This window comes from Pandoraea sp. XJJ-1, assembly GCF_026802345.1.
Classification (GTDB): domain Bacteria; phylum Pseudomonadota; class Gammaproteobacteria; order Burkholderiales; family Burkholderiaceae; genus Pandoraea; species Pandoraea cepalis.
The window spans coordinates 4,970,910-5,025,239 of the sequence record NZ_CP113827.1 but is presented as its reverse complement, the minus strand read 5'-3'; the positions used below and the strand labels follow the sequence as shown (position 1 = coordinate 5,025,239).

Genomic DNA, 54,330 nt, shown 5'->3' with positions numbered 1-54,330 from the left:
CGCCGCAGGCGCGTCATCTCGTGCGTCACGATCCTGCGGGTGTCGTGGCGGTCATCACGCCGTGGAACTCGCCGCTGATGCTCGCGACTTGGAAGATCGGCCCGGCATTGGCGTGCGGGAATACGGTAGTGCTCAAGGCGCCGGAGTGGGCGCCGCTCACGTCCTCGTTACTCGCGGACTGCGCGCACGAGGCAGGGCTGCCGCCGGGCGTGTTGCAAGTGTTGCAAGGCCCGGGAGCCGTGACGGGGGCGGCGCTCGTGAGCGACGCGCGGCTTGCGCGCATCTCGTTCACCGGCTCGGTCGCGACCGCCAAGTGGATCGCCACGGCGGCGGCGGCCAATCTCGTGCCGTGCAGTCTGGAACTGGGCGGCAAGTCGGCCTTCATCGTGCTGGCGGATGCCGATCTCGACGCTGCTGCCGCCACCGCCGCGCTGATGTATCGCAACGCCGGGCAGGTATGCCTGGCGGGCACGCGTTTGCTCGTTCATGCGGACATGGCGCCGGCGTTCACCGACAAGCTGCGCGTGCTGGTCGAGCGCCTCGTCGTGGGGGACCCGCGCGATGGGCAGACCGAGATCGGTCCCATCATCCACCAGCGGCAGCTCGAACGCGTACAGGGCTTCGTCGAACGGGCCGTGACAGCGGGCGCGCGCGTGCTGTGGGGAGGCACACGGCATACATTCGGCGAGCAGTACTTCGCGCCGACGCTGCTTACCGATCTGCGTCAGCACGATGAGATCGTGCAACAGGAGGTCTTCGGCCCAGTGCTTACGCTGCAAACGTTCGCAAGCGATGACGAGGTCGTCGACATGGCTAACGGCACCGACTATGGGCTGGGCGGCGTGTGTTATGGCGACGAGGCGCACGCCATTGCCGTCGCGCAGCGCGTTCGCACGGGCTTTCTCTGGATCAACAGCTTCGGCATTCGTGATCTGGCGGCGCCGTTCGGCGGCACCAAGCGCTCCGGCATTGGCCGCGAAGGCGGCGACTGGAGCTTCGATTTCTTTTGCGACGTGAAGGATGTCGTCGTGCCGAAACAGCCGTTCAAGGCCAGCTTCAGCCATCGCTGATGTGCCCGCGGCATCACATCACAACGAGAAAAGAGGAGGGCCCCATGGGACAGATCGTCGGCGCGGCGCTGGTCTCGCATCACCCAGGACTGATGCAGTGTGAGGAATTCCGCGTGCTGCAGGGCGCGGGCACCGATTCGGACTTGATCGCCGGTTATGCGCGGGTGCGTGAGCGCGTCGTGGCGGCGCGTCCGGACGTCATCGTGATTTTCGACTCGCATTGGTTCACCACCGGTTATCACCTGATCGACGGCGGGGCGCACTATTCGGGCATGTACATCTCCGACGAGATGCCCTGGTATCTGCATGGCGTGCCTTACGATTATCGTGGGCATCCCGAGCTGGCGCTGAGCGTCGAAGCCGTGGCACGCGAGCGCGGCGTGCGCGCCCGCGCGGTGTTGCATCCCGACTTGCCGCGCCATTACCCGACGATCAACGTCATCAAACAGATGCGGCTCGACGCGTGGCCGGTCGTGACCGTGAGTTCGTGTCAGAACTGCGAGACGAAGCATTTTCTGCAATCGGGTGACGCGATCGGCGAGGCGATTCGCCGCAGTCCTCTGCGCGTGGTGATGCTGGCATCGGGTTCGTTGAGTCACCGGTTCAACGGCATCGACTGGCAGCCCCATCATCCGCGCATCTTCCACGAGAGCAATGTGTCGCGCCCCGAGAACATCGAGAGCGACAAGCGTGCCATCGAGGCTCTTCGGGAAGGGCGTCACGACCGGATTCTGGCGAACTGGGACGAGGACTACCGCAAGCGCCCGTGGGAGGCGCACGGCGCGCATTACCTGCAGATGATCGGGGCGCTGGGCGGTGCGGCGAGTCGTCACCCGGGCACGGTGCTGTCTGAATACGAGAACGCACGCGGCACCGGCAATGTGCATGTCTGGTTCGATACGATTTGACGGGGCGCGACCATGGACTTCGAATTTCCGCTGCGAGAATTGCCTGCCGTGATGCGCGGCCCGCGCGTCGAGCGTCGTCGCGTAATGTTGGGCGGCAGTGCGTTCTGGGGCACGATCGTCGAGGACGGGCACGAGCGCGGGTTGTTGCGGCTCGACGATGGACGTACGGTGGACCCGCAGGCGGTGGCGCATCTGCCGCCGGTGGATCCGTCAAAGATCATCGCCGTGCATATCTCGTATCGCTCGCGTAGCATGGAGACGCGCAACCGGCCCAAGCCGACCGACACGCCGACGTACTTCACGAAGCCACCGACCTCGTTGAATGGGCATAACGGCCAGATCCTCAAGCCGGCGGATTGTCGGTATCTGAACTACGAGGGCGAGTACGCGGTGGTGATCGGGCGTACGTGCCGCAATGTGCTTCCCGATGAGGCGTGGGATTACATCGAGGGGTTCTGCCCGGCGCTGGACATGGGTTTGCAGGACTTTCGCGACACCGATCAAGGGTCGATGTTGCGCGTGAAGGGGGCCGACACCCTGTTGCCGATCGGCCCGGGCATCGTGCGCGGCGTGAACCTGTTCGAGCAGACGTTGCGCACTTATCGCAATGGACGCGTCGTGCAGGAGGCGCACATCGGTGACGAGACGATCTGGGGCCCGCACTACGTGATCGCAGACATTGCGCGACATATCACGCTGCTGCCGGGCGACGTGATCCTGATGGGCACGCCCTGTCATTCCCGCTCGGTGGACGCGGGGGATCGGGTGGCGTGCGAGATCACCGGACTCGGTTGCCTTGTGGGGCAGGTCGTGGGGATCGATGCACCACGCGCGGCGGCGCTCGGTGTGGGGCACCCGCCGGGCGACAGTCCTGAAGTGCGCCGTGTGGCGCTGGGGTTTGACGAACGTGTGCCGGAGCGATTCAAGGAAAACTATCGACTCGCGGCGCAACGACAGGAGTGAAGGGATGAAGGTGACGATCATTGGCGCGGGCGCCATCGGCGGCTTGCTCGGCGCGCGACTGGCGGCGGCGGGGGAAGCGCGCGTGAGCGCGTTGGCGCGCGGTGCGACGCTGGCGGCGTTGCGCGAGCATGGCTGGCGCGTGAAGCAGGGCGAGACGGTGACGAGTGCGCCCGTGGACGCGGCGCATCCGCTGGAAGACGCCGGCAAGCTCGGCGTGCAGGACCTGATCGTTATTGCGGTGAAGGGGCCCGCGCTTGCGCAGGTTGCGAGCGCCGTGGCGCCCCTGCTTGGCCCGCAAACACTGGTGTTGCCCGCGATGAACGGCGTGCCGTGGTGGTTCTGCAAGGGGGTGGCGCCCTTTGGCGACGATCCGCTGACGAGCGTCGATCCGGACGGGGCGATTGGCGCGGCGATTCCGCTGGCCAACGTGATCGGGTGCGTGGTGCATGCGAGTGCGGCGACATCGGCGCCGGGGGTGGTCGATCACAAGATGGGGCGTGGGCTCATCGTCGGCGAGCCGGGCGGCGGGCAGAGCGAGCGCGTGCAGCGGCTCGCGGGGTTGCTGACGCGGGCGGGTTTTGAAGTCAAGGCGTCGGAGCACGTGCGTCTAGACATCTGGTACAAGCTGTGGGGTAACCTGACGATGAACCCCGTGTCGGCGATCACGGGCGCGACGATCGACCGGTTACTGGACGACCCGCTCGTGCGCGCGTTCTGCTCGGCGGCGATGGCGGAGGCGGCGGCGATTGGGGCTAAGATCGGCTGCGCGATCGAACAGTCGCCCGATGACCGGCATGCCGTGACGGCGAAGCTGGGGGCGTTCAAGACGTCGATGCTGCAGGACGTGGAGGCGCACCGTCCCATCGAACTCGACGCGCTGGTGAGCGTGGTGCGCGAGATCGGTCAGCGCGTGTCGGTTCCTGCGCCCAACATCGACGCATTGCTCGGCCTGACGCGCCTGTTCGGGCGGGTACATGGCCTGTACCCGCAGTGACGGATTCCTTGGCGAGGACAATGACGTTCGGCAGGGCGGTCCTCGCTTCAATGGGAAGTGCGCAAGCCGCTGGTGAGCGCCACGCGTCTTCGGGACAATCCATCGATGCCGGTATATTCGTAGGCGAGACTTGATCATCGACACGACATGCCCCTGACCCGCATCACACTCCGCCAGTTCGAGGCGCTGGTGGCCATTGCCGAATTGCACAGCTTCGCCGAGGCGGGCAATCGCCTGGGGCTCACCTCGTCGGCCGTGAGCCAACTCGTTGCCGAACTCGAATCGGTCCTCGGCTTTCGGCTCTTCGACCGCACCACCCGGCGTGTGGCGCTCTCCAGTGCTGGGCGTGATTTTCTTGCGTCGGCGGAGTCGGTGATTCGGCATGTGCAGGCGGCTGAGAAAACGGCTGACGACGTGCGCAACCGTGCTGCCGGCATCGTGCGCGTGGGCGCGCCGCTGGTGCTCGCGAGCATGGCGCTGCCCGCCGCGATTCGCGCTTACGCCGACCTACGGCCCAAGGTCGTGGTGCGCGTGGTCGATACGCCGGTCGATGCGCTCGTCGATCACGTGGCCAACGGCGACCTCGATCTGGCGATCGGCCCCAATCGCGCAACGGGCGCGCATGTCGCCGGGGCGCCAGCATTCGACAGCCCGTGGGTGTTGTGGTGTGCGCCGGGCCACGCGCTCGCGCGACGCCGGCGCGTGCGCTGGGCGGATCTGCGCGATACGCCGCTCGTTGCCGCGGGACGCGATCACGAACGCAGCGTTGCGCAGATGCGCTTGTCTGCGCCGCCCGATGCGCGCATTACACCTATCGACGTGGTCGATAACGTGACGACCGCGCTCGGCGTCGCGTCGCAAGGGCTGGCCGCCACCCTGACACCCGGCTACGTGGCGGCGCTCGCGCCACCGTTCGGTCTGGTGATGCGCCGCGTTGTCTCACCCGAGACGATTCGTCAGGTCTGTGTGTACCGATCGCTCTCGCGTGCAGCGTCGCCGGCGGCTGAGGGATTCGCGCAGTTCTTGCTGACGTGGCTGCCGCAATGGAACGCGCAAATCATGGCGGCGTCACGGGATTGACGTGTTCGTTATCGCGCGACTCCATCAGCGGCGCCTGGCGTCAAGTGACGGTGACGGCGGCAATGCGGCGAGATCCTCGCGCAATTGCGCGCGCAATGTCGCGATGGCTGCCGTGGTGTCGGCCGGTTTCAACGTCTCGCGCGCGATGGCGTCGCGCAGATGACGGCGCAGCATCGGGTCGCGCGTTTGCGTGAGCGTCTCGCGATAGAACGGCAAGACATCTTCGGGATGACCGCCAACGCGGTACCAGTGCGCAATTTCGTCGATGGTGCGAATGGCTGCGAAGGCAGGCGCGGCCCCACCCTGCGGACCCGGTCCGCCGACGGGCCGACCCATGCGCGGCGGTGGGGGCGGCATGTCGATGGCGTCGTGCATGTCGTGCTTGTTGTCGGCGTCGGCGGCCGGCGGCGCGCTCTGCGCTCGCGCTGTGCTCGATAATGTGTCGGCCGTGGCAATGCCGGTGGTTGTCAATGCCAGCGACATTGCAATGGTGCTGATGGCATGGCGCGTTGCTATCTTCATGATATGGATTCCGTATTAAATTGGCTCGCGGCAGTATCGAACGCCTGTGGCAAGCGTAACGCGCATCCGTCGACCGGCCCGGGGGCGGTAACGACATGTAAGGGGCATCACGGGGGATGGCGAGAGAGCTAAGGGACGAAGCGACGAAACGACGAAACGACGAAACGATGAAACGATGAAGCGACGGTGCCCGCTCAGCGTGATCGGAAGGTTTGGGTTCGGTCGTCGAAACGGCGCACCTCACCGCATCTGCGATACAAGCAGAGTGAGCCGAGAGATGCGAAAGTGGGCACGCGTCGTGCCCCCTGCAGGGCCTTGTGCGGCGGGCTTGGCCGAGCGCTGTGCGCGAGCGCGAAAGTGCCTATACTGATTCGGCCTGACTGCGCGCGGTCGCGCCCGATCCCTGCAGTGGCTCGGTGGTTGTCGCGCGCGGGCAATTCCCCTTTTTTTGATGGAGCAACTTCCGTGTCGAACAGTCAATGGATCCGTGTCGAAACCGTGGACGGCGCCTTCGATGCCTATCTGGCATTGCCGCCGTCGGGGCCGGTCGCAAAGGCACCGGGTATCGTGCTGGTGCAGGAAATCTTCGGCGTGAACGAACACATTCGCGGCGTTGCCGATCAATACGCGATGGACGGCTATGTGGTGCTCGCGCCGGATATCTTCTGGCGTGCCGCCCCGCGCGTCGAACTTGGCTACTCGGGCGACGACTGGGCGCGCGCGATGGAACTGCGCCAATCGATCGACATCGAGAAGGCCGTGACCGATATCGAAGCGACGGCCAAGGCGCTGCGCGGCAAGCTCGATGCCCATGCAAAGATTGCCGCGGTCGGCTATTGCTTCGGCGGACTGCTGTCCTACCTGAGCGCCGCACGCGGGCTGGTCGACGCCGCCGTGCCGTACTACGGTGGCGGCATTCACAACTATCTGGGCGAAGCCGCCCGGCTGAATGTGCCGGTGCAGTTCCACTACGGGGCGCTCGATAGCCATATCACGCCGGATATCGTGACGTCGGTGAGCGAAGCGGTGAAGTCGCGTCCGAACACGGAAGTGTTCGTGTATCCCAACGCCGACCACGGTTTCAACTGCTGGGCGCGCGCGTCTTACCATCAGCCGTCGGCGGCGCTCGCCCACGGTCGCGCGCTCGAGTTTCTTGCGACGTCGCTGTCGAAGTAAGCGTTGTCCGTCGTCCCATCAACGACCAGAAGCCCGCTTAGGCGGGCTTCGTCGTTCCCTGTCACGGGATCGCGGGCCTCTTGAAGGCTGCCAGGTCCGCTAAAAAAGCCCGTCGCCGGAGCGACGGGCAAAGTCCTGTGCGTTGAACCACTACGCACAGCGACAGGAGTCTTGGGTCGGGGGCCGACCGGAGATCACAGTGAGCGCCAGCAATCGCCGGCGCGTCGTTATGCGCAGAATGCGCGCCGCGCCGCGGCCCCTTTGGAGAGGCCCGCGGCGCGGCGAGTTACATTAGGAGCCGAAATAAGTCGAGCCGGCGCTTTGCTGGCCACCCACCGAACCCATCGTGATCGAGGTGCTGGCGGCCGTCGGTTGCGCGCTGGGCGCAGCCTTCGGGTACACGGCATCGTGTTGAACCACCAGTCCTGCTTGTTGCGCCTGGACCAGTTCCTGGCGGACTTGGGCACGACTCAGGACGCTGGTTTGCGGCACCCACGAAAATTCCGAGGGACCGTCGAACGCGTCGCTGGCGAAAGCCGAGCCGGCCGAGAGGGTCAGCATTGCGGAAACCAGAGCAGAGGTAATGAGGGTGCGTTGCATGATGTTTTCTCCTGTCTTTTGAAAGAGGCGATGTGTTATTCATCGTCGACAGTTGAAGTGTATTGCTGTGTCATTTGGCGATAAAGATGAGTTATGGCAAGCAACTGTTGCTGAATTTGAAATAATAAATCGAAGCCCTGAGGAGACCGCAATGCTCTATCTATGGATCAAGGCCATCCATCTGATTGCAGTGATCACGTTTATCGCCGGCCTGGTGGCGATGGCGTTGGGCGGGCGTTTGACGCAGCCCGAGTGGCGGCGCATCGCGCGGCGGGCGGATTACGGACTGGCGTCGCCCGCGTTGATCGTGGTGTGGATAACCGGCCCCGCGATGGCCATCATGGCGAACTGGTGGAGTGCGCCATGGCTGATGGCCAAGCTGGTTTTGGTGGTGATCGTCTCGGGATTGCACGGACGCCTGTCCGCCACGCTCAGGCGGCTGGAGCGCGATGGCGTGACGACGTCCCCGGCGCTCTTTCGGCGAGCGCTCCCCATTACGCTGGTCTCGATGGCAGCGATCGTCTCGCTCGTGATCGTCAAGCCGTTTTGAGCCGTGTTGGCTTTGCGCCGACGCGGCAAGGGATTCGGTTTGGTGGGCGGCGCTACCCGGTGTTACGCTGGCGCAATCGCCAAAAACGACCCAAAAATTACGCCTTTGAAAGGCCTGGTGCCGATGCCGATCACAACTGGGGTACCCCTGGGATTTCAGGGTCAAGACCGCCCCGTGGGCGCGTTGGCGAAAGATTACCCGGATGGCTTCGTCGTGCACCCGCACCGCCACGGGCGCGCGCAACTGATGTACGCGAGTGCCGGCATTCTCGAAGTGCGCACCGAGACGTCGCTCTGGGTCATACCGCCGCAACGCGCGCTGTGGATGCCGGGGGAAGTCACGCATGAAGTGCGCATGCGGGGCCGAGTCGAAATGCGCACGATCTACGTCGACGTGGCGCGATGCGGGATGTCGGCGCCCAGCGCGCCGGTGGTCATCGGCGTGTCCGCGCTGTTGCGCGAGTTGATCCTGCGCGCGATGGCGCTTCCTGCCGATTGGTCGCCCGACGGCAAGGACGCCCTCGTCATGGCGCTGTTGCTCGAGGAAGTGGAATGGAAGAGCGAGTCGCCGCTGCACTTGCAGGTGCCGCGCGACGCCCGTCTGCGCAAGATCTTCGATATCTACCTGAACACGCCTTCGGATCCCCGCAGCCTGCAGGATTGGGCGCTGGATGTCGGCGCATCGAGCCGCACGTTGGAGCGGCGCTTTACGACAGAGTTCGGCTTGCCGTTCCGGGAATGGCGTCAGCACATGCGCCTGCTGGGTGCGCTGCCAATGTTGGGCGCTGGGCGGCCCATCACGCAGGTGGCGCTCGAGGTCGGTTATGACACCCCGAGCGCGTTTTCCACCATGTTCCGCCGCTTCATGGGCGTGACGCCAAGCGAATACCTGATGCGCGTCCGCGGCCCGGCGTGAGCCAGTGCATGGCATCCCACATATCGTCGTAGACGGGCACCCCTTCGGCGCATAGCGGCGAGCGCGAGCGGCGTGAGCCGATCCCAACGAAATCAATGCCGAGACGGCGCGCGACTTTCAGGTCCCACATCCCGTCGCCGATCGAGACGACCGCACGCGGATGTGTAATGCCGTAGCCGGCTTGTGCCCGCTTGATCGCCTCCGCGACGAGTTGTTCGCGTGAACTGTATTCGGAGGAGGTGATGAGCATCGCGTCGGTGTATTCGATAGCGACGGAACGCAGCTTCCGATGGCTGACCTGCCGGATGCCCCCTGTGGCGAACACGACCCCCCAGCGCGATCGGTGTGCCGCGTCGACGAAGGCACGAGCGCCCGGGATTTCGGCCAGACCGTGCGCGTTGAGCAGCGCGGTGAAGCGCTCGTCGATCTCGTGCTCGAAGCGCGCCAGATCGTGCGGCTGCGGCAGCGCGCGTCCGTGCTCCGCGTGGGCATGAATCAGAATGCCGGTGTCGGTGTGATGCGGGTAGCTGCCCCAGTCGGTGTTCAGGTCTTCGAATTCCAGCGACGTCATGGCGCCGAGCAGCGCGCGCTGATGAATTCGCTCCGAATCGGTCAGAGTGCCGTCGACATCGAGCACCAGAATGCTGTCTTTTTCGAAACTCGCCTGCATGGCTGATAGTGGGCTCGCGTCAGGGCAGGAGGACTCGCCGCCTAAACCTCCGAGTGTACGAATTCGCGCCTCCGTGAAAAACGCGCGGGATGACACCCGTTACGCCGGACACGACAGGCGAGGCTGCGAGATTTGATAGGGCGTGCATATCATTCCATGGTGACGGACCGGAGACGTGACTCCCGGCGGTCGTTCCTGGGGGAGGGCGCCGGGCGAAGCATTGTGCCGGTCACCCGAAGCGAGGGCGTCCCAGCGAACGGTAACGCTTGTCCAGACGCTCTAGCATCGCGATGGCTTCTGCGATTTCGGCGACCGAGGGCTGTCGAGCGCGCGGCGAACGGGCGAAGGTCGGGGCGGTGCCAGTCGGCGGCGGCGTCTGCGCTGCGGTGGGTGCTCGTGGCGGGGCGGCCGACGGGCATGTTTGCTGTACGACGTGGCGATGCGATTCCGGTGCGAGACACTCGCGCGTTTCGCTGCGGGCGAAGTCGCGATAGCGTTGATGACCGTCATGGAGCCACTCCGCGAGTGTTCGCACGATGTCGTCGCCCGGCCCTACCGTGCGCATCTGCAAACGAGTGGCCTGAAAGTATTCCGGGACGTCGCCGAAGAGGGCTGGCAGGTGCTGATCGGCGTGGGTGCGCGAATCCTGGCGAATCACCTCAACGGTATTCGGCGTGGCGAGCGAGACGAGGAACGTGTGGACGGCACCCCCGATCGGGAGTCGGATGTAGGCGCCAAGCATGGCGTCGCGCACGTCCGGGGCGCCGGTGACGTGACGAATGGGCGGGTCGGTGAAGGCGGCTGTGACGTGATGGCGTCGGGCTTCCTGCTGGCTGGTCAGCACGCGCAGGAACGTGACCCGCGGCATCTCGAGGTAGACGTCGGCCCGGCGCAGCAGGTGATGCATGCCCGGCGACATTTCGCGAAGGCGCTGGGTGATCCGCCGCTCGATCGCCGCTACGGAGAATTTCCCATGCGACTCCGCAGCGAAGGTTGCGGAAAATGCACGCTCGAGAGCGCTGGCATCGCGTCCGTCGCGCGAGAGCGCATCGCGGATCGTCGCCGGGAGCGACGCTTCGCAGCCCGCCAGCATCAGACGGCTTGCGCTGACGTTGACGTTCAGGCCCGGTGTGAGGTCGAGCAGACAATTTTCGCGGTCGTTACCGCTGCCGACCACGCAAACTGGCCGTACGTCCTTCAACCGCTCGGCGAATACCCGTGCGCGGGTCGCCGGGGGCTGCGACCAGTCGAACGACGTGCCGTTGGCGACAGCGTCCGCATGGCGAGGTGTGGCACGTTGGGCGCTGGCTGAGACTGGCGCCGACGTAATTTGTCTGAGGTCGGTCGTCATGCTATGGGTGTACGCGACAAGGTCCGGATACGGCATTGCGTTCGACACTGCCAGCGCAGTCGTGAGCCATTCTCCAATCGCAAAATACATCGCGGTCACTCCAGTTGATGTCACAGGACGCTTCCCGTGGTGGCCCGGAGTATTCCTGTTGCAACGATTTCGGTTGTCGCGTCGGAACGCCAACGTTTGCGGTTTGGCACCCGCGAGGACATTCGCTCAACCCATACCGCCGCGTGACGACCCAAGGCGGCGCTCGGCAACGCGTTAACAATCAACGACTTACGGGGTGAATTTGCGTGCAAGTGCATTGACACTTGCGCTGACCAGAGGTATAGTCGCAGGCTCCGGTTTTTCCGGCGGTATGCGCGTGTCCAATGCAAAATGCTTATGCATCAAGCGTTTAGGTGCGGGCAATCCGCAAGAATAGCCGGGTGAATGCGCAGTAAATCTGCATGACGGCCCGCCTTGGTTTTCATGCTTTTGACACATTTAGGAAATCACAATGCCAACGATTAACCAATTGGTCCGCAAGCCGCGCACCTCTGCTCAAATCAAGAGCAAGAGCCCGGCCCTGCAGGACTGCCCGCAGCGTCGCGGCGTGTGCACCCGTGTGTACACGACGACGCCGAAGAAGCCGAACTCCGCACTGCGTAAGGTTGCCAAGGTGCGCCTGACCAACGGTTTCGAAGTCATTTCGTACATTGGCGGTGAAGGCCACAACCTGCAGGAACACTCGGTCGTGCTGATTCGCGGCGGTCGTGTGAAGGACTTGCCGGGTGTGCGTTACCACATGGTGCGCGGTAGCCTCGACACGCAAGGCGTCAAGGACCGTAAGCAGTCCCGTTCGAAGTACGGCGCGAAGCGTCCGAAGGCCTAAGCGGCTCAGCGGACATACGTTCGGTGATGGTGGTACATCGTCACTGAGTAAGTGGTCACTCGGCCAGGAAGTGGCTAGTAGGTGACTTGGAGCGAAGCTCCAACTGAATTTATTAAGGAAGAAATCATGCCGCGTCGTCGCGAAGTCCCCAAGCGCGAAGTGTTGCCCGATCCGAAGTTCGGCAACGTTGATGTCGCTAAATTCATGAACGTGCTCATGCTTGCCGGCAAGAAGTCGGTTGCAGAGCGCATCGTTTATGGTGCTTTCGAGCAGATCCAAACCAAGGCGGGCAAGGATCCGCTGGAAATCTTCAACACGGCGCTCGGTAACGTGAAGCCGGTGGTTGAAGTCAAGAGCCGCCGCGTTGGCGGTGCAAACTATCAGGTTCCGGTCGAAGTGCGTCCGTCGCGTCGTATGGCATTGGCGATGCGTTGGTTGCGTGAGGCCGCGAAAAAGCGTAGCGAGAAGTCGATGGCCCTGCGTCTGGCAGGTGAGCTGATCGAAGCCTCGGAAGGCCGTGGCGGCGCCATGAAGAAGCGTGACGAAGTTCACCGCATGGCCGAAGCCAACAAGGCATTCTCGCACTTCCGCTTCTGACGCTGGCAAGCAGTACCTAGAGCAGAAACCGGGGCGGGTGCGCATGAGAAATTGCGCCTCGCCCGTTTGTGTTAGTAGCCCCCTCAAAAATGGCGGCTACATTGAAAGAGGCTTAAAGTGGCTCGTACAACCCCTATCGAGCGCTACCGCAACATCGGTATTAGCGCTCACATCGACGCAGGCAAGACCACGACGACCGAGCGCATTTTGTTCTACACCGGTGTGAACCACAAAATCGGTGAAGTGCACGATGGCGCCGCGACGATGGACTGGATGGAGCAGGAACAAGAGCGTGGCATCACGATTACGTCGGCTGCCACGACCTGCTTCTGGTCCGGCATGGCGAACAATTACCAGAAGCACCGCATCAACATCATCGACACCCCGGGTCACGTCGACTTCACGATTGAAGTCGAGCGCTCGATGCGTGTTCTCGATGGCGCGTGCATGGTCTACTGTGCCGTGGGTGGCGTGCAGCCCCAGTCGGAAACCGTTTGGCGTCAGGCCAACAAGTACGGCGTGCCGCGTCTGGCGTTCGTCAACAAGATGGACCGTACCGGCGCGAACTTCTTCAAGGTCTACGACCAGTTGAAGACTCGCCTGAAGGCCAACCCGGTGCCGGTGGTGGTGCCGATCGGCGCGGAAGAAAGCTTCACGGGCGTGGTCGACCTCATCAAGATGAAGGCGATCATTTGGGACGAAGCGTCGCAAGGCATGAAGTTCGACTACGTCGAAATTCCGGCCGAACTGCTGGCGGAAGCCCAGAAGTGGCGCGAAGGCATGGTCGAGGCCGCTGCCGAGTCGAGCGAAGAGATGATGAACAAGTACCTGGAAGAGGGTGACCTCTCCGAGGCTGACATCATCGAAGGTCTTCGTCTGCGTACCATCGCCTGCGAAATCCAGCCGATGCTGTGCGGCACTGCGTTCAAGAACAAGGGTGTGCAGCGTATGCTGGACGCCGTGATCGACTTCCTGCCGTCGCCGGTCGACATTCCGCCGGTCAAGGGTACGGACGAGAAGGAGCAGCCGATCGAGCGTCGCGCTGCGGACGACGAGAAGTTCTCGTCGCTGGCCTTCAAGATCATGACGGACCCGTTCGTCGGCCAGCTGATCTTCTTCCGCGTCTATTCGGGCGTGGTGAACAAGGGCGACACGCTGCTGAACTCGGTCAAGGGCAAGAAGGAACGCCTCGGCCGTATCGTGCAGATGCACGCGAACCAGCGCGAAGAAATCGACGAAGTGCGCGCAGGCGACATCGCCGCAGCCGTCGGTTTGAAGGATGCGACCACGGGTGACACGCTGTGCGACCCGACCGCCCCGATCGTGCTCGAGCGCATGGTGTTCCCGGAGCCGGTGATTTCGCAGGCTGTCGAGCCGAAGACCAAGGTCGACCAGGAAAAGATGGGCCTCGCCCTGAACCGCCTGGCGCAGGAAGACCCGTCGTTCCGCGTGCAGACCGATGAAGAATCGGGTCAGACCATCATTTCGGGCATGGGCGAGCTCCACCTCGAAATTCTGGTTGACCGCATGAAGCGCGAATTCGGCGTGGAAGCCAACATCGGCGCGCCGCAGGTTGCCTACCGCGAAACCATTCGCAAGTCGGCCGCGGACGTTGAAGGCAAGTTCGTCAAGCAGTCGGGCGGTCGCGGCCAGTTCGGTCACGCTGTCATCACGCTGGAGCCGAACGAGCAAGGCAAGGGCTACGAATTCTTCGACGAGATCAAGGGTGGTGTCATTCCTCGCGAATACATCCCGGCGGTCGACAAGGGGATTCAGGACACGCTCAAGAGCGGTGTTCTGGCCGGCTTCCCGGTGGTGGACGTCAAGGTTCGCCTGACGTTCGGTTCGTACCACGATGTGGACTCGAACGAAAACGCGTTCCGCATGGCCGGTTCGATGGCTTTCAAGGAAGCCATGCGCCGCGCCAGCCCGGTCATTCTCGAGCCGATGATGGCCGTGGAAGTGGAAACGCCGGAAGACTACATGGGTAACGTGATGGGCGACTTGTCGTCGCGTCGCGGCATTATCCAGGGCATGGACGACATGGTCGGCGGCGGCAAGATCGTGCGCGCCGAAGTTCCGCTGTCGGAAATGTTCGGCTATTCGACGTCGCTGCGTTCGGCCACGCAAGGCCGCGCCACGTACACGATGGAGTTCAAGCACTACGCTGAAGCTCCGAAGAACGTGAGCGAAGCCATCATCAGCAACAAGAACAAGTAATTGAATTGTCGGGCGTCTGCACCACGAGGTGCAGCGCCCGGCGCACTGTTTAATCGTCTATTCAGTATCTGAGGATTCGGAAATGGCAAAGGAAAAGTTTCAGCGGACCAAGCCGCACGTCAACGTCGGCACCATCGGTCACGTCGACCACGGCAAGACGACCCTGACGGCCGCTATCGCAACGGTGCTTTCGTCGAAGTTCGGCGGTGAAGCCAAGAACTACGCGGACATCGACGCGGCACCGGAAGAAAAGGCACGCGGTATTACCATCAACACCGCACACATCGAGTACGAAACGGCTAACCGCCACTACGCACACGTTGACTGCCCGGGCCACGCCGACTACGTCAAGAACATGATTACCGGTGCTGCCCAGATGGACGGCGCCATTCTGGTTTGCTCGGCTGCCGACGGCCCGATGCCGCAAACGCGCGAGCACATCCTGCTGGCTCGTCAGGTTGGCGTTCCGTACATCATCGTGTTCCTGAACAAGTGCGACATGGTCGACGACGCCGAGCTGCTCGAGCTGGTCGAAATGGAAGTTCGCGAGCTCCTGTCGAAGTATGACTTCCCGGGCGACGATGTGCCGATCATTCACGGTTCGGCCAAGCTGGCGCTGGAAGGCGACAAGGGTGCCCTGGGCGAAGAAGCCATCATGAAGCTGGCTGAAGCCCTTGACACGTACATCCCGACGCCGGAACGCGCTGTGGATGGCACGTTCCTGATGCCGGTGGAAGACGTGTTCTCGATCTCGGGTCGCGGTACCGTGGTGACCGGTCGTATCGAGCGCGGCATCATCAAGGTCGGCGAAGAAATCGAAATCGTCGGTATCGCCATGGACGGCGACAAGCCGAAGATCGACAAGACGACCTGCACGGGCGTCGAAATGTTCCGCAAGCTGCTCGACCAAGGTCAGGCAGGCGATAACGTCGGTATTCTGCTGCGCGGCACGAAGCGTGAAGACGTCCAGCGTGGTCAGGTTCTGGCCAAGCCGGGTTCGATCAAGCCGCACCGCAAGTTCTCGGGCGAGGTCTACATCCTGTCGAAGGACGAAGGTGGTCGTCACACCCCGTTCTTCAACAACTACCGTCCGCAGTTCTACTTCCGTACGACGGACGTGACGGGCTCGATCTCCCTGCCGGAAGGCAAGGAAATGGTGATGCCGGGCGACAACGTGTCGATCAAGGTTGACCTGATCCAGCCGATCGCCATGGAAGAAGGTCTGCGTTTTGCAATTCGCGAAGGTGGCCGTACTGTCGGCGCCGGCGTGGTTGCGAAGATCGAAGACTAATGACGGATTGACGGATGACGGGGGCCTTGGCGCTCCCGTCACCGAAGCTGTGTTTGCTCTTTGTGATTTACCCGGCACCCGAACGAGGGCTGCCATGCTCTTTGGAGAATTGACATGCCGAACCAAAAAATCCGCATCCGCCTGAAGGCTTTCGATTACCGCCTGATCGACCAGTCGGCCGCCGAGATCGTTGAAACCGCCAAGCGCACCGGCGCGATCGTCAAGGGCCCGGTGCCCCTGCCGACGCGCATCGAGCGTTTCGACATCCTGCGTTCGCCGCACGTCAACAAGACCTCGCGCGACCAGCTCGAAATCCGCACGCACCAGCGCCTGATGGACATCGTCGATCCGACGGACAAGACCGTTGACGCACTGATGAAGCTGGACCTGCCGGCTGGCGTCGACGTCGAGATCAAGCTGCAGTAAGGCTTGAGCGCGACTTTGCGCTGGAAAGCCCCGCCAATACTGACTCGGCGGGGCTTTTGTTATGCGAATTAGCAACACTTGTCAAGCGATAAAAGCTCGTCTATAATGGCGGGCTCAAGTGTAGTTTTTAAAAGATGGCCCACGTCCGTGGACCATCCTTTTATCATTTAGCCCCGGCCAATCGCAGTCGGGAATGGAGAAAATCATGAGCCTTGGCCTTGTCGGTCGCAAGGTTGGCATGACGCGTATTTTCACGGACGACGGCGATTCGATTCCCGTCACCGTGCTCGACGTGTCTAACAACCGTGTGACGCAAATCAAGACGGATGAAACGGACGGCTACACGGCCGTTCAAGTCACTTTCGGTAACCGTCGCGCCACGCGCGTGACCAAAGCCGCCGCCGGCCACTACGCGAAAGCGGGTGTCGAAGCCGGTGAAATCCTCAAGGAATTCCGCGTCGAAGCTGCCAAAGCTGCTGAACTGCAGCCGGGCGCAGCCGTTGGCGTCGATCTCTTCCAAGTGGGCCAGAAGGTCGACGTGCAAGGCGTGTCGATCGGTAAGGGCTACGCCGGTACCATCAAGCGCTACAACTTCGCTTCGGGCCGCGCTTCGCACGGTAACTCGCGTTCGCACAACGTGCCGGGTTCGATCGGTATGGCGCAGGATCCGGGCCGTGTGTTCCCGGGTAAGCGCATGACGGGTCATCTGGGCGATGTCACCACGACGGTGCAGAATCTCGAAATCGCGCGCATTGACGCTGAACGTGGCCTGATCTTCGTGAAGGGTGCCGTTCCGGGCGCCAACGAAGGCAAGGTTTTCGTGACCACGGCTGTCAAGGCCAAACTCGCGAAGGGAGCGTAACAATGGAACTGAAGCTCCTGAATGAGCAAGGTCAGGAAGGCGCAGCGGTCAACGCGTCGGACGTCGTGTTCGGCCGTGACTACAACGAAGCGCTGATCCATCAGGTTGTGGTGGCTTACCAAGCCAACGCCCGCAGCGGCAATCGTGCGCAGAAAGACCGTGAACAGGTCAAGCACACGACCAAGAAGCCGTGGCGTCAGAAGGGTACGGGTCGTGCTCGTGCCGGTATGTCGTCGAGCCCGTTGTGGCGCGGCGGTGGCCGTATCTTCCCGAATTCGCCGGAAGAGAACTTCACCCACAAGGTCAACAAGAAGATGTACCGCGCGGGTGTGTGCTCGATTCTGTCGCAGCTCGCCCGTGAAGGTCGTCTGTCGGTGGTCGAGGACATCAAGCTGGATGCGCCGAAGACCAAACTGCTCGCTGAAAAGATCAAGGCCATGGGTCTTGAGTCGGTGCTGCTGATCACGGATAGCGTGGACGAGAACCTGTTCCTGGCCTCGCGCAATCTGGCTCACGTTGCCGTCACCGAGCCGCGTTTCGCCGACCCGCTGTCGCTCATCTACTTCAAGACGGTGCTGGTGACGAAGGGCGCGATCGCCAAGATTGAGGAGATGCTGTCATGAGCGACGTGCGTAAAAATGACCATCGTCTGTACCAGGTCCTGCTCTCGCCGGTGATCTCCGAAAAGGCGACGCTGGTGGCTGACAAGAACGAACAAGTGGTGTTCCAAGTCGCACGCGACGCGAACAAGCAAGAAGTGAAGGCTGCGGTTGAGCTTCTCTTCAAGGTGGAAGTCGAGTCGGTGCAGATTCTGAACCGCAAGGGCAAGCAAAAGCGCTTTGGCCGCTTCATGGGTCGTCGCGACCATGAAAAGAAGGCCTACGTGAGCCTGAAGCCGGGTCAGGAAATCAATTTTGAAGCGGAGGCCAAGTAATCATGGCACTCGTCAAAACGAAACCGACGTCGCCGGGCCGCCGTTCGCTGGTCAAGGTCGTCAACAAGGATCTGCACAAGGGCAAGCCGTTCGCCCCGCTGCTCGATACCAAGAGCAAGACCGCTGGCCGTAACAACAACGGTCACATCACCACCCGTCATATGGGTGGCGGTCACAAGCAACACTACCGTATCGTCGATTTCCGTCGCAACAAGGACGGCATCACGGCGAAGGTTGAGCGTCTGGAATACGATCCGAACCGCAGCGCGAACATTGCTCTGCTGTGCTACGCCGACGGCGAGCGTCGTTACATCCTTGCACCGAAGGGCATGACCGTCGGCCAGCAAGTGGTGAGCGGCTCGGAAGCCCCGATCAAATCGGGTAACACCCTGCCGATCCGTAACATCCCGGTCGGTACGACGATTCACGGCATCGAACTTCTGCCGGGCAAGGGTGCGCAAATCGCCCGTGCCGCCGGCACGTCGGCCATGCTGCTGGCTCGCGAAGGCACGTACGCTCAAGTGCGTCTGCGTTCGGGTGAAGTGCGTCGCGTGCACATCGAGTGCCGCGCGACCATCGGTGAAGTCGGTAACGAAGAGCATAGCCTGCGCCAATTGGGCAAGGCCGGTGCAAAGCGTTGGCGCGGTATTCGCCCGACCGTTCGCGGTGTGGCGATGAACCCGGTGGATCACCCGCACGGTGGTGGTGAAGGTCGTACGGCGGCGGGTCGTCATCCGGTCAGCCCGTGGGGTCAGCATACCAAGGGTAAGCGTACCCGTTCGACCAAGCGCACCGACAGCATGATCGTTCAGCGTCGCAAGAAGCGTTAATTGGAGCTAGCAAATGACTCGTTCTGTTAAAAAAGGTCCGTTTTGCGACGCTCACCTGCTGAAAAAAGTGGAAGCGGCGGCTGCATCGCGTGACAAAAAGCCGATCAAGACCTGGTCGCGTCGTTCGACCGTCCTGCCCGATTTCATCGGCCTGACGATCGCTGTGCATAACGGCCGTCAACACGTGCCGGTGTACGTGACGGAAAACATGGTCGGCCACAAGCTGGGTGAGTTCGCTCTCACCCGTACCTTCAAGGGCCATGCGGCCGACAAGAAGGCGAAGAAATAAGGGGCCGACCATGGAAGTTAAAGCAATTCATCGCGATGCTCGTATCTCAGCGCAAAAAACGCGTCTGGTCGCTGACCAGATCCGTGGACTGCCGCTGGAGCGTGCACTCAATGTCCTGACCTTCTCGCCGAAGAAGGCCGCGGTCATCATCAAGAAGGTGCTCGAGTCGGCTATCGCCAACGCCGAGCACAATGAAGGTGCTGACATCGACGAACTGCGCGTCAAGGGCATTTTCGTCGACAAGGCGACCTCGCTCAAGCGTTTCACCGCGCGTGCTAAGGGCCGTGGTAACCGCATCGAGAAGCAAACCTGTCACATCACTGTGACGCTGGGCAACTAAGGGGTCACGATGGGACAGAAAATTCATCCGACTGGCTTCCGTCTGGCGGTCAGTCGTAACTGGGCTTCGCGTTGGTACGCCAACAACCAGAACTTCGCGCAGATGTTGAAGGAAGACATCGGCGTTCGCGAATATCTGAAGAAGAAGCTGAAGAACGCTTCGGTCGGCCGCGTCATCATTGAGCGCCCGGCACGTAATGCTCGCATTACGATTTTCAGCTCGCGTCCGGGTGTTGTGATCGGCAAGAAGGGCGAGGACATCGAAATCCTCAAGGCCGAGCTGCAGAAGCGCATGGGCGTGCCCGTGCACGTGAACATCGAGGAAATCCGCAAGCCGGAAACCGATGCGCAGCTCATCGCCGATTCGATCGCTCAGCAGCTCGAGCGCCGTATCATGTTCCGTCGCGCCATGAAGCGTGCGATGCAGAACGCGATGCGTCTGGGTGCCCAAGGCATCAAGATCATGAGCGCGGGCCGTTTGAACGGTATCGAAATCGCCCGTACCGAGTGGTATCGCGAAGGCCGTGTGCCCCTGCACACGCTGCGTGCCGACATCGACTACGCAACTTCGGAAGCGAAGACGACGTACGGCATCATCGGTATCAAGGTGTGGGTGTACAAGGGTGACACGCTGGGCCGCAACGACGCTCCGGTGGCTGAAGAGCCGGCCGAAGACAAGCGTCCGCGCCGCAACGCGCGTCCGGGCGGCGACCGTCGCCCCCGTCGTGACGATGCTGGCGATAAGGCCGGCGCGAAGCGCGGTGGTGCACGACGCCCGGCTGGCAAGCCTGAAGGCGACGCCAAGACTGGAGAATAATCATGCTGCAACCGAAACGCAGAAAGTATCGCAAAGAGCAGAAGGGCCGTAACACTGGCGTTGCCACGCGTGGTAACGAAGTGTCGTTCGGCGAATTCGGTCTGAAGGCGGTCGGTCGTGGACGTCTGACGGCTCGTCAAATCGAAGCCGCGCGTCGTGCCATGACTCGCCACATCAAGCGCGGTGGTCGTATCTGGATCCGTATCTTCCCGGACAAGCCGATCTCGCAAAAGCCGGCAGAAGTGCGTATGGGTAACGGTAAGGGTAACCCGGAGTACTACGTCGCCGAGATTCAACCGGGCAAGATGCTGTACGAAATGGACGGTGTGGATGAAGCGTTGGCGCGCGAGGCGTTCCGCCTGGCTGCTGCCAAGCTGCCGATTCAGACGACGTTCTTCGTACGTCGCCTTGGCGCCTGAGGGGAGAATTTGAAATGAAAGCATCCGAACTTCGTGCCAAGGATCTCGACGGCCTGAACAAGGAACTGTCGGATCTGCTGAAGGCCCAATTCGGTCTTCGCATGCAAGCGGGCACCCAACAGCTGAGCAACACCAGCCAGCTGAAGAAGGTGCGCAAGGACATCGCGCGTGTGCGTACCGTGTTGACTGAGAAGGCGAGCCAGAAATGAACGATACCGCTAAGACCGCGCTGAAGCGTACCCTCGTGGGTAAGGTTGTCAGCGACAAGATGGACAAGACGGTTACCGTGCTGGTCGAGCGTCAAATGAAGCACCCGCTCTACGGCAAGTACATCGTGCGCTCGAAGAAGTACCACGCGCACGATGAGACCAACCAGTACAAGGAAGGCGATACGGTCGAGATTCAAGAATCCCGCCCGCTGTCGAAGACCAAGGCCTGGACGGTCTCCCGTCTCGTGGAAGCCGCTCGCATCATCTAAAGCGCGCTGAAGCGAAGGCTTGACTTGCAAGTCCGGAATTATCGATGTATAATTCCGGACTTTCCGCTTCTTTCGCTAAAACCGGTCTTTGGTTTCGCAAGGGAGTGGATGGCTTCCGAAGCCGATTCGTATCCTCTACGAGTCTGGTCGAGGTAGCAAAGTTGTCCACTTTTGAACGACTCAACCCAAACGGCACCCTTTGGTGCTGACGGGGACCAAGACTGACCGATGCGTATGTGTCGGATTAAGTTGGGAAGATAACACCATGATTCAAACTGAAACCCGGCTCGAAGTAGCCGACAACACCGGTGCGCGCGAAGTGATGTGCATCAAGGTGCTGGGCGGCTCCAAGCGTCGCTACGCCGGCATTGGCGACATCATCAAGGTCAGCGTGAAGGATGCTGCCCCGCGTGGTCGTGTCAAGAAGGGCGAAATCTATAACGCAGTGGTCGTGCGCACCGCCAAGGGCGTGCGTCGCCAGGACGGCTCGCTGGTCAAATTCGACGGCAACGCCGCCGTGCTGCTTAACACCAAGCTTGAGCCGATCGGCACCCGTATCTTCGGGCCGGTTACGCGTGAACTGCGTACCGAACGCTTCATGAAGATCGTGTCGCTGGCCCCGGAAGTGCTGTAAGGAGCCGACACATGAACAAGATTCGCAAGGGTGACCAGGTCATCGTGCTGACGGGTAAGGACAAGGCCAAGCGTGGCACGGTCCTGGCCATTGATGGCGACAAGTTGGTCGTCGAGGGCGTGAACGTTGCCAAAAAGCACGTCAAGCCGAACCCGATGAAGGGTACGCAAGGTGGCGTGGTCGACAAGACGATGCCGATCCACGTGTCGAACGTGGCGCTGGTGGATGCCAATGGCAAGCCGTCGCGCGTGGGCATCAAGGTCGAAGACGGCAAGAAGGTCCGCTTCCTCAAGACGACCGGTACGGTCGTCGGTGCCTAAGTCGCAGGGAGTATAGATAATGGCCCGTTTGCAAGAATTCTATAAAGACAAGGTTGTCGCCGAGCTGACAAAGCAGTTCGGTTACAAGTCTGTCATGGAAGTGCCGCGCATCACCAAGATCACCCTGAACATGGGCCTTGGTCAAGCCGTTGCTGACAAGAAGATCATTGAGCACGCCGTTGGCGACCTGACGAAAATCGCCGGCCAAAAGCCGGTGGTGACGAAGGCTCGCAAGGCAATTGCCGGTTTCAAGATCCGCGAAGGTTACCCGATCGGTACGATGGTGACGCTGCGCGGCGAGCGTATGTTCGAATTCCTGGATCGTTTCATCACCGTGGCTCTGCCGCGTGTGCGTGACTTCCGTGGTATTTCGGGTCGTGCGTTCGATGGTCGTGGCAACTACAACATCGGTGTGAAGGAACAGATCATCTTCCCCGAAATCGAGTACGACAAAATCGACGCGCTGCGTGGTCTGAATATCAGCATCACCACGACCGCGAAGACTGACGAAGAAGCGAAGGCTCTTCTGTCGGCGTTCAAATTCCCGTTCCGTAACTGAGGTAATCGTGGCTAAACTGGCACTTATCGAACGCGAAAAGAAACGCGCCCGTCTGGCGCAGAAGTTTTCTGCCAAGCGCGCCGCCCTCAAAGCGACCATCGAAGACACCAGCAAGTCGGAAGACGAGCGTTATGAAGCACGTCTGGCGCTGCAACAGCTGCCGCGTAACGCCAATCCGACGCGTCAACGCAATCGTTGCGACCTGACTGGCCGTCCGCGCGGTACCTTCCGCAAATTCGGCCTGGCCCGTAACAAGATCCGTGAAATCGCCTTCCGTGGCGAAATCCCGGGCGTGACCAAAGCAAGCTGGTAATAGGAGAAGCACCATGAGCATGAGCGATCCTATCGCCGATATGCTGACTCGCATCCGCAACGCTCAGATGGTTGAGAAAGCATCGGTGAAGATGCCCTCTTCCAAGCTGAAGGTCTCGATCGCCAAAGTCCTGAAGGACGAAGGCTACATCGAAGACTTCGCGGTTGAAGCAGAAGAAACGAAGGCAGTGTTGAACATCGCACTGAAGTACTACGCTGGCCGTCCGGTGATCGAGCGCCTCGAGCGCGTGTCCCGCCCCGGTCTTCGTGTGTACAAGAGCCGCAACGACATCCCGCAGGTCATGAATGGCCTCGGCGTTGCAATCGTCTCGACCCCGAAGGGCGTGATGACTGATCGCAAGGCACGCGCCACCGGCGTGGGCGGCGAAGTCATCTGCTACGTCGCCTAACCGAGGAGCGTTGAAATGTCTCGAGTAGGTAAGAGTCCCATTGCATTGCCGAAGGGCGTAGAAGCAACGCTGGCAGGCAATGTGCTGACGATCAAGGGTGCCCTGGGTTCGCTGACCCGCGGTGTGAATGCCCTCGTGAACGTCAAGATCGAAGACGGCACCATCACCTTCGCCCCGGCCGACGAAAGCCGCGAAGCGAATGCGCTGTATGGCACCGAACGTGCACTGGTCAACAATATGGTGACCGGTGTGAGCAAGGGTTTCGAAAAGAAACTGCAACTCGTTGGCGTGGGTTACCGCGCCAAGGCTGAAGGTGCAAACCTGAAGCTCGAGCTGGGTTTCTCGCACGATGTCGTGCATGCCATGCCGGAAGGCGTGAAGGCCGAGACCCCGACGCAGACGGAGATCATCATCAAAGGCGTTGATAAGCAACGCATCGGACAAGTGGCTGCGGAAGTTCGCGGTTACCGTCCGCCCGAACCCTACAAGGGCAAGGGCGTCCGCTATGCGGACGAGGTGGTGATCCTCAAGGAAACCAAGAAGAAGTAAGGGTGCGAAACATGGACAAGAAACAATCTCGTGTGCGCCGTGCTCGCCAGACTCGTATCAAGCTGGCAGCTCAAAAGGTGCATCGCCTTTCCGTGCATCGCACCAACGTGCACATCTACGCGCAAGTTTTTTCGGAAGACGGCACGCAAGTGCTGGCCAGCGCTTCGACGCTGGAAGCCGAAGTGCGCAAGGAACTGGGCGACAAGGAAGGCAAGGGTGGCAACGCTGCGGCCGCTGCACTGATCGGCCGTCGTATCGCCGAGAAGGCGAAGGCTGCCGGCATCGAAAGCGTGGCTTTCGACCGCTCGGGCTTCCGCTATCACGGTCGCGTCAAGGCTCTGGCCGACGCTGCCCGTGAAGCCGGCCTCAAGTTCTAAGTAAGGATCCGTCATGGCAAAGATGCAAGCGAAAGTTCAGGCTGACGAACGCGACGACGGCCTTCGCGAGAAGATGATCGCGGTCAACCGTGTCACGAAGGTTGTGAAGGGTGGCCGTATTCTCGGTTTTGCCGCGTTGACCGTGGTTGGTGACGGCGATGGCCGCATCGGCATGGGCAAGGGCAAGGCGAAGGAAGTGCCGGTTGCCGTTCAAAAGGCAATGGAACAAGCCCGCCGCAATATGTTCAAGGTGCCCCTGAAGAACGGCACCCTGCAACACAACGTTCTCGGCCAGCATGGCGCCTCGCGCGTCCTGATGTCGCCGGCGAAGGACGGTACCGGTGTTATCGCCGGTGGCCCGATGCGTGCGGTGTTCGAGGTGATGGGCGTGACCAACGTGGTGACGAAGAGCCTTGGCTCGACGAACCCGTACAACCTGGTCCGCGCCACGCTCGACGGCCTGAAGAAACAATCGACTCCTGCTGACATCGCCGCCAAGCGTGGCAAGTCGGTGGAAGAGATCCTCGGCTAAGGGTGATCAATATGTCGCAGCAAACTGTGAAAGTTAAGCTGGTCAAGAGCCTGATCGGTACGCGTGAAGAACATCGCGCGACCGTGAGGGGCCTGGGCCTGCGTCGAATCAATTCGGTCAGCGAGTTGCAGGATACGCCCGCTGTGCGGGGCATGATCAACAAGGTCTCGTACCTTGTGGCGATCGTCGACTGAGCGAGGGCAAAATGGAATTGAATTCGATTAAGCCGGCAGAAGGCGCCAAGCACGCCAAGCGCCGCGTTGGCCGTGGCATCGGTTCGGGTCTGGGTAAAACCGCCGGCCGTGGTCACAAGGGTCAAAAGTCGCGTTCGGGCGGCTTCCACAAGGTTGGCTTCGAAGGCGGTCAAATGCCGCTGCAACGTCGCCTGCCGAAGCGTGGTTTCAAGTCGCTGACGCGTCGTTTCGTGGGCGAAGTTCGCCTGTCGGACCTGAACAACCTGCCGGTCGACGAGATCGATCTGCTGGTTCTGAAGCAGGCCGGCCTGGTGAGCGAGCTGTCGCTGTCGGCCAAGGTCATCGCCTCGGGCGAGATCACCCGCAAGGTCGTTGTGAAGGGTCTGGGCGTCACCAAAGGTGCGCTCACGGCAATTCAAGCGGCTGGCGGTTCGGTTGCAGAGTAAGTTAGGTCACCCCGGAGCCAGCATTGGCCAAGTCTCCTAATCTCGCTAAGCCTGGTACGCAGGGCCCGAAGTATGCGGATCTGCGCCGGCGGCTGGTTTTCCTGCTGCTGGCGTTGATCGTCTACCGTATTGGTGCGCATATCCCGGTGCCGGGCATCGACCCCGATCAGCTGGCGCAGTTGTTCCAGCGCCAGTCGGGCGGGATCCTGGGCATGTTCAACATGTTCTCGGGTGGCGCGTTGTCGCGTTTCACGATCTTCGCGCTGGGGATCATGCCGTACATTTCGGCGTCGATCATCATGCAGCTGTTGGCGATGGTTTCGCCGCAGTTGGAAGCGTTGCGCAAGGAAGGTCAGTCCGGACAGCGCAAGATCACGCAGTACACCCGGTATTTCACGGTGCTACTCGCGCTCTTCCAGGCCGCAGCGATCGCAGTGACGTTGGAGAGCGAGCCTGGGCTCGTCGTCGATCCGGGCATGCTGTTCCGCCTGACGACGGTGATCACGCTTGTGACCGGCACGATGTTCCTGATGTGGCTTGGTGAGCAGATCACCGAACGCGGCCTGGGTAACGGTATCTCGATCATCATCTTTGGTGGTATCGCGGCCGGTTTGCCGAACGCTGTGGGCGGTTTGTTCGAGCTTGTCAGCACGGGTTCGATTGGTCCGTTCTCGGCCATCGTGATCTGTGCCCTCGTGGTGCTCGTGACGTTCTTCGTCGTGTTTGTCGAACGAGGTCAGCGCAAGATCCTCGTGAACTACGCCAAGCGTCAGGTGGGCAACAAGGTGTACGGCGGCCAGGCTTCGCACCTGCCGCTCAAGCTGAACATGGCAGGCGTGATTCCGCCGATCTTCGCATCGTCGATCATCCTGTTCCCGGCAACGATCGCGAATTGGTTCGGCGCAGGCGAAAGCACGCGCTGGCTCAAGGATTTCGCCGCGAAGTTGTCGCCGGGTCAGCCGATCTACGTGATGCTCTACGCTTTGGCGATCGTGTTCTTTTGCTTCTTCTACACCGCACTGGTGTTCAACAGCAAAGAGACCGCGGACAACCTGAAGAAGAGCGGCGCGTTTGTACCGGGCATCCGTCCGGGCGATCAGACGGCGCGGTACATCGACAAGATCCTGACGCGTCTGACACTGGCCGGTGCGGCTTACGTCACGCTGGTGTGTTTGCTGCCTGAGTTTCTGGTGTTGCGTTGGAACGTCCCGTTCTACTTCGGTGGAACCTCACTGCTGATTATCGTGGTGGTGACGATGGATTTCATGGCTCAAGTGCAGTCGTATGTGATGTCGCAACAGTATGAGTCGCTGCTCAAAAAGGCGAATTTCAAGGGCGGCAATAACATGACGCTTCGCTGACCTTGGGTCATGTCGAAAGACGACGTTATTCAAATGCAGGGCGAGGTCGTTGAAAACCTCCCCAATGCCACCTTCCGGGTAAAGCTGGAAAATGGCCATGTAGTACTCGGACATATTTCCGGCAAGATGCGGATGCACTACATCCGAATCTTGCCTGGAGATAAGGTGACGGTAGAGTTGACGCCCTACGATCTGTCGCGTGCGCGGATCGTCTTCCGGGCGAAGTGATTAGAGAGAGGGAATTGTCATGAAAGTTTTGGCATCTGTTAAGTGCATCTGCCGCAATTGCAAGTTTGTGAAGCGCAAAGGCGTGCTGCGCGTGATCTGCAGTTCGGATCCGCGCCACAAGCAACGTCAGGGCTAATCGGCCTTTAACGCTATTTAGTTGGGGAATTACGAATGGCTCGTATCGCAGGGGTTAACATCCCGAACCACCAGCACACCGCAATCGGCTTGACGGCCATTTACGGTGTCGGCCGCACGCGCGCTCGCCAGATTTGCGACGCCGCCGGTGTGCCGTTTTCGAAGAAGGTCAAAGACCTCGACGACGCTGATCTCGAAAAGCTGCGTGATCAAGTCGGTCAACTGACGGTCGAGGGCGACCTGCGCCGTGAAGTGACCATGAACATCAAGCGCCTGATGGACCTGGGCTGCTATCGTGGTATGCGTCACCGCAAGGGCTTGCCGCTTCGCGGTCAGCGCACCCGTACCAATGCGCGTACCCGCAAGGGCCCGCGTAAGGCCGGCGTCTCGCTGAAGAAGTAACCAGAGGATAGGAACTCATGGCTAAGCAACAGAACAACGCCGCTTCGCAGCGCGTTCGCAAGAAGGTCAAGAAGAGCGTTGCCGAGGGCGTCGTGCACGTCCACGCTTCGTTCAACAACACCATCATCACGATCACCGATCGTCAGGGCAACGCACTGGCATGGGCGACCTCGGGTGGCCAGGGCTTCAAGGGTTCGCGCAAGTCGACCCCGTTCGCTGCCCAGGTTGCTGCCGAGTCGGCTGGCCGCGTGGCACTGGAATACGGTGTGAAGAACCTGGAAGTTCGCATCAAGGGCCCGGGCCCGGGTCGCGAATCCGCGGTTCGTGCGCTGAACGCGCTGGGTATCAAGATCACGGCCATCTCGGACGTGACGCCGGTCCCGCACAACGGCTGTCGTCCGCCGAAGCGTCGTCGCATCTAAGACGCAGAAGCAAATCCTGCTATAATCGCGGGTTCGCGCACGGTCTCGGCCGTGCGCGTAGCAATTTCTAAGACCACCGTCCGGTACACAGGTACCGGACTTGCGTAGTGGACAAAGTTCGCTGCGTCAGATTTTGAGATAAAGGAACAACCGTGGCACGTTATATCGGCCCGAAGGCCAAACTCTCCCGCCGTGAAGGTACTGACCTCTTCCTGAAGAGCGCACGCCGCTCGCTCGCCGACAAGTGCAAGCTGGATAGCAAGCCGGGTCAGCATGGTCGCACCTCGGGTGCTCGCACGTCGGATTACGGCAACCAGCTGCGCGAAAAGCAGAAGGTCAAGCGTATCTACGGCGTGCTTGAGCGCCAGTTCCGTCGCTATTTCGCGGAAGCCGATCGCGTCAAGGGCAACACGGGTGAAAACCTGCTGCAACTGCTCGAGTCGCGCCTCGACAACGTCGTGTACCGTATGGGCTTTGGCTCGACGCGTGCTGAAGCGCGCCAGCTGGTCGGCCACAAGGCGATCTCGCTGAATGGTGTTGTTTCCAACATCCCGTCGATCAAGGTCAAGGCCGGCGACGTGATCACTGTGCGCGACGCTGCCAAGAAGCAAGTGCGTATTCAAGAAGCACTGTCGCTGGCGGAGCAAGTCGGTTTCCCGATCTGGGTTTCGGTTGACGCCAAGAAGATGGAAGGCACTTTCAAGGCACTGCCGGAACGTAGCGATATCGCAGGCGACATCAACGAAAGCCTGATCGTTGAATTGTATTCGCGTTAATATCCGTATGCTGACGCGCCTCACGGCGCGTTTTTGCGTTCCGTGCAGGTTGTCACGCATCAGCCTTATCGGTGTAACGAGCCGAGGGTATTGAAAAGGAAACCTATGCAAACCAGTTTGTTGAAGCCCAAGATCATCGCGGTTGAGCCGGTCGGTGAGCATCACGCCAAAGTCGTGATGGAGCCGTTCGAACGTGGCTACGGCCACACCTTGGGTAACGCGCTTCGCCGCGTGCTGTTGTCGTCGATGGTCGGTTATGCCCCGACCGAAGTGACGATCGCCGGCGTTGTGCACGAATATTCCACCATCGACGGTGTCCAGGAAGATGTCGTTAACTTCCTGTTGAACCTGAAGGGTGTGGTGTTCAAGCTGCATAACCGTGACGAAGTCACCGTTACGCTGCGCAAGGATGGTGAAGGTGTGGTGCGCGCTTCGGACATCGAAGTGCCGCATGATGTAGAACTGATCAATCCCGACCACGTGATCGCGCATCTGGCCAAGGGCGGCAAGCTCGACGTACAGATCAAGATCGAAAAGGGTCGTGGTTATGTCCCGGGTAACGTGCGCCGTTACGGCGACGAATCGGCCAAGGTGATTGGCCGCATCGTTCTGGATGCGTCGTTCTCGCCGGTCAAGCGTGTGAGCTACGCGGTCGAATCGGCCCGCGTGGAGCAGCGTACGGACCTGGACAAGCTCGTGATGAACATCGAAACCAACGGTGTGGTGTCGCCGGAAGAAGCGATCCGTCTGTCGGCTCGCATCCTCGTCGACCAACTGTCGGTGTTCGCTGCGCTGGAAGGCACGGAAGCCGCCAGCGAAGCACCGTCGCGTGCGCCGCAGATCGATCCGATCCTGCTGCGCCCGGTGGACGATCTCGAGTTGACGGTGCGTTCGGCCAATTGCTTGAAGGCTGAAAACATCTACTACATCGGCGACCTGATCCAGCGTACCGAGAACGAATTGCTCAAGACCCCGAATTTGGGTCGCAAATCGCTCAACGAGATCAAGGAAGTGCTTGCCTCGCGTGGCCTCACGCTGGGCATGAAGCTCGAAAACTGGCCGCCGGCCGGTCTCGAGAAGTAAAGGTGTAACGACATGGCCGCCTTGGGGCGGCCGTGTCGCTACGTAAGTGCGGCGCGTCGGAATGTCCTTGATGTTCCGATACGGCCGATAGCGAAGGTACCGGCCCGCGGTGGTTGTCACCGATAGAAGAGCTAGGTCGAAAACTCTGTTTAAAGGAAAGTTGAAATGCGTCACCGTCATGGTCTTCGTAAGCTGAACCGTACCAGCAGCCACCGTCTGGCAATGCTGCGCAATATGTCGAACTCGTTGATCCAACACGAAGCGATCAAGACCACGCTGCCGAAGGCGAAGGAACTGCGCAAGGTCGTCGAGCCCCTCATCACGCTGGGTAAGAAGGATTCGCTGGCCAACCGTCGTCTGGCGTTCAACCGCCTGCGCGATCGTGACATGGTCACCAAGCTGTTCAACGAACTGGGCCCGCGCTTTGCCAACCGTCCGGGCGGCTACCTGCGCATCCTGAAGATGGGTTTCCGCGTGGGCGATAACGCACCGATGGCGTTCGTCGAACTGCTGGACCGCCCGGAAGTCGACACGGAAGCGCCGGAAGTGGCTGAGTAAGCCACACGCGCGACGGTCTTTTCAAGGCCGTGAGCCGTAAAAAAAAGCCAGGTCGTCGACCTGGCTTTTTTCATTTTAAGGCGTCGTCTGAACCCGTCTGCTCGGCAGTCTGGAAATCGCTGGCTGATTGGGCACATTTCGCGGCGTCGGTGTACAGTGAACGATCCTCACGCTCGAATGGTCTACGCCACATCATGGACGCCCTTCTTATCGTCACGACGACGTTTCCCGACGAGGCCAGCGCCAACGCCGCCATCGACGGTATGCTGGCCGAGCGGCTGGCGGCGTGCGTGCAGCAAATGGCACCGGTGCGTTCGAGCTATCGATGGCAAGGCAAGCGCGAGACGAGCGTGGAAGTGCCGCTCATGATCAAGACGACGGCGGCGCGTTACAGCGCGCTGGAGCAATACATTAAAGAACATCATCCCTACGACGTGCCGGAGATTGTGGCGTGGCCCGCCACGGCAGCGCTGCCTGCCTACGCGCGGTGGGTTGAAGATGAAACGCGGGGGGCGTTGCATGTCTGACGTGCAGACAATGGTGGGACGGGGGATCCCGCGAGGCAGTCGCAATGGGCACGGCCCGATGCGACATCGGGTCATGTGGCTATGGTCGGTCGCATTACTGCTGGTGGCGGCGGTTCTGTTGCTCGGGGCCGGGTGCGCCCGCGCCGCTGACGATTTTCTCGACCCGGATGTCGCCTTCAAGGTATCGAAGACAGAGCAGCCCGGTGCGGTGCTGCTGCATTTCGAAGTGGCCAAGGGCTACTACCTCTATCGAGAACGGTTTGCTTTCGCAGCCGACAATCCTGCCGTCACGCTCGGCGTACCGGTGTTTCCGAAGGGTGAAGTCAAGCGCGACGAGACTTTCGGCAAGGACATGGAGGTGTATCACGAGCCCATCGACGTTCGCATCCCGGTGAGTCGGGCGGGGGCCCCGTTTACGCTGAACGTCACCATGCAGGGCTGCGCCGAGAAGGGGCTGTGCTATCCCCCGATGGACAAGCCGTTGAAGATTTCCGCTGCCGCGATTGGCGGCGCGAATAGCGGGAGTTCAACGGCCGCATCAACGCCGGTCCCCGCAACGCCGGCCTTGCTCGGCGGCATGGCGCAAGCGTCGAGCGGTGGGAAGATCGTCACGTCGCCGGAATCCGTGTCGGCAGCCCCCAACGCTGACACGGCCAGCGGCTGGTTGTCCGCGCGAGACGACTATAGCGAGGCCGAGCGGATCCTCTCCGGAGGCAGCTTCGTGCTGGCATTGGCGATCTTCTTCGCGCTGGGTGTCGGGTTGGCGTTCACGCCGTGTGTGTTGCCGATGGTCCCGATTCTCCTGTCGATTGTCGCAGGGCAGGGAGCCAGTCGAGGCAAGGCCGTGCGTCTGGCCATTGCCTATGTGCTCGGCATGTCCGTGGTGAACACCGTCATTGGTGTGGCCGCCGGATTGTTGGGGCAAGGTCTGATCGCGTTCCTGCAGGCGCCGTGGGTGCTGGTCTCGTTCGCGCTGCTCATGATCGTCCTGTCGTTGTCGATGTTCGGCATGTACGAGATTCAGGTGCCGTTGGCGTTGCGCGCTCGAATCGATGACGCCGCTCGCAAGCAGGCGTCGGGTCAATGGGTCGGCGCGGCGATGATGGGCGTGCTATCGGGACTGATCGTGAGCCCATGTGTGACCGCCCCGCTGGCGGCCGCGCTCGCCTTTATCGCGAAGACGGGAGATTCGGTCTTCGGTGGCGCAACGCTCTTCGCATTGTCGCTTGGGATGGGATTACCGCTTGTGCTTCTCGCGGGCGGCGGCGGCGCGTTGCTGCCGCGTGCGGGGGCGTGGATGGGCGGCGTGAAACGCTTCTTCGGCTTCCTGCTTCTCGGTGTTGCGCTCTGGATTGTGCGGCCATTGCTGACCACGCCCGTTCTGTTGTTGGGATGGGGCGCCTTGCTGTTGGTGGCCGCCGCGTTCATGCACGTTTTCGATAGACTGCCCGATGGTGTCAGCGCTGCACGGCGCGTGCTCAAGGGGTTAGGCGTTGTCGTCGCCCTTCTTGGCGCCGTGGCTTTGGTGGGGGCGGCAACGGGGGCGCGTGATGCGCTTGCGCCACTCGCGGGGTTGACAGTGGCCACCTCGGGGAGCGCCAGCGCCAGCGCACCCGTGGACAAGGGAGCCAAGTTCCGGCGCGTACGCAGCGTTGCAGAGCTCGATCAGGTTATCGCGACGGCAGGGCGTCCGGTGATGTTCGACTTCTATGCGGACTGGTGTATTAGCTGCAAGGAAATGGAGCGCTCCGTTTTCACGGATCCGCGTGTCAAAGCCCGTCTCGATCAGGTGGTGCTCGTGCAGGCTGACGTCACGGCCAACAACGCCGACGATCAGGCGTTGCTCAAGCGCTTCGGACTGTTCGGCCCGCCAGGCATCATCTTCTTCGATGGCGGCGGTAACGAGAGGACGGGGATGCGCGTGATCGGCGCACAGTCGGCGGATCAGTTCCTGCGCAGCCTGGACAAGGCCCTCGGGCCGGCCACCTGAGCGCTGCGGCCGGAATCCGAGCGCTGCGGCCCGAACCCGGGCGCGGATCGTCGCGAACGGATTCGGTGGCGCGCCCACACACGGCTTAGGCTTGCGCGCGAATCAGCCTTGCTGCGTCGAGCGCGAAATACGTCAGGATGCCATCGGCGCCAGCACGTTTGAAGGCGAGCAGCGACTCCATCATGACCTTGTCGTGATCGAGCCAACCATTTTGCGCAGCGGCCTTGAGCATCGCGTACTCGCCGCTGACCTGGTAAGCGTACGTGGGGAAGCGGAACTCGTCCTTCACGCGGCGTACGATGTCCAGGTACGGCATGCCGGGCTTGACCATCACCATGTCCGCACCTTCCTCAATGTCGAGCGCGACTTCGCGCAACGCTTCGTCGGAGTTGGCGGGATCCATCTGGTACGTCATCTTGTTGCCCTTGCCCAGATTCGATGCCGACCCGACGGCGTCGCGGAACGGCCCGTAAAAGGCCGATGCGTACTTGGCCGCATACGCCATGATCCGTGTGTGGATGTGCCCGCCGGCTTCGAGTGCTTCACGAATGGCGCCGATGCGTCCGTCCATCATGTCGGATGGCGCGACGATGTCCACGCCCGCTTCCGCCTGAGTGAGGGCTTGCTTTACGAGAATGCCGGTCGTCACATCGTTGATGACGTAACCGTTTTCGTCGAGCACGCCATCCTGACCATGGCTCGTGTACGGGTCGAGGGCGACGTCCGTCAACACACCCAGATCCGGGAAGTGGCGCTTGAGCTCGCGCACGGCGCGCGGGACCAGACCGTCCGGGTTGGCGGCTTCGATGCCGTCGGGTGCTTTGAGCGTTGCTTCGATATTCGGGAACAGCGAGATCACGGGGACGCCGAGCGTGACACAGGTGTCGGCCACGCGCAGCAGTTCGTCGACCGAGACGCGTTCGACGCCGGGCATAGAGGCGACGGCCTCGCGGCGGTTCTCGCCTTCAAGGATGAACACGGGATAAATCAGGTCGTCGCACGTCAGGTGGTTTTCGCGCATCAGACGACGCGAGAAGTCATCGCGTCGCATGCGGCGCGGGCGAAGCAGGGGGTAGGAACTCATGCGATCGGTCCTTTGGACGGAGATTGGCGTGTCGAAGATTCCGGTGAAATCGGTCGCGCGGACCGCCCTAAAACGGCCAGTCGTCGCCGTTGCTGCAACGATCCCATTCGCGGGAAGGCGCGCAAAAAAGGGCGCTCGGCGGGAAACTTTCGAACGCATGGTATATCATACCAACCGGATGTTCGCACTGCGTGTGACGTCCCCCGCTTCTCCTCCCTGAGCGGGCGCCTGTCGTTCTACGATAAGGCTCATTTAAACCCGCCGTGCCTACACGGCGGTTTTTTTATGGGCGCGCGAATCGTCTTGTCGGATCCCCCGACAGCCCTGCTTTCCAACGAATTCGAGGAAACTCATCCGTTCGGCCTAGGGCACGTTGCGCTGTCCGTTGCGCGCATCTCTATCACGCCCAATCCATCGGCAGCCACGCGGCTCGCCGCGACAATCTGTCGCGCTGGCTTCCCGTTTCCCCCGCCGCTTGATGCCAACTTACTTCTTGGCGGCGTCGCGCGGCGGAATGGCGAGCCAGTCTTCGAGCACGCGCTGCGCAGCGTCGACGCCGGTGCGCTTGAGCGACGAGAACAGTTGCGCCGTGAACTGCGGCGGCGTTGCCGGATCGTCGGACGGCAGGCCATCCGTACGCGGTAGCGCGGCCAGTCGCTTTTGCGTGTCACGCAGCACGACCGTCGCTTCCTGACGCGTCAGCTTGTCTGCCTTGGTCAGCAGGACATGGATGGCGCGCCCGGTCGGCATGAACCAGTCGATCAGCTCGCAATCGAGTTCCGTGAACGGCCGGCGCGAGTCCATCACTAAGACGAGGCCGCGCAATTGCGGACGCTGCACCAGGTAGTCTCCGAGGAGTTGCTGCCAGTGCACCTTCACGCCACCGCCGACCTCGGCGTAGCCATAGCCGGGCAAATCGACGAGATAGCCGTACAGATGCTCGAGGTGCGCGATCTCGAAGTAGTTGATGTGCTGCGTACGGCCTGGCGTCTTGCTCGAGAAGGCCAGCCGCTTCTGGTTGCACAGGATGTTGAGCGCGCTGGACTTGCCCGCGTTCGAGCGGCCCGCGAAGGCGACCTCGGGCACGGCCGTGGGCGGCAGGTCGCGCAGATGATTGACGGTCGTGAAGAAGCGGGCTTGATGAAGTAGGGACATGACGGAGACCGAGGAGCGCCACAGCCACGGGAGTCGGGCTGCAACGCGGACGCAGGGCACGCAAGACGGTGGGTCTGATGCCCCCCGGCGATGGCTCGGGAAGCCCCGTTCTGCGGCCTTCTACATGGAAATCCCCTAAAGTCGGGGAAAGACTTTATTGTACAATATGAAAGTTAACCTTGGCCTGGCCAAGGCTTGTCCGAACGTCTCGCGCGCCGTGAGGTTGGAGGAGAAACGCGGCGCCGGACGGTGAGTTCGAACGACCGATTTCCCGACAAAACAGATATAAGGTGTGCGAATGAACCGAGGAGTGTGGAAGTCTCTCGCTGCAACACCGTTGGCACTGGCGTGCTTTCTTCTGAGCGGTGCTGGACAAGCCGCCGAGGCGCAGGCGCCCGCCAAACCCGACCTGAACCGGGGACAGGCCATTGCCAGTCAGGTTTGTGCCGCCTGCCATGCAGCAGACGGCAACAGCGCCGGCGGCGCGTATCCGAAGCTCGCCGGTCAGCACGCCGAATATCTCTACAAGCAACTCACCGAATTCAAGGCCCAGCCCGGCAAAACGCCGGTGCGTAATAACGCCATCATGGCCGGCATGGTCGCCGCACTGTCCGATCAGGACATGCGCAATGTCTCCGCTTATTTCGCCTCGCAGACCATGAAACCGGGTGCCGCGCGCGACAAGGACACCGTGCCGCTGGGCCAGAAGATCTACCGCGGCGGGCTGGCCGAAAAGGGCGTTCCCGCCTGCGCCTCATGCCACGGCCCAACAGGCGCCGGCATGCCGTCGCAATACCCTCGACTGTCAGGCCAGTGGGCGGAATACACCGCCGCCCAGTTGGTGGCGTTCCGCGACGAGGTTCGCAAAAACAACGCGCCGATGCATACGGTCGCGTCGCGGTTGTCGGACAAGGAAATCAAGGCAGTCGCGGATTACATCGCCGGTTTGCGCTGATCGGCAGGCCCCGCCCTGACATCATGTGAACGTCGGGGTATATTCGCTGACTTATAGCGAAACCAGCCGCGGCGCCGCAGGGCGATCGGGTCGAACTGGTTTAGCATACACAGGGTGGCGGGCGCGTAAGACACGCGTCCCCGCCTTTTTTGTTGTCGGAAACAGGATGAGCCTCAGTACCTCCGGAATGCAGATCAAGGGCGCGCAGCGATGGGTGCGCGACGGCGTCGAGCTGGTCAGCTCGATGCGTTTCGCCATCAGCCTGCTGAGCGTGCTTGCGATTGCCAGCATCGTTGGCACCGTGCTCAAGCAGGGCGACCCGTACCCCAACTACGTCAATCAGTTCGGTCCGTTCTGGGCCGGTATCTTCCGCTCGCTCGGTCTGTACACCGTGTACAGCGCGTGGTGGTTCCTGCTGATCCTTTTCTTCCTCATGGCGTCGACGACGCTGTGTATCGTGCGCAATGCGCCGAAGATGATCGCGGACATCCGGAGCTGGCGAGATCACGTGCGCGAGGGCAGTCTGCGTGCCTTCGGCCATAAGGCCGAATACACCGGCCCGGCGTCGCGCACCGAACTCGTGTCGCGTCTCACGGGCTATCTCGGACGTCGTAGTTATCGTTTCGTCGTGCGCGAGCGCGATGGCGCGACGCTTGTTGCGGCCAAGACCGGCGCGATCAACAAAGTCGGCTACATCTTCGCGCACAGTGCGATCGTGATCATTTGCCTGGGCGGGCTGGTCGACAGCGATCTGCTCATTCGTCTCCAGATGGTGCTGTTCGGCAAGTCGCCGCTGCAGGGCAACGCTGTAATTGCCCAGATTCCCGAGACACACCGTCTCTCGCCGAACAACCCGGCGTTTCGCGGCTACGCGTTCGTGCCGGAGGGCGGCAAATCGAACACGGCGATTCTGAATTTCCAGGACGGCTCGGTCGTGCAGGACCTGCCATTCTCTGTCGAACTGAAGAAATTTCACGTCGATTACTACTCGACCGGCATGCCCAAGTTGTTCGCGAGCGATATCGTGGTCACCGACCCGGAGACCGGCAAGTCGATGAACGCGACAGTGAAGGTCAACGAGCCGTTCATCTACAAGGGCGTCGCGATCTACCAGTCGAGCTTTGAGGACGGTGGCAGCAAGCTGAAGTTGACCGGGTATCCCATGCACGGCGTGTCCGACCGGACGTTCGCATTTTCGGGGAACGTGGGCGGCTCGACGCAACTGCGCAGCGGCGTCGCGGGCCAGGATGAATACACCGTCGAGTTCAGCGATTTCCGCGCGATCAACGTCGAGAACATCAGCAATGGCGCCGGCGAGCGCGACGTGCGCGGCGTGGCGCGCAAAACATTGCGCGACGATCTGAACGCGCGACTGGGCTCGGGGGCTCGCCCCGACGTGGGCAAGGATCTGCGCAACGTCGGGCCGTCGGTACAGTACAAGGTGCGCGACCGCAGCGGGCAGGCGAAGGAGTACCGCAACTATATGCTGCCGATTCTGGTGGACGATGGCGAGCGGGTCTTCATGACCGGTGTACGCGACACGCCAGACGGCCCGTTCCAGTATCTGCGCATCCCGGCGGACGCTGACGGCTCCGTCAAGCAGTGGATGCTGCTGCGCGCCGCGCTTCAGGACGATGGGGCGCGGGCCGAAGCCGCCCGGCGGTTTGCTGCTCAATCACTGCCGTCGCAAACGTCGGCGGCATTGCGAGCGCAATTGCAGGAAAGCGCCAAACGCGAGCTGGATCTGTTTGCCGGCGCCATTCCAGCAAGCAAAACCAGCCAGACGAAGGGCGGCCTGCAGGCGATTGCGGAGTTCGTCAACGAGAAGGTTCCTCAGGATCAGCAATCGAGCGCGGCCGACATGTTCCGTCGTATTCTCGACGGTACCGTCTGGCAACTGTGGCAGGTCGCGCGAGAACAGGCCGGGCAGCCGGCCATGACGCCCACGCCCGAGAACGAGCGCTTCGTGCATACGGCAACCAATGCACTGTCCGACAATTTTCTGTACGACGCCCCGGTTTTCCTGCAGCTCGATTCGTTCGATCAGATTCAGGCGAGCGTCTTCCAGCTCACGCGCTCGCCGGGTAAGAAGATCGTGTATCTTGGCAGCTTGCTGCTGGTACTCGGCATCTTCTCAATGTTTTACGTGCGCGAGCGGCGTCTGTGGCTGTGGCTGAAAGACACGCCGGATGGCGGCAGTTCGGTATTGATGGCGGTGTCGACCACGCGCCGCACACTGGATTTCGAAAAGGAATTCGCCCGTACGAAGGCGGAGATCGACGAGATCGTCACAAAACGATAAGGGTGAGACAGATGGAGTTATCGCAAAACTATTCGGAAGTCTCGTGGCTGCGCCGCCGCAGCGTTGGCGACTGGCTGTTCGCGCTGGCGCTGGCGATCGGGGCGGGCTTTGCTCTGAATCGCTACGGCCATTACATGGATTACTACGAGCACACGATTCTGGTGCTCTGCGTGCCGGCTTTTGCGCTGTTGGGCTGGCATTGGCGGTCCGTGCGGTGGCTGATGGCCGGAATCGCGATTCTCGCCCTTTCGGGCATCGGGTTGTATCACCACGATCTGGCGCGCGCCGATCAGGCCTTCCTGCTCAAGTATTTCCTTTCGAGTCAGTCGGCCATCCTGTGGATGAGTGCGTTGTTCTTCCTGGCGACGACCTTCTACTGGGGAGGCTTGATCGCACGCTCGCCGTTCGGTGCGAGCGTCGGCTCGACGCTGTGCTGGGCCGCCGTGCTGCTTGGCTTCACCGGCATGATGGTGCGTTGGTACGAATCGTATCTCGTGGGCGCCGACGTCGGCCATATCCCGATTTCGAACCTGTACGAAGTGTTCGTGCTCTTCTGCATGATCACGGCGCTGTTCTACCTTTACTACGAACATCACTACGAGACGCGCGCGCTCGGGCCGTTCGTGCTGCTCGTGATCAGCGCGGCGGTCGGTTTCAATCTCTGGTACAGCGTGGCGCGTAGTGCCTATGAGATCCAGCCGCTGGTGCCGGCGTTGCAGAGCTGGTGGATGAAGATCCACGTGCCCGCGAATTTCATCGGTTACGGCACGTTCTCGCTTGCGGCGATGGTCTCGGTGGCGTATCTGCTCAAGTCGAGCGAAAACAAGCGTCTGGCCCTGGCCGGCAAGCCGCTCGACAGCGGATTCTTCTCGTCGCGCCTGCCGTCGCTCGAACTGCTCGATGACCTGATGTACAAGGCGATCGCCGTCGGTTTCGCGTTCTTCACGATCGCGACGATTCTCGGCGCGCTGTGGGCGGCCGACGCATGGGGCGGTTACTGGAGCTGGGATCCGAAGGAGACCTGGGCGCTGATCGTGTGGCTGAACTACGCGGCGTGGCTGCACATGCGGCTGATGAAGGGATTGCGGGGTGTGGTGGCGGCCTGGTGGTCGTTGACGGGCCTGCTGATCACGACGTTCGCATTCCTCGGCGTGAACATGTTCCTCTCGGGGCTGCACAGCTACGGTCAACTCTGACGGGCGTCGTCGCCTCGGGCGCGACTCGAAAGCCGCCGCACGCGGGTGCCGGCGGCTTTTTTTGTCATGTCGTATGATTTTTCGCACCGGGAGGGAGGGAACGACGCTGTCTCGGTGCCAGTCTCAACGTTGACATGGACAGGTGATTCCGCAAATTTGCGGAATCGGCAACGGTGCCGGAAAGGCCAGGCAGGAGGGGGCATCATGAGTCAAGATCAGTCGCGGCTGCGCGGGGCGGATATTCCGGCGAGCGACATCACGCCTCGCGAGGTGGTGACCGCGCGCCGGCGCTTTCTGCGCGCGTCGGGTGCCGGGTTGACGGGGTTGGGCGGCGCTGCCCTCGGCGTGCTGCCGCAGCAGTCGGCCTTCGCGGCTGACAGTCCTGGCGTCGGACTGGCGAAACTGACGGCTGCGCGCAACGCGCGTTACGTCATCACCGACAAGACGACCGATATCAACGACGTCACCACCTACAACAACTTCTACGAGTTCGGCACCGACAAGTCCGATCCGTCGCGCCGCGCCAGCACGCTCAAGCCGCACCCGTGGCAGGTCGCGATCGAGGGCGAGGTCCGGCAGCCGAAGGTCTTCGACATCGATGCGCTGCTCAAGCTCGCGCCGCTCGAGGAGCGTGTCTATCGCCATCGCTGCGTTGAGGGGTGGTCGATGGTGATCCCCTGGGTCGGCTACTCGCTGTCCGAACTCATCCGCCGAGTGCAGCCGACGGGCAACGCGAGGTATGTGGAATTTGTGACGCTTGCCGATCCGAAGCAGATGCCAGGGCTGTCGTATCCGGTGCTGAGTTGGCCGTATGTGGAGGGACTGCGGATGGACGAAGCGATGCATCCGCTGTCACTGCTGACTTTCGGATTGTACGGTGAGGTGCTGCCAAACCAGAATGGCGCGCCGGTGCGCATGGTGGTGCCATGGAAGTACGGGTTCAAGAGCGCCAAATCGATCGTCGCGATTCGTTTCGTCGAGAAAATGCCACTGACGAGTTGGAATCGCGCGGCGCCGGACGAGTATGGCTTCTACTCGAACGTGAATCCCAACGTCGATCATCCGCGCTGGAGTCAGGCGACCGAGCGTCGCATTGGCGACGGCGGTATTTTCACGCCCAAGCGCAAGACGCTGATGTTCAATGGTTACGGCGATCAGGTGGCCAGCCTGTACCAGGGCATGGATCTGCGAAAATTCTTTTGAACGGACGCGCCGCGTCGATTTGCCGATATGTCCATCACGCCACGTCATCCGGGCGAGGGTTCTGGCGCCACCGTCGAGGCGGCGGCGCCCACCCCCGGTAGCGGTTTGCCGTCAGCCGGTGCCGATGCGCGCGCGGCTAATCATTCGGTGCAAGACCGGCAACTATGGCTGCCCTGGGTGAAAGCGGTCGTGTTCCTGTTCGCGCTGTCGCCGGGGCTGCGACTGATTGCGTATGGCATGACGGATCGGTTGGGCGCCAATCCGGTCGAGTTCATCACTCGTTCGACCGGCACCTGGACGCTGGTCATGCTTTGCGCCACGCTCGCGATCACGCCGATGCGACGCTTGTCGGGCATGGTTTGGCTGCTGAGGTTACGTCGCATGCTTGGACTGTTCGCGTGCTTCTACGGCGCGCTGCATTTCGCCACGTATGTCTGGCTGGATCAGTGGTTCGATTGGTCGAGCATCCTGCGCGACGTGTCGGGCAAGCGACCCTTCATCACCGTGGGGTTCGCGGCATTCGTGCTGATGGTGGCGTTGGCGCTGACGTCGCCGCACGCGGTGGTTCGGCGCATGGGCGGGCGGCGCTGGCAGCGGTTGCATCGCTTGATCTATGCGATTGCCGTGCTGGCGATCCTGCACTACTGGTGGATGAAAGCGGGCAAGAACGATCTGGCCCAGCCGGCGGTCTACGCGACCGTGGTCGCGAGCCTGCTCGGCGCCCGTGTGTGGTGGGCGCTTCGCAGACGGCGGACTCAGGCGTGGTCGGGCAGCAGTCGTTCGCCCGCGAAGAGCGACTCGACCGTTTCACGTTCGCGAACGAGGTAGGCTTCGTTGCCGTCGACCATGACTTCGGCGGCGCGCGGGCGCGTATTGTAGTTGGAACTCATCGTGAAGCCGTAGGCGCCTGCCGAGCGAATGGCGAGTAGATCGCCGGGCGCAATCGCCAAGGCGCGGTCTCGACCCAGCCAGTCGCCGCTTTCGCACACGGGGCCCACGACGTCGTAAATCACCGCGTCGACGGCACGTCGCTCGACCGGATCGATGCCGTGATAGGCCTCATACATCGCAGGACGCGCCAGATCGTTCATCGCCGCATCGACGATGGCGAAGTTCTTCGTCTCACCATGCTTGAGGAACTCCACGCGCGTGAGCAGGACGCCGGCATTGCCGACGAGCGAGCGACCAGGCTCGAACAGCACTTGACGGTGCCCGTGGCCGCGCTGGGCGATGTGATCGAGCAGCGTGGTGGCGAACGCGGTGATATCGGGGGGCGTTTCGTCCGTATAAGTGATGCCCAGGCCGCCGCCCACGTCGATGTGGTGCAGCGAGATGCCTGCCGCTTCGAGCTTTTCGACCAGATCGAGCACCTTGTCGGTGGCGTCGAGATACGGCGAGATTTCCGTGATCTGCGAGCCGATATGGCAGTCGATGCCGACGACTTCGAGGTTCGGCATGGCGGCGGCAGCGCGATAGGCGTCGAAGGCTTCTTCGTAGGCTACGCCGAACTTGTTGCCGCGCAGGCCGGTGGAAATGTACGGATGCGTCTTGGCGTCGACGTTCGGGTTCACGCGCAGCGAAACGCGAGCGCGCTTGCCCGCTTGCCCGGCCACATCATTGAGTCTGTCCAGTTCGGGACGCGATTCGACGTTGAAGCAGAAAACGTTCTTTTCCAATGCGTAGCGCATTTCGTCGGCGTGCTTGCCGACGCCCGAGAACACGGCGCGCTTCGGATCGCCGCCCGCCGCGATCACGCGAGCGAGTTCACCGGCGGACACGATGTCGAAACCCGCACCGAGCTTGGCGAACACGCCCAGCACGGCGAGGTTCGAGTTCGCCTTGGCCGCGTAGTGCACGGCGGCATTGCGGCCTTCGCAGGCCTTGGCATAAGCCTGATAGGCGCTTGTCAGGGCCGCCTTCGAATAGACATACAGCGGCGTGCCGAAACGCTCGGCGAGGGCCGGCAGTGCAACGCCCTCGGCATGGAGTACGTCGTTGCGGTAGGAAAAGATGGCGTCGGACATCGCGAAAACTCGGTAATCAACTAGGGCACGCCGCGCAGGCGGATGGCTTCCGGCCGGCTGAATTCGGCTTGTTCCGGATGGTCGTGGCTTATTCCGGCTTCGCCGCCGGAAGCGACGCGGCCGGCGGTACGTCCACCGACGGGCCTCGCTGTGGTTCGGGCACGAGCGGTGGCGGGGGCAGCGGGGCCCCCGGCGGCGGCGTCGGTTTCACCGGGCGGGCGGGAATGTACAGTGGCCCGGCCTGACCGCAACCGGCCAATACGCTCAACAGGGCAATCGACGCTACAATCGCGCAGGTTCGAATAGGTGCAGTCATGGGGGTATCGCCGCGTGGTGCGGCATGCAAACGATGACGCAAACCGTGGAGTTTAGCATGACGGAAAGTGAATTCCTGGCGCTGGCCGAAGCTGTGTTGGCGCAGGTCGAGGCGACTGTCGAGGACAGCGACGTGGATATCGACTGCGAACGAACGGGCAACGTCCTGACGCTCGAATTCGAAGACGGCAGCAAGATCATCGTCAACCTGCAAACGCCGATGAGCGAAATCTGGGTGGCCGCGCGTTCGGGCGGCTACCACTACCGTCTCAAGGGCGACGAATGGCGCGATACGCGCGACGGTACCGAACTGTTTGAGGCCCTGTCGCGCTTCGCGTCACAACAGGCGGGCGAAACGGTAACGTTGCAGGCCGAATGACAGCGAAACTGCAGCGCGGCGGGCGCACCGAAATCGACGCCGCCGTGCGGACTGGGCGGTCCGGGAGATTGCCGCGCCGCCGCCCATTCACCCTTCAGGGCTTGTTGTTGAACATGTCCAGGATACGCTGACGCTCCTGACGGTCCACCGGCGCGGGACTCGGCTGGGCGGGCATATGACCGGGCAGCGGTCCCGCCGACGGCCCCAAACCCGCCGAGCCGTCCGGCACGGTATCGGCGCTCAGGCCGACGGTACTCACCGCGCGTCCCGGCGGATAGTCGTCAAAGTAGTAATCGCCATTCGCCTGAATGATCCCCGGTGGTACCGCACGCGTCGATTCCGGCACGCCACGCAAGGCTTTGGCCATGTAGTCGATCCAGATCGGCAGCGCCAGACCGCCCCCGGTTTCGCGGTCCCCCAGATTGCGTGGCTGGTCGAAGCCGATCCAGGCAACGCCAACCAACTGCGACTGAAAGCCGGCAAACCAGGCGTCGTGCGAGTCGTTTGTCGTTCCCGTCTTGCCTGCCAGATCACTGCGTTTGAGCACATTGGTCTTGGCGGCCGTGCCGCGCGTAGCAACGTCGTGCAACATCGAATCCATAATGAACGCGTTGCGCGCCGAAATGGCCCGGATCGATTCGTCGCCCGCAGTGGACGGCTTTTCCTCCATGATCACATTGCCCTTCGAATCGGTGATGCGCGCCACAATGAACGGATTTACGCGGAAGCCGCCATTGGCAAACACGGCGTAGGCGCTCGCCATTTGCAGTGGTGTGACCATCCCCGCGCCCAGCGCCATCGGCAGATAGGCAGGGTGCTTGTCCGCCTCGAAGCCGAAGCGTCCAATGAATTTTTGTGCGTAGCCCGGGGTAATGCTCTGCAGGATACGAATCGACACGAGGTTGCGCGAGCGCATCAGCGCGACGCGCATCGGCATCGGCCCATCGAAGCCGCCGCCGTAGTTCTTCGGCTCCCACGGCTGCCCGCCTGTCTGCGCCGCCGAGAAGTACAACGGTGCGTCGTTGATGATCGTTGCCGGTGCGAAGCCCTTTTCGAGCGCCGCCGAGTAAATGAACGGCTTGAAGCTGGAGCCCGGCTGACGCCAGGCCTGCGTGACGTGGTTGAACTTGTTTCGGCTGAAGTCGAAGCCGCCGACGAGCGAGCGAATCGCGCCGTTCTGCGGGTCGAGCGACACGAATGCCGCTTCGATGTCCGGCATCTGCACAATCCGCCAGTTGTGCTTCGCATCCTGGGTCACACGGATCACCGAGCCCGGGCGAATCTTCTGCTTCGGCTGGGCCTTCGCGCTCAATCCCGCCGCCGCAAAGCGCAGGCCCTCGCCGGTCACGGTCACGTCGTCACCGTTCAGGAGCACGGCTTTGACCTGCTGCGGCGATGACGAGAGCACGACGGCGGCGACCATATCGCCGCTGTCCGGATGCTCGACCAGCGTGTCGTCGATCAGTTGTTCGCGCTCGTCCTGGTCGTTTGGAAGGTCGATATTGGCTTCGGGCCCGCGATAGCCATGACGTAACTCGTAGGCCATGACGCCGGCGCGCAGCGCTTCGTAGGCAGCTTCCTGATCGGCCGAATTGATCGTTGTGTAGACGTTCAAGCCGCGCGTGTAGATCTCGTCCTTGAACTGCGCGTAGAGCAGTTGGCGAACCATTTCGGCCACGTACCCGGCATGAACGCTGAACTCGCTGCCCAGCCCGCGTACCACCAGTTCCTGCGCGATGGCCTGGTCGTATTCGGACTTCGAGACGTACCCAAGGTCGTACATTCGCTTGAGGATGTACTCCTGGCGGATGCGGGCGCGCTTGTAATTGACGATCGGGTTATAGGCCGAAGGGGCCTTGGGCAGGCCGGCGAGCATGGCGGCCTCGGCGAGCGTGATGTCCTTCAGATCCTTGCCGAAATAAACCCGCGCAGCGCTGGCGAACCCATAGGCGCGTTCGCCGAGATAGATCTGATTCATATACAGCTCGAGAATCTGATCCTTCGTGAGGCGCGACTCGATCTTGTAGGCGAGAAGCGCTTCATAGATCTTGCGCGTGTAGGTCTTCTCGCTTGAGAGGAAGAAGTTGCGCGCGACTTGCATCGTGATCGTGCTGGCGCCTTGCGCGGATCCACCACGCGCGAAGTTGGCGATGCCCGCGCGGAAGATGCCGATGAAGTCGACCCCGCCGTGCTGATAGAAGCGGTCGTCCTCGATGGCGAGGACGGCCTTCTTCATCACGTCGGGAATATCGGAGAAGCGCACCAGATTACGGCGCTCTTCACCGAACTCGCCGATCTGGATGTCGTCGGCGGTGTAGATGCGCAGCGGAATCTTCGGCCGGTAGTCCACGATCGTGTCGAGCGACGGCAATTGCGGCGTCATCACCACCAGGATGTACCCCGCGAGCAGCGCGCCACACACGACCATCGCGGCGAACAGGCCAGCGAACCACAGCGTAATGCGCAGCCAGAGAGAGCGGCGCGGCGTGGGTGGGCGCTTGTCGCGGGGTGTCTCGGTTTGGGGTGTGCTTGCCATGGGGGAACCGGAAAAATCAGTGAACCGATTATAACGAACGACTCGACGCCTCTCGCCGCAGCCCCCCGAAATCGGAGTTCTGGCCTATGGGGTATAGGAGTCGGACGAGAAAGGACCGGCGCGGATTCCTAAACCGCGTCGCGTTGGCCCGGCGGCCGTGAGGATTCGGACTGGTCCGATTGGGCTGCTGCGTCGCGCTGGATAGCATCGATGACATCGACTGGGTGAGAGACGGGAGGATGTCATGATCGAAGCAGTTCTGCGCGGTGTGCGCCACATGGGCAGCCAACTGGCGGCGGCGTTGCCGCGTGCCGGGGGCGGCGGTTGCGGTATTCATTTCGACGCTGGCGGCATGCATTTCGTTCGCCTGACCCGGGTGGCCGGACCCGCGCAGTTGCGTCTGGACGCCTGCGGGACTGCCGTGCTCGAGGACGACATATTGCGCGGCGCATCGATCGTCAAACCGGAGGCCGCCGCGCGTCGGCTGGAGGAGCTGTTGGAGCGACTCGGCACCCATGCGCAGGATCTGCGCGACGACACCCTCGTACTGGCACTGCCCGCCCACGGACTGAAAACGCAGGTCATCGAGTGTCCGGAGGATTTGCCGCCGCGTGCGTTGCGAGCGTGGTGCGAGCGCCGTGCCGCCTTGCTGCTGCCCGGTGACGGCGATCCCGCCTTGCGCCATCGCGTGGGCGTGACGTGGGCCGACCCGGGCAACTATCGGCTGCGTTTGTACGCCTGTGAGGCGGAACTGGTCGATAGCCGCGTCGCGGTGCTCGAAATGTCGGGACTTCGGGTGCATGCGACCGATGCGGCGCACGAGGCCGGGCGACGGGCCTTCCGATGGGCATGGCCGGTCGGTGGCGAAGCCATCGCGCAGGCGTCGCCGCGGGCACCGATGGGGTTGCTGCAAATCGACGCGCATCACCTCGATCTATCGGTCTTCGATGGACACACCTGCGTGGCCGACGTCAGAGAACGTTTCGACGGTATCGGCGGCCATCCAGACGCGTTGGCAAGCGTGGTGCGCGAGTTGTCGGGCAAGCTGCCCGTCGCCGTAGGCGTCATGCATATCGCGACGCAAGGCGCGAGTCTTGGGGAACTCGTGGCGATCTGCGACGCGCTCGGCGCGGCCTGCGGTATCCCTGTGCGGCCATTCGATCCGCTGAGACGATTCGAATCGTCGCGTCCGTCCGGGCCACGACGCCAGACTTTCGCGCAGCGGACTGCGCTTGCCGTGCCATGCGGACTGGCGTTGCGTGCCATGTCGATGAGGGGCGTGACATGCGAATGAAGGTGCAATTTCCTCCACTCGATTTCCTCCCCACGCTCGCCCAGCGCCGGCAGCGCGAGTTTGCGCGGCAATGGCGAATATGGGGGTGCGTGGCCGCGTGTGGTGGGCTCGCGTCGCTCGCGCCGATGGCTCGCGACATCTCCCTGCGCCAGCAAACGCAGGCGCAAGTGACGGCGCTACGTGCGGCGAGCGAGAAACTCGGCGGGCAGATCGCTGCGTTCGAGACGGCCGGGCGTGAGTTGGCGGCCATGGATGCCCATCGCCGGGCGGCCGCGGCGTTGATCGAGCGTCGGCAGCCCGTCGCAAACCGATTGCTCGACATCATGCGCGCGTGCGCCGACGGCGTGCGATTGACATCCGTAAAAATCGGCGAGGATCAAGCGCGCGTCGAGGGCTATGCAACGACGCAATCACGCGTGCGCGAAACGCAGAAGCGATTGCGGACGCTGCCATGGGTGCGCAAAGTCGCGGAAGTCGAATCGAGCGTGGTCCCGGAGGCCGTCAGGCGTCAGTGGGCCGGCGGAGCGACTCAGGCCTCTGTGCCGACCCTTCGCCGCTTCACATTGCGTATCGAACTCAAGCGTGCACCGAGGCCCGTTGCGCTTTCGGTCACCGCGGAGGTCGATGGGCTGCCGAGTGAGGAGGTGCCCGATGTACGGTGAACGCCCTCCGCCGGATGATGTCCGCGACATTTTTCGTGATGCAGCAGACCGCTGGCGTGCGCGATGGACGGCGTGGACGTCAGTCTCGCCGGCCGAGTGGGCGCCGCTGGTGCGCTGGGGACTGGTCATCCTTGCCTGGCTGTTGGGGCTGCTGATGGCGTGGTCGGTCTGGTGGCTGGTCGGCCTGCCCGTAAGGGCAACTTTGCAGAAGGATCTTGGCGCCGAGCAGCAGAGGTGGGATCGGGCGAACGACGCCGCGCGTCGCTTACCCGCATTGATGGCAACGCTGCGTGATGCCGAGGCCGAGACGATGGCTTGGCATCGCCGGCTTCCGCTCGCTGCACAGAGGGTGGGGGAAGCGGCAGCCGAGGCGAGCGAAGGCGCGGGCGCGTCGGCACGGCACTCGGCGGCATCCTCGCTACCGGACCTCGCTGACGACACGCGCTCGGCGTGGCGTGCCGATCTCGAGCGCCTTGCTGCACGTTCGGGCCTGACGCTGGAGGCAGCGCGGCCGGGGCCCGCCGCGTCGAGCGGGGACCTCGAAATCGAGCGTGCCGAAATGCGTGTCGGGGGGCGCGTCGCGAATCTGCTCGATTGGCTCGCCGAGGTCGACCGGATGCCTCGGCATCTATCGATCGAGCGCCTGTCGCTTCAGGGGCCGGCGTTGGGAACTTCCGGTGCGACGGTAGTGGCGGAGGCCGAGGCGGGGGTCACGGCCATGGTGGCCGCCTACGCCTGGCGACGTCCCGCAGACCTTCCCGGCATGCCTGCCGGGCGTTCCTTGCCGGCGTTACCGCCGCCAGCCCCGCCTTGGCAGATGCCGGCGGACACGATCGACGTGTTTCGTACGCCACTGACGCGCCGCTCAGCTCAGGACGCCGTGACGATGGCGGCGTCCGGCCCGCAGTCGTCGGTCGACGACGGCACGCCTGTCGGATCGATGCGTGCGGGATCGCGGCGGGTCGTGCTTCACCGGACGTCGGCTGCCGAATTGGCGGCGACCTGGAGCGAAGGTCCACCGCGACAGGGGCCGGCGGCGGAAGACTCCGACGCGTTGAGCGTCGACGTGACGCTCCATGGCGTGGAGGCCGCCGATGCGTTACGGGCGTTCGCCCGTCTGACCGGGCGCAGCGTGGTGATTGGCGAGCGCGTCGTCGGGCGTCTCGACATGGAAGTGCAGCGCGTCTCGGCGGCTGTGGCGTTTGACGTCATGGTCCGGAGTGCCGGTCTCGGCGTTCAATCGTTGAACGGCGTCGACTGGATTGCCCCGCGTGCCGACCTGCTGGCTGACGAGCAGACGCAACTCGAAGCGGCCGCGAAGCGCGAGGCGTTGCTGCCGCTGGCCAGCCGTCGCTTCACGCTGAACTATCCGCGTGCATTGGCGCTGCGGGAGATCATCATGGGCGAAAAGGACCGCAAGGGGCAACGATTGTTGTCCGTGCGAGGCAGCCTGATTGCCGATCCGCGCACGAACCAATTGTTCGTGACCGATTTGCCGGAAAAGCTCGATGCGCTGGCTAAATTCATCGCACGAATCGACGTTCCGGTCCGTCAAGTGCTGATTGAGGCCCGCATTGTCGAGGCCGACGACCGCTTCAGCGAGTCGCTCGGTGTCCGGCTCACGGGACACCACGGTCGCGGCGAAGGCCAGCAGAAGCGCGGCGAGCGGCCGGCCGCGGAGGGGGCGCGGGGTGTCGGGGGCACGAATAGCGGAGGGGGAACGCCATCGGGCAGTGCGCTCGACATTGGCTTGCCCGCGGCGGCGCTGGCCGGCGTGGTGCCGCCGAGCTTGGCGATCACGCTTTTTGGCCGCTCCGCCACGCGCTTGCTGCAACTGGAACTCTCGGCATTGGAGACAAGCGGGCGAGGTCGTGTCGTCTCCCGGCCTCGCGTGGTCACGGCGGACAAGGTTCAGGCACTCATTGAACAGGGCACGGAGCTGCCTTACCAGACGCAAAGTGGCCGCCGCAATGCAACGTCGATTCAATTCCGAAAGGCCACGTTGAGGCTCGAAGTGACGCCGCTCATTACCCCGGACGGTCAGGTGATTCTGGATGTCGACGTGCGCAAGGACAGTGTCGGGCAGGCGGTGGCACAGGGATTCGCCGTGGATACCCGACATGTCAAGACGCAGGTGCAGGTCGAGGACGGAGGGACGGTGGCCATCGGCGGGATCTACCAGGAAGAACGGCGCGACAGTCGAGCCGGCGTGCCGTGGTTGAGCGATGTGCCGTTGCTGGGCGCGCTGTTTCGCAACCGCGCCAACGAAGACCGCCGTACGGAGCTGCTGGTGTTTCTGACGCCCAGTGTGGTGCCCGAGGGTCGGAAGGGCGGCGAGGCCGAGGATAATGCGGCCTCCTCGGGCGCCTCGCCCAAGCCCTCGAAAAACGACCTGCCTTCCGGTCATCCTCGGCTCACCGGAGTGCGCTCCGAGTTGACGCGTTCCGCACGCCCGACGCATATCCCGGTATCATCGGGGGCTGGAACCCAAATATCAGCGATTTATGCTGGAAAACGTAATACTTGTCGGACTGATGGGGGCGGGCAAGACCACGGTTGGGCGCGCAGTGGCGCGACGTCTTGGGCGGCAGTTCTATGACTCCGATCATGAGATTGAAGCGCGCACGGGTGTGCGCATTCCGATCATCTTCGAGCACGAAGGCGAGGACGGCTTCCGTCAGCGCGAAGCCCAGACCATCGACGAACTCACCCAACGCAGCGGAATCGTACTCGCCACCGGCGGGGGCGCGGTGCTGCGCGCGGAAAATCGCGAACACATCAAGTCGCGCGGCACGGTGGTCTATTTGCGCGCCAATCCGCATGACCTCTGGCTGCGCACACGTCGTGACAAGAACCGCCCGTTGCTGCAAACGGCCGATCCACGCGCGCGTCTCGAGCAGTTGTTCAAAGAGCGCGACGCGCTATATCGCGAGTGCGCGACCTTCGTCATCGAAACGGGTCGGCCGAGCGTGAATGCGCTCGTCAACATGGTGTTGATGCAACTGGAGGTCGCGGGAATCGTTCCCAGCAGCGCCGGCCTGCCATCCGATTCGCCTGACGATCGGCATGACGGCGTGCATGGCGACGAGCCGGACGGTGCGCACGGTGACGGTGAAGCCGCTCGGGCGGCCGGGGGCGACGCGAAGCTGGCGCAGGCCGAGCGCGATGATGCATCGCAGACAACGTCCGTATCGCCTGCGCCCGACACCTTTCCTCGCTGATATCGCCGATATCGCTGACCATGACAACAAGCGGCATGAAGACCCTCAAACTCGATCTGGGCGAGCGCGCCTATCCGATCCACATCGGCACCGATCTGCTCACGCAGGAGGCCTTGTTCGCGCCGCACGTGCGCGGCACGCACGCCGTGATCGTGACGAACACGACCGTCGCCCCGCTTTACGCCGAGCGCGTCGCGGCAACGCTGCAACGGCTCGGAAAGCGTGTGGTCACCGCTGTGCTGCCCGACGGCGAGGCGCACAAGAACTGGCAAACGCTCAACCTGATTTTCGACGAACTGCTTGGCGCTCAGGCGGACCGCAAGGCGACATTGATCGCGCTGGGCGGCGGAGTCGTCGGCGACATGACCGGGTTTGCCGCCGCCTGCTACATGCGCGGTGTCCCGTTCGTGCAGGTGCCAACGACACTGCTTGCACAAGTGGATTCGTCGGTCGGTGGCAAGACGGGGATCAACCACCCACTCGGCAAGAATATGATCGGAGCGTTCTGGCAGCCGAGCGCCGTGCTGGCCGACATCGGCACGTTGTCCACGTTGCCGGATCGTGAGCTGGCCGCCGGTCTGGCGGAAGTGATCAAGCATGGCGCGATCGCCGATGAACAGTACTTTGACTGGATCGAGGCGAATATCGAAGCGTTGAATGCCCGCGATACGGCGGCACTGACCTACGCCGTGCAGCGCTCGTGCGAGATCAAGGCGCAGGTCGTCGCCAGCGACGAACGCGAACAGGGCCTGCGTGCCACGCTGAACTTCGGTCATACGTTCGGCCATGCCATTGAAGCGGGCCTCGGGTATGGCGAATGGCTGCATGGCGAGGCGGTCGGGTGCGGCATGGTCATGGCGTCCGATCTGTCGGCGCGTCTGGGCTTTATCGACGCGGCGTTTGTCCCGCGAATCAAGGCGCTGATCGTGGCGGCCAAGCTGCCGGTCACGGGGCCGGATCTGGGTGAGGATCGCTACATCGATCTGATGCGCGTCGACAAGAAGGCGGAAGGCGGGGACATCCGCTTCGTACTACTCAACCGGCTGGGGCAGGCGTTCATGACGGGCGTTCCCGAGGCCGAGCTTCGCGCGACGTTGCGCGCCAACATCTAGTAAAGGAGGGCTGGCGATGATCGATTACGAAGCGTCGCTTGCCTCCTACGCGGCGCGCTCGAGCGCGTCACGCGGACGGCGGTTTGCGGAACCTGCGCCTACGACGCGGACCGAATTTCAGCGCGACCGCGACCGCATCATTCATTCGACGGCGTTCCGCCGGCTCGAATACAAGACGCAAGTGTTCGTGAATCACGAGGGCGACCTGTTTCGCACGCGCCTGACACACAGTCTGGAAGTGGCGCAGATCGGCCGGTCGATCGCGCGAAATCTGCGCGTCAGCGAGGATCTCGTCGAGGCGATCGCACTGGCGCACGACCTCGGTCACACGCCCTTCGGTCACGCCGGGCAGGACGCACTCAACGCCTGCATGCAAGATTACGGCGGGTTTGAGCACAATCTGCAGAGCCTTGTCGTTGTCGACGAACTCGAAGAGCATTACGGCGGCTTCGACGGGTTGAACCTCTGTTTCGAGACGCGCGAGGGCATTCTCAAGCACTGTTCGCGCGCGAATGCGAGAGGGCTGGGTGAGCTTGGCGAGCGATTTCTGAAGGGGCGGCAGCCTGGGATGGAAGCGCAGATCGCCAATCTTGCGGACGAGATCGCTTACAACAATCACGATATCGACGATGGTGTGCGCTCCGGCCTGTTGTCGCTCGATCAACTCGACGACGTGCCGCTCTGGAAACGCTATTGCGCCGAGGCGAGGCTTGCATGGCCGGAAATTTCCGGCCGGCGGCTGGTGCACGAAACGACGCGACGGATTATCAATGCGCTGATCGTCGACCTGATCACGACCACGCGTCAACGCGTGGCCGACGCTTCGCCGTTCTCCATTGACGATGTGCGTGGCGCGGGACCGTTGGTGGCCTTTAGCGGCGAGATGCGCGAGCAGGCCGGGCGACTCAAGCGGTTTCTGTTCGAGAATCTCTACCGGCACTATCTGGTGATGCGCATGGCAGCGAAAGCGCAGCGCATCGTTCAGGAGTTGTTCAACGCGTTTCTTGCCGATCCCCGCTTGCTGCCACCCAACTACCGCACCGAGCACGCAGCGGATCAGCCACGCTGGATCGCGCACTACATTGCCGGAATGACGGATCGCTACGCAATCAAGGAATACAGCCGTCTCTTTACCATCGAGCCGACGCTCTGACGCGTGCCTCGGGAGACGATGCGAAACAGCCGGCTTTCGCCGGCTGTTTCGCTATTGCCACCTCGCGTGTGACGATGAGGGCCGGTATCCCGACGCATCACGTTCGATGTCTGCCGGTGCACAACGGCACCGCCGGCGAGTGAGTTAGCTGCGTCCCGCAATGAATCCGAGCACGAGCGCAACAGCCGCTACCGTGCCAACGGTCTGCCATGGGCGCTCGTGGACATAGCCGTCGGCTTCTTCCCAGACCTCGTTGGCGCGACGGCGCAGGTTGGCGCGGGCATCGCCAAACTCGCTGCGCGCTTCACGAAGCTTGTCGCCGATCTCGGCGCGCAGCGCCTCAATATCCGATGCCGACTTCGCGTTGGACAGCGCGTGGTCCAGATCGTCGAGCAGATCGCGCACGCGTGAAGAGACGTCCTGACTCGCCAGACGTGCCGCGCGTGCGGTACGTCGGCCGGCAAAGCGCGCATCGTCGAGGCTGCTGTTGAGTACCGTTTCCGCTTTCGAGGCAATTCCCATTTTCAGACTCCCAAGAGGTGGTATTGAAATGCGGCGTCCGTCAGACTCGGGGAACGACGGCGCCGGTGGAACCCTGAGGCGAACGGCCATTATGGCGCGACCGTTCGCGTGCGTACACCTTCAGAGACTTTCGGGAAACGAAGAAAGTTGCGTCGCGTTGGCTGAAGATCGTGTGAGAATGGGCTGACATCGCGGCCGGAAATACGAAAACGCCGCACGGGGCG

The 54,330-nt window shown here is 62.3% G+C and carries 64 protein-coding genes and 1 pseudogene (1 of these 65 cut by a window edge); 55 read left to right on the top strand and 10 right to left on the bottom strand.

Annotation, left to right across the window (positions count from 1 at the left end):
• The 5 genes from OYT13_RS23290 to OYT13_RS23270 form a co-directional block, all read left to right on the top strand.
• On the top strand, positions 1-1,070 hold the 3' portion of the coding sequence (locus OYT13_RS23290; RefSeq protein ID WP_268566998.1) for an aldehyde dehydrogenase family protein. Its footprint begins 406 nt before the window's first position; the window shows 1,070 of its 1,476 coding nt (coding positions 407-1,476); its start codon lies off the left edge, out of view; it ends in the stop codon at positions 1,068-1,070.
• 44 nt (positions 1,071-1,114) lie between these two features.
• Positions 1,115-1,978 carry an extradiol ring-cleavage dioxygenase gene (locus OYT13_RS23285; protein WP_268566997.1) on the top strand — a complete coding sequence of 288 codons (864 nt, stop codon included), beginning with the start codon at positions 1,115-1,117 and terminating at the stop codon, positions 1,976-1,978.
• Between the two features lie 12 nt (positions 1,979-1,990).
• Positions 1,991-2,941: a fumarylacetoacetate hydrolase family protein gene (locus OYT13_RS23280; RefSeq protein ID WP_017232368.1), complete on the top strand. Its 951-nt coding sequence runs from the start codon at positions 1,991-1,993 to the stop codon at positions 2,939-2,941.
• Between the two features lie 4 nt (positions 2,942-2,945).
• The gene (locus OYT13_RS23275; RefSeq protein ID WP_268566996.1) at positions 2,946-3,935 is read left to right on the top strand and encodes a 2-dehydropantoate 2-reductase; all 990 of its coding nucleotides are present in this window, start codon (positions 2,946-2,948) and stop codon (positions 3,933-3,935) included.
• A gap of 147 nt (positions 3,936-4,082) precedes the next feature.
• Positions 4,083-5,015: a LysR family transcriptional regulator gene (locus OYT13_RS23270; RefSeq protein WP_261939628.1), complete on the top strand. Its 933-nt coding sequence runs from the start codon at positions 4,083-4,085 to the stop codon at positions 5,013-5,015.
• 24 nt (positions 5,016-5,039) lie between these two features.
• On the opposite strand, the gene OYT13_RS23265 is transcribed toward OYT13_RS23270, so the two are convergent.
• Entirely contained in the window at positions 5,040-5,537 is a 498-nt protein-coding gene (locus OYT13_RS23265; RefSeq protein ID WP_268566995.1) for a hypothetical protein, read from the bottom strand.
• 465 nt (positions 5,538-6,002) lie between these two features.
• On the opposite strand from OYT13_RS23265, the gene OYT13_RS23260 reads away from it, so the two are divergent.
• Positions 6,003-6,713: a dienelactone hydrolase family protein gene (locus tag OYT13_RS23260; protein ID WP_017232364.1), complete on the top strand. Its 711-nt coding sequence runs from the start codon at positions 6,003-6,005 to the stop codon at positions 6,711-6,713.
• A gap of 291 nt (positions 6,714-7,004) precedes the next feature.
• Here OYT13_RS23260 and OYT13_RS23255 read toward each other — a convergent pair whose 3' ends face one another.
• Positions 7,005-7,313 (bottom strand): DUF4148 domain-containing protein, encoded by a 309-nt coding sequence (locus OYT13_RS23255; protein WP_017232363.1) that lies wholly within the window; start codon positions 7,311-7,313, stop codon positions 7,005-7,007.
• A 151-nt stretch (positions 7,314-7,464) separates the two neighbouring features.
• Here OYT13_RS23255 and OYT13_RS23250 point away from each other — a divergent pair, with 151 nt between their 5' ends.
• Both OYT13_RS23250 and OYT13_RS23245 read left to right on the top strand, forming a co-directional pair.
• On the top strand, positions 7,465-7,863 hold the full coding sequence (locus OYT13_RS23250; RefSeq protein WP_017232362.1) for a CopD family protein: 399 nt from the start codon (positions 7,465-7,467) through the stop codon (positions 7,861-7,863).
• Positions 7,864-7,986: 123 nt separating this feature from the next.
• Positions 7,987-8,778: an AraC family transcriptional regulator gene (locus OYT13_RS23245; RefSeq protein WP_026131672.1), complete on the top strand. Its 792-nt coding sequence runs from the start codon at positions 7,987-7,989 to the stop codon at positions 8,776-8,778.
• Here the strand turns inward: OYT13_RS23245 and OYT13_RS23240 are convergent.
• The gene (locus OYT13_RS23240) at positions 8,726-9,448 is read right to left on the bottom strand and encodes an HAD family hydrolase (protein ID WP_150552126.1); all 723 of its coding nucleotides are present in this window, start codon (positions 9,446-9,448) and stop codon (positions 8,726-8,728) included. The two genes, OYT13_RS23245 and OYT13_RS23240, sit on opposite strands and share 53 nt — an antisense overlap.
• 229 nt (positions 9,449-9,677) lie before the next feature.
• The gene (locus tag OYT13_RS23235) at positions 9,678-10,889 is read right to left on the bottom strand and encodes a hypothetical protein (protein WP_261939631.1); all 1,212 of its coding nucleotides are present in this window, start codon (positions 10,887-10,889) and stop codon (positions 9,678-9,680) included.
• A gap of 412 nt (positions 10,890-11,301) precedes the next feature.
• Here OYT13_RS23235 and rpsL point away from each other — a divergent pair, with 412 nt between their 5' ends.
• From rpsL to dsbD, 35 genes are all read left to right on the top strand, one after another.
• Positions 11,302-11,676, top strand: coding sequence for a 30S ribosomal protein S12 (gene rpsL, locus OYT13_RS23230; protein ID WP_017232358.1), 375 nt, complete (start codon positions 11,302-11,304; stop codon positions 11,674-11,676).
• A gap of 126 nt (positions 11,677-11,802) precedes the next feature.
• The gene (rpsG, locus tag OYT13_RS23225; RefSeq protein ID WP_017232357.1) at positions 11,803-12,273 is read left to right on the top strand and encodes a 30S ribosomal protein S7; all 471 of its coding nucleotides are present in this window, start codon (positions 11,803-11,805) and stop codon (positions 12,271-12,273) included.
• A gap of 117 nt (positions 12,274-12,390) precedes the next feature.
• Positions 12,391-14,493: an elongation factor G gene (gene fusA / locus OYT13_RS23220; protein WP_130027429.1), complete on the top strand. Its 2,103-nt coding sequence runs from the start codon at positions 12,391-12,393 to the stop codon at positions 14,491-14,493.
• Between the two features lie 82 nt (positions 14,494-14,575).
• Positions 14,576-15,784, top strand: coding sequence for an elongation factor Tu (tuf, locus tag OYT13_RS23215; protein WP_150563290.1), 1,209 nt, complete (start codon positions 14,576-14,578; stop codon positions 15,782-15,784).
• A 114-nt stretch (positions 15,785-15,898) separates the two neighbouring features.
• The gene (rpsJ, locus tag OYT13_RS23210) at positions 15,899-16,210 is read left to right on the top strand and encodes a 30S ribosomal protein S10 (RefSeq protein ID WP_017235803.1); all 312 of its coding nucleotides are present in this window, start codon (positions 15,899-15,901) and stop codon (positions 16,208-16,210) included.
• A gap of 205 nt (positions 16,211-16,415) precedes the next feature.
• Positions 16,416-17,072, top strand: a complete 657-nt coding sequence (gene rplC / locus OYT13_RS23205) for a 50S ribosomal protein L3 (RefSeq protein WP_026132333.1) — start codon at positions 16,416-16,418, stop codon at positions 17,070-17,072.
• Positions 17,073-17,074: 2 nt separating this feature from the next.
• On the top strand, positions 17,075-17,695 hold the full coding sequence (rplD, locus tag OYT13_RS23200; protein ID WP_017235801.1) for a 50S ribosomal protein L4: 621 nt from the start codon (positions 17,075-17,077) through the stop codon (positions 17,693-17,695).
• Positions 17,692-18,006 carry a 50S ribosomal protein L23 gene (gene rplW / locus OYT13_RS23195; RefSeq protein WP_017235800.1) on the top strand — a complete coding sequence of 105 codons (315 nt, stop codon included), beginning with the start codon at positions 17,692-17,694 and terminating at the stop codon, positions 18,004-18,006. Before rplD ends, rplW begins: the two co-directional genes overlap by 4 nt.
• A 2-nt stretch (positions 18,007-18,008) precedes the next feature.
• Positions 18,009-18,836 (top strand): 50S ribosomal protein L2, encoded by an 828-nt coding sequence (gene rplB / locus OYT13_RS23190; protein ID WP_017235799.1) that lies wholly within the window; start codon positions 18,009-18,011, stop codon positions 18,834-18,836.
• A 13-nt stretch (positions 18,837-18,849) separates the two neighbouring features.
• Positions 18,850-19,125, top strand: a complete 276-nt coding sequence (rpsS, locus tag OYT13_RS23185) for a 30S ribosomal protein S19 (protein WP_010804133.1) — start codon at positions 18,850-18,852, stop codon at positions 19,123-19,125.
• A 10-nt stretch (positions 19,126-19,135) separates the two neighbouring features.
• Positions 19,136-19,465, top strand: coding sequence for a 50S ribosomal protein L22 (rplV, locus tag OYT13_RS23180; protein WP_017235797.1), 330 nt, complete (start codon positions 19,136-19,138; stop codon positions 19,463-19,465).
• 9 nt (positions 19,466-19,474) lie between these two features.
• Positions 19,475-20,281 carry a 30S ribosomal protein S3 gene (gene rpsC / locus OYT13_RS23175; protein WP_017235796.1) on the top strand — a complete coding sequence of 269 codons (807 nt, stop codon included), beginning with the start codon at positions 19,475-19,477 and terminating at the stop codon, positions 20,279-20,281.
• 2 nt (positions 20,282-20,283) lie between these two features.
• The gene (gene rplP, locus OYT13_RS23170; protein WP_010804130.1) at positions 20,284-20,700 is read left to right on the top strand and encodes a 50S ribosomal protein L16; all 417 of its coding nucleotides are present in this window, start codon (positions 20,284-20,286) and stop codon (positions 20,698-20,700) included.
• Positions 20,701-20,714: 14 nt separating this feature from the next.
• Positions 20,715-20,909, top strand: a complete 195-nt coding sequence (rpmC, locus tag OYT13_RS23165) for a 50S ribosomal protein L29 (protein ID WP_017235795.1) — start codon at positions 20,715-20,717, stop codon at positions 20,907-20,909.
• Positions 20,906-21,178 (top strand): 30S ribosomal protein S17, encoded by a 273-nt coding sequence (gene rpsQ, locus OYT13_RS23160; RefSeq protein ID WP_017235794.1) that lies wholly within the window; start codon positions 20,906-20,908, stop codon positions 21,176-21,178. The genes rpmC and rpsQ overlap by 4 nt, the downstream gene beginning before the upstream one ends.
• A 265-nt stretch (positions 21,179-21,443) precedes the next feature.
• On the top strand, positions 21,444-21,812 hold the full coding sequence (gene rplN, locus OYT13_RS23155; RefSeq protein WP_010804127.1) for a 50S ribosomal protein L14: 369 nt from the start codon (positions 21,444-21,446) through the stop codon (positions 21,810-21,812).
• Between the two features lie 11 nt (positions 21,813-21,823).
• Positions 21,824-22,132, top strand: a complete 309-nt coding sequence (rplX, locus tag OYT13_RS23150; RefSeq protein WP_017235793.1) for a 50S ribosomal protein L24 — start codon at positions 21,824-21,826, stop codon at positions 22,130-22,132.
• A 19-nt stretch (positions 22,133-22,151) separates the two neighbouring features.
• Positions 22,152-22,691: a 50S ribosomal protein L5 gene (gene rplE, locus OYT13_RS23145; protein ID WP_010804125.1), complete on the top strand. Its 540-nt coding sequence runs from the start codon at positions 22,152-22,154 to the stop codon at positions 22,689-22,691.
• Positions 22,692-22,698: 7 nt separating this feature from the next.
• Complete coding sequence (rpsN, locus tag OYT13_RS23140) at positions 22,699-23,004, top strand: 30S ribosomal protein S14 (RefSeq protein WP_017235792.1); 306 nt, start codon at positions 22,699-22,701, stop codon at positions 23,002-23,004.
• Between the two features lie 13 nt (positions 23,005-23,017).
• Positions 23,018-23,413, top strand: a complete 396-nt coding sequence (gene rpsH / locus OYT13_RS23135) for a 30S ribosomal protein S8 (RefSeq protein ID WP_017235791.1) — start codon at positions 23,018-23,020, stop codon at positions 23,411-23,413.
• A 15-nt stretch (positions 23,414-23,428) separates the two neighbouring features.
• Complete coding sequence (gene rplF, locus OYT13_RS23130; RefSeq protein ID WP_026132332.1) at positions 23,429-23,962, top strand: 50S ribosomal protein L6; 534 nt, start codon at positions 23,429-23,431, stop codon at positions 23,960-23,962.
• 11 nt (positions 23,963-23,973) lie between these two features.
• Positions 23,974-24,339 carry a 50S ribosomal protein L18 gene (rplR, locus tag OYT13_RS23125; protein ID WP_010804121.1) on the top strand — a complete coding sequence of 122 codons (366 nt, stop codon included), beginning with the start codon at positions 23,974-23,976 and terminating at the stop codon, positions 24,337-24,339.
• Positions 24,340-24,352: 13 nt separating this feature from the next.
• Positions 24,353-24,871 carry a 30S ribosomal protein S5 gene (gene rpsE / locus OYT13_RS23120; protein ID WP_010804120.1) on the top strand — a complete coding sequence of 173 codons (519 nt, stop codon included), beginning with the start codon at positions 24,353-24,355 and terminating at the stop codon, positions 24,869-24,871.
• A gap of 11 nt (positions 24,872-24,882) precedes the next feature.
• On the top strand, positions 24,883-25,065 hold the full coding sequence (gene rpmD / locus OYT13_RS23115; protein WP_017235789.1) for a 50S ribosomal protein L30: 183 nt from the start codon (positions 24,883-24,885) through the stop codon (positions 25,063-25,065).
• 11 nt (positions 25,066-25,076) lie between these two features.
• Entirely contained in the window at positions 25,077-25,511 is a 435-nt protein-coding gene (gene rplO / locus OYT13_RS23110; protein WP_017235788.1) for a 50S ribosomal protein L15, read from the top strand.
• Positions 25,512-25,534: 23 nt separating this feature from the next.
• On the top strand, positions 25,535-26,872 hold the full coding sequence (secY, locus tag OYT13_RS23105) for a preprotein translocase subunit SecY (protein ID WP_017235787.1): 1,338 nt from the start codon (positions 25,535-25,537) through the stop codon (positions 26,870-26,872).
• A 9-nt stretch (positions 26,873-26,881) separates the two neighbouring features.
• Positions 26,882-27,100, top strand: a complete 219-nt coding sequence (infA, locus tag OYT13_RS23100) for a translation initiation factor IF-1 (RefSeq protein WP_007869286.1) — start codon at positions 26,882-26,884, stop codon at positions 27,098-27,100.
• Positions 27,101-27,119: 19 nt separating this feature from the next.
• Positions 27,120-27,236: a 50S ribosomal protein L36 gene (rpmJ, locus tag OYT13_RS23095; protein ID WP_010804115.1), complete on the top strand. Its 117-nt coding sequence runs from the start codon at positions 27,120-27,122 to the stop codon at positions 27,234-27,236.
• 35 nt (positions 27,237-27,271) lie between these two features.
• A complete protein-coding gene (gene rpsM / locus OYT13_RS23090; protein ID WP_017235786.1) occupies positions 27,272-27,637 on the top strand; it encodes a 30S ribosomal protein S13 in 366 nt (121 codons plus the stop codon).
• Between the two features lie 17 nt (positions 27,638-27,654).
• On the top strand, positions 27,655-28,059 hold the full coding sequence (gene rpsK, locus OYT13_RS23085) for a 30S ribosomal protein S11 (protein WP_010804113.1): 405 nt from the start codon (positions 27,655-27,657) through the stop codon (positions 28,057-28,059).
• Positions 28,060-28,211: 152 nt separating this feature from the next.
• Positions 28,212-28,835, top strand: a complete 624-nt coding sequence (gene rpsD / locus OYT13_RS23080; RefSeq protein ID WP_017235785.1) for a 30S ribosomal protein S4 — start codon at positions 28,212-28,214, stop codon at positions 28,833-28,835.
• Between the two features lie 105 nt (positions 28,836-28,940).
• Positions 28,941-29,918, top strand: a complete 978-nt coding sequence (locus OYT13_RS23075; protein WP_017235784.1) for a DNA-directed RNA polymerase subunit alpha — start codon at positions 28,941-28,943, stop codon at positions 29,916-29,918.
• Positions 29,919-30,083: 165 nt separating this feature from the next.
• Complete coding sequence (gene rplQ, locus OYT13_RS23070) at positions 30,084-30,476, top strand: 50S ribosomal protein L17 (RefSeq protein WP_017235783.1); 393 nt, start codon at positions 30,084-30,086, stop codon at positions 30,474-30,476.
• Positions 30,477-30,670: 194 nt separating this feature from the next.
• Positions 30,671-31,003, top strand: a complete 333-nt coding sequence (cutA, locus tag OYT13_RS23065) for a divalent-cation tolerance protein CutA (protein ID WP_017235782.1) — start codon at positions 30,671-30,673, stop codon at positions 31,001-31,003.
• A 73-nt stretch (positions 31,004-31,076) separates the two neighbouring features.
• On the top strand, positions 31,077-32,993 hold the full coding sequence (gene dsbD, locus OYT13_RS23060; protein ID WP_268566994.1) for a protein-disulfide reductase DsbD: 1,917 nt from the start codon (positions 31,077-31,079) through the stop codon (positions 32,991-32,993).
• A gap of 85 nt (positions 32,994-33,078) precedes the next feature.
• Here the strand turns inward: dsbD and hemB are convergent, their stop codons facing one another.
• Both hemB and yihA read right to left on the bottom strand, forming a co-directional pair.
• Positions 33,079-34,077 carry a porphobilinogen synthase gene (gene hemB / locus OYT13_RS23055; RefSeq protein WP_268566993.1) on the bottom strand — a complete coding sequence of 333 codons (999 nt, stop codon included), beginning with the start codon at positions 34,075-34,077 and terminating at the stop codon, positions 33,079-33,081.
• 486 nt (positions 34,078-34,563) lie between these two features.
• Positions 34,564-35,232, bottom strand: a complete 669-nt coding sequence (yihA, locus tag OYT13_RS23050; RefSeq protein WP_017235779.1) for a ribosome biogenesis GTP-binding protein YihA/YsxC — start codon at positions 35,230-35,232, stop codon at positions 34,564-34,566.
• A gap of 298 nt (positions 35,233-35,530) precedes the next feature.
• On the opposite strand from yihA, the gene OYT13_RS23045 reads away from it, so the two are divergent.
• The 5 genes from OYT13_RS23045 (at position 35,531) to msrQ (ending at position 41,716) form a co-directional block, all read left to right on the top strand.
• The gene (locus OYT13_RS23045) at positions 35,531-36,187 is read left to right on the top strand and encodes a c-type cytochrome (RefSeq protein WP_026132329.1); all 657 of its coding nucleotides are present in this window, start codon (positions 35,531-35,533) and stop codon (positions 36,185-36,187) included.
• Between the two features lie 166 nt (positions 36,188-36,353).
• Positions 36,354-38,489, top strand: a complete 2,136-nt coding sequence (locus tag OYT13_RS23040; protein WP_083902419.1) for a cytochrome c biogenesis protein ResB — start codon at positions 36,354-36,356, stop codon at positions 38,487-38,489.
• A gap of 11 nt (positions 38,490-38,500) precedes the next feature.
• A complete protein-coding gene (gene ccsB, locus OYT13_RS23035; protein WP_017235776.1) occupies positions 38,501-39,685 on the top strand; it encodes a c-type cytochrome biogenesis protein CcsB in 1,185 nt (394 codons plus the stop codon).
• 204 nt (positions 39,686-39,889) lie between these two features.
• A complete protein-coding gene (gene msrP / locus OYT13_RS23030; RefSeq protein ID WP_261939633.1) occupies positions 39,890-40,888 on the top strand; it encodes a protein-methionine-sulfoxide reductase catalytic subunit MsrP in 999 nt (332 codons plus the stop codon).
• Between the two features lie 27 nt (positions 40,889-40,915).
• Positions 40,916-41,716 (top strand): protein-methionine-sulfoxide reductase heme-binding subunit MsrQ, encoded by an 801-nt coding sequence (gene msrQ / locus OYT13_RS23025; RefSeq protein WP_017235774.1) that lies wholly within the window; start codon positions 40,916-40,918, stop codon positions 41,714-41,716.
• Here msrQ and lysA read toward each other — a convergent pair.
• On the bottom strand, positions 41,644-42,912 hold the full coding sequence (gene lysA / locus OYT13_RS23020; protein WP_017235773.1) for a diaminopimelate decarboxylase: 1,269 nt from the start codon (positions 42,910-42,912) through the stop codon (positions 41,644-41,646). The genes msrQ and lysA overlap by 73 nt on opposite strands.
• Positions 42,913-43,000: 88 nt before the next feature.
• Positions 43,001-43,228 (bottom strand): LPS translocon maturation chaperone LptM, encoded by a 228-nt coding sequence (gene lptM, locus OYT13_RS25320; protein ID WP_085982717.1) that lies wholly within the window; start codon positions 43,226-43,228, stop codon positions 43,001-43,003.
• Positions 43,229-43,285: 57 nt separating this feature from the next.
• Here lptM and cyaY point away from each other — a divergent pair, with 57 nt between their 5' ends.
• Positions 43,286-43,606 carry an iron donor protein CyaY gene (gene cyaY, locus OYT13_RS23015; protein WP_017235772.1) on the top strand — a complete coding sequence of 107 codons (321 nt, stop codon included), beginning with the start codon at positions 43,286-43,288 and terminating at the stop codon, positions 43,604-43,606.
• A gap of 94 nt (positions 43,607-43,700) precedes the next feature.
• Here cyaY and OYT13_RS23010 read toward each other — a convergent pair whose 3' ends face one another.
• On the bottom strand, positions 43,701-46,142 hold the full coding sequence (locus OYT13_RS23010; protein ID WP_261939635.1) for a penicillin-binding protein 1A: 2,442 nt from the start codon (positions 46,140-46,142) through the stop codon (positions 43,701-43,703).
• Positions 46,143-46,386: 244 nt separating this feature from the next.
• Between OYT13_RS23010 and pilM the strand changes: the two genes are divergently transcribed.
• The 6 genes and pseudogenes from pilM (at position 46,387) to OYT13_RS22980 (ending at position 53,584) form a co-directional block, all read left to right on the top strand.
• Positions 46,387-47,436 (top strand): pilus assembly protein PilM, encoded by a 1,050-nt coding sequence (gene pilM, locus OYT13_RS23005; RefSeq protein WP_268566992.1) that lies wholly within the window; start codon positions 46,387-46,389, stop codon positions 47,434-47,436.
• Complete coding sequence (locus OYT13_RS23000) at positions 47,427-48,098, top strand: PilN domain-containing protein (RefSeq protein WP_268566991.1); 672 nt, start codon at positions 47,427-47,429, stop codon at positions 48,096-48,098. The genes pilM and OYT13_RS23000 overlap by 10 nt, the downstream gene beginning before the upstream one ends.
• Positions 48,088-50,697, top strand: a complete 2,610-nt coding sequence (pilQ, locus tag OYT13_RS22995) for a type IV pilus secretin PilQ (protein WP_268566990.1) — start codon at positions 48,088-48,090, stop codon at positions 50,695-50,697. Before OYT13_RS23000 ends, pilQ begins: the two co-directional genes overlap by 11 nt.
• Positions 50,603-51,121: pseudogene (locus tag OYT13_RS22990) on the top strand (shikimate kinase); the annotation flags it as partial. The gene pilQ and the pseudogene OYT13_RS22990, both read left to right, overlap by 95 nt.
• 233 nt (positions 51,122-51,354) lie before the next feature.
• The gene (aroB, locus tag OYT13_RS22985; protein ID WP_017235766.1) at positions 51,355-52,431 is read left to right on the top strand and encodes a 3-dehydroquinate synthase; all 1,077 of its coding nucleotides are present in this window, start codon (positions 51,355-51,357) and stop codon (positions 52,429-52,431) included.
• 16 nt (positions 52,432-52,447) lie between these two features.
• Positions 52,448-53,584: a deoxyguanosinetriphosphate triphosphohydrolase gene (locus OYT13_RS22980; protein ID WP_017235765.1), complete on the top strand. Its 1,137-nt coding sequence runs from the start codon at positions 52,448-52,450 to the stop codon at positions 53,582-53,584.
• Positions 53,585-53,728: 144 nt separating this feature from the next.
• On the opposite strand, the gene OYT13_RS22975 is transcribed toward OYT13_RS22980, so the two are convergent.
• The gene (locus OYT13_RS22975; RefSeq protein ID WP_017235764.1) at positions 53,729-54,106 is read right to left on the bottom strand and encodes a DUF883 family protein; all 378 of its coding nucleotides are present in this window, start codon (positions 54,104-54,106) and stop codon (positions 53,729-53,731) included.
• Positions 54,107-54,330: the final 224 nt, after the last annotated feature.

Excerpts from the sequence above, each read along its gene's own strand:
- rplR (WP_010804121.1), top strand. The coding sequence starts at position 23,974 with ATGGACAAGAAACAATCTCGTGTGCGCCGTGCTCGCCAGACTCGTATC.
- OYT13_RS23010 (WP_261939635.1), bottom strand. The coding sequence starts at position 46,142 with ATGGCAAGCACACCCCAAACCGAGACACCCCGCGACAAGCGCCCACCC.
- OYT13_RS23000 (WP_268566991.1), top strand. The coding sequence starts at position 47,427 with ATGCGAATGAAGGTGCAATTTCCTCCACTCGATTTCCTCCCCACGCTC.
- rplP (WP_010804130.1), top strand. The coding sequence starts at position 20,284 with ATGCTGCAACCGAAACGCAGAAAGTATCGCAAAGAGCAGAAGGGCCGT.
- lysA (WP_017235773.1), bottom strand. The coding sequence starts at position 42,912 with ATGTCCGACGCCATCTTTTCCTACCGCAACGACGTACTCCATGCCGAG.
- OYT13_RS22975 (WP_017235764.1), bottom strand. The coding sequence starts at position 54,106 with ATGGGAATTGCCTCGAAAGCGGAAACGGTACTCAACAGCAGCCTCGAC.
- msrQ (WP_017235774.1), top strand. The coding sequence starts at position 40,916 with ATGTCCATCACGCCACGTCATCCGGGCGAGGGTTCTGGCGCCACCGTC.
- OYT13_RS23045 (WP_026132329.1), top strand. The coding sequence starts at position 35,531 with ATGAACCGAGGAGTGTGGAAGTCTCTCGCTGCAACACCGTTGGCACTG.
- rpmJ (WP_010804115.1), top strand. The coding sequence starts at position 27,120 with ATGAAAGTTTTGGCATCTGTTAAGTGCATCTGCCGCAATTGCAAGTTT.
- OYT13_RS23285 (WP_268566997.1), top strand. The coding sequence starts at position 1,115 with ATGGGACAGATCGTCGGCGCGGCGCTGGTCTCGCATCACCCAGGACTG.
- OYT13_RS23275 (WP_268566996.1), top strand. The coding sequence starts at position 2,946 with ATGAAGGTGACGATCATTGGCGCGGGCGCCATCGGCGGCTTGCTCGGC.
- rpsG (WP_017232357.1), top strand. The coding sequence starts at position 11,803 with ATGCCGCGTCGTCGCGAAGTCCCCAAGCGCGAAGTGTTGCCCGATCCG.
- OYT13_RS23235 (WP_261939631.1), bottom strand. The coding sequence starts at position 10,889 with ATGTATTTTGCGATTGGAGAATGGCTCACGACTGCGCTGGCAGTGTCG.
- dsbD (WP_268566994.1), top strand. The coding sequence starts at position 31,077 with ATGTGGCTATGGTCGGTCGCATTACTGCTGGTGGCGGCGGTTCTGTTG.
- rplV (WP_017235797.1), top strand. The coding sequence starts at position 19,136 with ATGGAAGTTAAAGCAATTCATCGCGATGCTCGTATCTCAGCGCAAAAA.
- OYT13_RS23265 (WP_268566995.1), bottom strand. The coding sequence starts at position 5,537 with ATGAAGATAGCAACGCGCCATGCCATCAGCACCATTGCAATGTCGCTG.
- rplO (WP_017235788.1), top strand. The coding sequence starts at position 25,077 with ATGGAATTGAATTCGATTAAGCCGGCAGAAGGCGCCAAGCACGCCAAG.
- OYT13_RS23075 (WP_017235784.1), top strand. The coding sequence starts at position 28,941 with ATGCAAACCAGTTTGTTGAAGCCCAAGATCATCGCGGTTGAGCCGGTC.
- rplQ (WP_017235783.1), top strand. The coding sequence starts at position 30,084 with ATGCGTCACCGTCATGGTCTTCGTAAGCTGAACCGTACCAGCAGCCAC.
- rplC (WP_026132333.1), top strand. The coding sequence starts at position 16,416 with ATGAGCCTTGGCCTTGTCGGTCGCAAGGTTGGCATGACGCGTATTTTC.
- aroB (WP_017235766.1), top strand. The coding sequence starts at position 51,355 with ATGAAGACCCTCAAACTCGATCTGGGCGAGCGCGCCTATCCGATCCAC.
- rpsE (WP_010804120.1), top strand. The coding sequence starts at position 24,353 with ATGGCAAAGATGCAAGCGAAAGTTCAGGCTGACGAACGCGACGACGGC.
- rpsS (WP_010804133.1), top strand. The coding sequence starts at position 18,850 with ATGACTCGTTCTGTTAAAAAAGGTCCGTTTTGCGACGCTCACCTGCTG.
- OYT13_RS23245 (WP_026131672.1), top strand. The coding sequence starts at position 7,987 with ATGCCGATCACAACTGGGGTACCCCTGGGATTTCAGGGTCAAGACCGC.
- OYT13_RS23040 (WP_083902419.1), top strand. The coding sequence starts at position 36,354 with ATGAGCCTCAGTACCTCCGGAATGCAGATCAAGGGCGCGCAGCGATGG.
- hemB (WP_268566993.1), bottom strand. The coding sequence starts at position 34,077 with ATGAGTTCCTACCCCCTGCTTCGCCCGCGCCGCATGCGACGCGATGAC.
- rpsK (WP_010804113.1), top strand. The coding sequence starts at position 27,655 with ATGGCTAAGCAACAGAACAACGCCGCTTCGCAGCGCGTTCGCAAGAAG.
- rplE (WP_010804125.1), top strand. The coding sequence starts at position 22,152 with ATGGCCCGTTTGCAAGAATTCTATAAAGACAAGGTTGTCGCCGAGCTG.
- rplX (WP_017235793.1), top strand. The coding sequence starts at position 21,824 with ATGAACAAGATTCGCAAGGGTGACCAGGTCATCGTGCTGACGGGTAAG.
- msrP (WP_261939633.1), top strand. The coding sequence starts at position 39,890 with ATGAGTCAAGATCAGTCGCGGCTGCGCGGGGCGGATATTCCGGCGAGC.
- rplB (WP_017235799.1), top strand. The coding sequence starts at position 18,009 with ATGGCACTCGTCAAAACGAAACCGACGTCGCCGGGCCGCCGTTCGCTG.
- rplW (WP_017235800.1), top strand. The coding sequence starts at position 17,692 with ATGAGCGACGTGCGTAAAAATGACCATCGTCTGTACCAGGTCCTGCTC.
- rplD (WP_017235801.1), top strand. The coding sequence starts at position 17,075 with ATGGAACTGAAGCTCCTGAATGAGCAAGGTCAGGAAGGCGCAGCGGTC.
- rpsQ (WP_017235794.1), top strand. The coding sequence starts at position 20,906 with ATGAACGATACCGCTAAGACCGCGCTGAAGCGTACCCTCGTGGGTAAG.
- infA (WP_007869286.1), top strand. The coding sequence starts at position 26,882 with ATGTCGAAAGACGACGTTATTCAAATGCAGGGCGAGGTCGTTGAAAAC.
- OYT13_RS23270 (WP_261939628.1), top strand. The coding sequence starts at position 4,083 with ATGCCCCTGACCCGCATCACACTCCGCCAGTTCGAGGCGCTGGTGGCC.
- rpsJ (WP_017235803.1), top strand. The coding sequence starts at position 15,899 with ATGCCGAACCAAAAAATCCGCATCCGCCTGAAGGCTTTCGATTACCGC.
- rplF (WP_026132332.1), top strand. The coding sequence starts at position 23,429 with ATGTCTCGAGTAGGTAAGAGTCCCATTGCATTGCCGAAGGGCGTAGAA.
- cutA (WP_017235782.1), top strand. The coding sequence starts at position 30,671 with ATGGACGCCCTTCTTATCGTCACGACGACGTTTCCCGACGAGGCCAGC.
- rpsL (WP_017232358.1), top strand. The coding sequence starts at position 11,302 with ATGCCAACGATTAACCAATTGGTCCGCAAGCCGCGCACCTCTGCTCAA.
- OYT13_RS23250 (WP_017232362.1), top strand. The coding sequence starts at position 7,465 with ATGCTCTATCTATGGATCAAGGCCATCCATCTGATTGCAGTGATCACG.
- rpsM (WP_017235786.1), top strand. The coding sequence starts at position 27,272 with ATGGCTCGTATCGCAGGGGTTAACATCCCGAACCACCAGCACACCGCA.
- pilM (WP_268566992.1), top strand. The coding sequence starts at position 46,387 with ATGATCGAAGCAGTTCTGCGCGGTGTGCGCCACATGGGCAGCCAACTG.
- lptM (WP_085982717.1), bottom strand. The coding sequence starts at position 43,228 with ATGACTGCACCTATTCGAACCTGCGCGATTGTAGCGTCGATTGCCCTG.
- pilQ (WP_268566990.1), top strand. The coding sequence starts at position 48,088 with ATGTACGGTGAACGCCCTCCGCCGGATGATGTCCGCGACATTTTTCGT.
- yihA (WP_017235779.1), bottom strand. The coding sequence starts at position 35,232 with ATGTCCCTACTTCATCAAGCCCGCTTCTTCACGACCGTCAATCATCTG.
- ccsB (WP_017235776.1), top strand. The coding sequence starts at position 38,501 with ATGGAGTTATCGCAAAACTATTCGGAAGTCTCGTGGCTGCGCCGCCGC.
- rplN (WP_010804127.1), top strand. The coding sequence starts at position 21,444 with ATGATTCAAACTGAAACCCGGCTCGAAGTAGCCGACAACACCGGTGCG.
- rpmD (WP_017235789.1), top strand. The coding sequence starts at position 24,883 with ATGTCGCAGCAAACTGTGAAAGTTAAGCTGGTCAAGAGCCTGATCGGT.
- OYT13_RS23240 (WP_150552126.1), bottom strand. The coding sequence starts at position 9,448 with ATGCAGGCGAGTTTCGAAAAAGACAGCATTCTGGTGCTCGATGTCGAC.
- rpsH (WP_017235791.1), top strand. The coding sequence starts at position 23,018 with ATGAGCATGAGCGATCCTATCGCCGATATGCTGACTCGCATCCGCAAC.
- OYT13_RS23280 (WP_017232368.1), top strand. The coding sequence starts at position 1,991 with ATGGACTTCGAATTTCCGCTGCGAGAATTGCCTGCCGTGATGCGCGGC.
- rpsC (WP_017235796.1), top strand. The coding sequence starts at position 19,475 with ATGGGACAGAAAATTCATCCGACTGGCTTCCGTCTGGCGGTCAGTCGT.
- tuf (WP_150563290.1), top strand. The coding sequence starts at position 14,576 with ATGGCAAAGGAAAAGTTTCAGCGGACCAAGCCGCACGTCAACGTCGGC.
- rpmC (WP_017235795.1), top strand. The coding sequence starts at position 20,715 with ATGAAAGCATCCGAACTTCGTGCCAAGGATCTCGACGGCCTGAACAAG.
- OYT13_RS23255 (WP_017232363.1), bottom strand. The coding sequence starts at position 7,313 with ATGCAACGCACCCTCATTACCTCTGCTCTGGTTTCCGCAATGCTGACC.
- cyaY (WP_017235772.1), top strand. The coding sequence starts at position 43,286 with ATGACGGAAAGTGAATTCCTGGCGCTGGCCGAAGCTGTGTTGGCGCAG.
- OYT13_RS22980 (WP_017235765.1), top strand. The coding sequence starts at position 52,448 with ATGATCGATTACGAAGCGTCGCTTGCCTCCTACGCGGCGCGCTCGAGC.